The 49,755-nt window shown below is 34.2% G+C and carries 39 protein-coding genes (1 of these 39 cut by a window edge); 16 read left to right on the top strand and 23 right to left on the bottom strand.

The window, feature by feature from the left end:
- The first annotated feature begins 226 nt into the window (after window positions 1-226).
- The 4 genes from SD960_RS18370 to SD960_RS18355 all read left to right on the top strand — a co-directional run bounded on the left by SD960_RS18370 (window position 227) and on the right by SD960_RS18355 (window position 6,565).
- The gene (locus tag SD960_RS18370) at window positions 227-598 is read left to right on the top strand and encodes a hypothetical protein (protein ID WP_318805202.1); all 372 of its coding nucleotides are present in this window, start codon (window positions 227-229) and stop codon (window positions 596-598) included.
- 222 nt (window positions 599-820) lie between these two features.
- Window positions 821-3,727: an FAD-binding and (Fe-S)-binding domain-containing protein gene (locus SD960_RS18365; protein ID WP_318805201.1), complete on the top strand. Its 2,907-nt coding sequence runs from the start codon at window positions 821-823 to the stop codon at window positions 3,725-3,727.
- A 186-nt stretch (window positions 3,728-3,913) separates the two neighbouring features.
- A complete protein-coding gene (locus SD960_RS18360) occupies window positions 3,914-4,345 on the top strand; it encodes a DUF6678 family protein (RefSeq protein WP_318805200.1) in 432 nt (143 codons plus the stop codon).
- A 282-nt stretch (window positions 4,346-4,627) separates the two neighbouring features.
- On the top strand, window positions 4,628-6,565 hold the full coding sequence (locus SD960_RS18355) for an amino acid permease (RefSeq protein ID WP_318805199.1): 1,938 nt from the start codon (window positions 4,628-4,630) through the stop codon (window positions 6,563-6,565).
- A 248-nt stretch (window positions 6,566-6,813) separates the two neighbouring features.
- Here the strand turns inward: SD960_RS18355 and SD960_RS18350 are convergent, their stop codons facing one another.
- Complete coding sequence (locus SD960_RS18350; protein WP_318805198.1) at window positions 6,814-8,031, bottom strand: aminotransferase class I/II-fold pyridoxal phosphate-dependent enzyme; 1,218 nt, start codon at window positions 8,029-8,031, stop codon at window positions 6,814-6,816.
- Window positions 8,032-8,483: 452 nt separating this feature from the next.
- Between SD960_RS18350 and SD960_RS18345 the strand changes: the two genes are divergently transcribed.
- From SD960_RS18345 to SD960_RS18335, 3 genes are all read left to right on the top strand, one after another.
- Window positions 8,484-8,939, top strand: a complete 456-nt coding sequence (locus SD960_RS18345; protein WP_042566586.1) for an Lrp/AsnC family transcriptional regulator — start codon at window positions 8,484-8,486, stop codon at window positions 8,937-8,939.
- 306 nt (window positions 8,940-9,245) lie between these two features.
- Window positions 9,246-10,649, top strand: a complete 1,404-nt coding sequence (lpdA, locus tag SD960_RS18340) for a dihydrolipoyl dehydrogenase (RefSeq protein ID WP_302095111.1) — start codon at window positions 9,246-9,248, stop codon at window positions 10,647-10,649.
- 168 nt (window positions 10,650-10,817) lie between these two features.
- The gene (locus tag SD960_RS18335) at window positions 10,818-11,357 is read left to right on the top strand and encodes a lipocalin family protein (RefSeq protein WP_318805197.1); all 540 of its coding nucleotides are present in this window, start codon (window positions 10,818-10,820) and stop codon (window positions 11,355-11,357) included.
- 280 nt (window positions 11,358-11,637) lie between these two features.
- Here SD960_RS18335 and SD960_RS18330 read toward each other — a convergent pair whose 3' ends face one another.
- Window positions 11,638-12,012, bottom strand: a complete 375-nt coding sequence (locus tag SD960_RS18330; protein WP_073393000.1) for a DoxX family membrane protein — start codon at window positions 12,010-12,012, stop codon at window positions 11,638-11,640.
- 245 nt (window positions 12,013-12,257) lie between these two features.
- Window positions 12,258-13,463 (bottom strand): vWA domain-containing protein, encoded by a 1,206-nt coding sequence (locus SD960_RS18325; RefSeq protein WP_318805196.1) that lies wholly within the window; start codon window positions 13,461-13,463, stop codon window positions 12,258-12,260.
- Window positions 13,464-13,650: 187 nt separating this feature from the next.
- Between SD960_RS18325 and SD960_RS18320 the strand changes: the two genes are divergently transcribed.
- From SD960_RS18320 to SD960_RS18310, 3 genes are all read left to right on the top strand, one after another.
- Window positions 13,651-14,937, top strand: a complete 1,287-nt coding sequence (locus SD960_RS18320; protein ID WP_318805195.1) for an anthranilate synthase component I family protein — start codon at window positions 13,651-13,653, stop codon at window positions 14,935-14,937.
- Window positions 14,938-15,379: 442 nt separating this feature from the next.
- Entirely contained in the window at window positions 15,380-16,690 is a 1,311-nt protein-coding gene (gene tilS, locus SD960_RS18315; protein WP_318805194.1) for a tRNA lysidine(34) synthetase TilS, read from the top strand.
- On the top strand, window positions 16,690-18,783 hold the full coding sequence (locus SD960_RS18310; RefSeq protein WP_318805193.1) for a protein-disulfide reductase DsbD family protein: 2,094 nt from the start codon (window positions 16,690-16,692) through the stop codon (window positions 18,781-18,783). Before tilS ends, SD960_RS18310 begins: the two co-directional genes overlap by 1 nt.
- Before the next feature lie 289 nt (window positions 18,784-19,072).
- Here SD960_RS18310 and SD960_RS18305 read toward each other — a convergent pair whose 3' ends face one another.
- On the bottom strand, window positions 19,073-20,398 hold the full coding sequence (locus SD960_RS18305) for an ammonium transporter (protein ID WP_318805192.1): 1,326 nt from the start codon (window positions 20,396-20,398) through the stop codon (window positions 19,073-19,075).
- 315 nt (window positions 20,399-20,713) lie between these two features.
- Between SD960_RS18305 and SD960_RS18300 the strand changes: the two genes are divergently transcribed.
- Window positions 20,714-21,688 (top strand): Gfo/Idh/MocA family oxidoreductase, encoded by a 975-nt coding sequence (locus SD960_RS18300; protein ID WP_318805191.1) that lies wholly within the window; start codon window positions 20,714-20,716, stop codon window positions 21,686-21,688.
- A gap of 43 nt (window positions 21,689-21,731) precedes the next feature.
- Here the strand turns inward: SD960_RS18300 and SD960_RS18295 are convergent, their stop codons facing one another.
- The gene (locus SD960_RS18295) at window positions 21,732-22,076 is read right to left on the bottom strand and encodes a hypothetical protein (RefSeq protein WP_318805190.1); all 345 of its coding nucleotides are present in this window, start codon (window positions 22,074-22,076) and stop codon (window positions 21,732-21,734) included.
- A gap of 185 nt (window positions 22,077-22,261) precedes the next feature.
- On the opposite strand from SD960_RS18295, the gene SD960_RS18290 reads away from it, so the two are divergent.
- Window positions 22,262-23,797, top strand: a complete 1,536-nt coding sequence (locus tag SD960_RS18290; protein WP_318805189.1) for a YifB family Mg chelatase-like AAA ATPase — start codon at window positions 22,262-22,264, stop codon at window positions 23,795-23,797.
- Between the two features lie 122 nt (window positions 23,798-23,919).
- Here the strand turns inward: SD960_RS18290 and SD960_RS18285 are convergent, their stop codons facing one another.
- The 13 genes from SD960_RS18285 to lysA form a co-directional block, all read right to left on the bottom strand.
- Window positions 23,920-24,291, bottom strand: coding sequence for a nuclear transport factor 2 family protein (locus SD960_RS18285; protein WP_318805188.1), 372 nt, complete (start codon window positions 24,289-24,291; stop codon window positions 23,920-23,922).
- Between the two features lie 192 nt (window positions 24,292-24,483).
- The gene (gene abc-f, locus SD960_RS18280) at window positions 24,484-26,085 is read right to left on the bottom strand and encodes a ribosomal protection-like ABC-F family protein (protein ID WP_318805187.1); all 1,602 of its coding nucleotides are present in this window, start codon (window positions 26,083-26,085) and stop codon (window positions 24,484-24,486) included.
- 363 nt (window positions 26,086-26,448) lie between these two features.
- Window positions 26,449-27,312 (bottom strand): alpha/beta hydrolase, encoded by an 864-nt coding sequence (locus SD960_RS18275; protein WP_318805186.1) that lies wholly within the window; start codon window positions 27,310-27,312, stop codon window positions 26,449-26,451.
- Window positions 27,313-27,382: 70 nt separating this feature from the next.
- A complete protein-coding gene (locus SD960_RS18270; RefSeq protein WP_318805185.1) occupies window positions 27,383-28,063 on the bottom strand; it encodes a GNAT family N-acetyltransferase in 681 nt (226 codons plus the stop codon).
- Window positions 28,064-28,228: 165 nt separating this feature from the next.
- On the bottom strand, window positions 28,229-29,416 hold the full coding sequence (locus SD960_RS18265; protein WP_318805184.1) for a hypothetical protein: 1,188 nt from the start codon (window positions 29,414-29,416) through the stop codon (window positions 28,229-28,231).
- A 246-nt stretch (window positions 29,417-29,662) separates the two neighbouring features.
- On the bottom strand, window positions 29,663-30,826 hold the full coding sequence (locus SD960_RS18260; RefSeq protein WP_318805183.1) for a DUF1624 domain-containing protein: 1,164 nt from the start codon (window positions 30,824-30,826) through the stop codon (window positions 29,663-29,665).
- A gap of 15 nt (window positions 30,827-30,841) precedes the next feature.
- On the bottom strand, window positions 30,842-31,231 hold the full coding sequence (locus SD960_RS18255; protein ID WP_318805182.1) for a VOC family protein: 390 nt from the start codon (window positions 31,229-31,231) through the stop codon (window positions 30,842-30,844).
- A 114-nt stretch (window positions 31,232-31,345) separates the two neighbouring features.
- A complete protein-coding gene (locus SD960_RS18250) occupies window positions 31,346-31,813 on the bottom strand; it encodes a DUF1572 domain-containing protein (RefSeq protein WP_318805181.1) in 468 nt (155 codons plus the stop codon).
- 94 nt (window positions 31,814-31,907) lie between these two features.
- The gene (locus tag SD960_RS18245; RefSeq protein ID WP_318805180.1) at window positions 31,908-32,273 is read right to left on the bottom strand and encodes a hypothetical protein; all 366 of its coding nucleotides are present in this window, start codon (window positions 32,271-32,273) and stop codon (window positions 31,908-31,910) included.
- Between the two features lie 54 nt (window positions 32,274-32,327).
- On the bottom strand, window positions 32,328-32,777 hold the full coding sequence (locus SD960_RS18240; protein ID WP_318805179.1) for a hypothetical protein: 450 nt from the start codon (window positions 32,775-32,777) through the stop codon (window positions 32,328-32,330).
- Between the two features lie 315 nt (window positions 32,778-33,092).
- Window positions 33,093-34,040, bottom strand: a complete 948-nt coding sequence (locus SD960_RS18235; RefSeq protein WP_318805178.1) for a phosphatase PAP2 family protein — start codon at window positions 34,038-34,040, stop codon at window positions 33,093-33,095.
- A 578-nt stretch (window positions 34,041-34,618) separates the two neighbouring features.
- Window positions 34,619-35,098 (bottom strand): hypothetical protein, encoded by a 480-nt coding sequence (locus tag SD960_RS18230; RefSeq protein ID WP_318805177.1) that lies wholly within the window; start codon window positions 35,096-35,098, stop codon window positions 34,619-34,621.
- A gap of 624 nt (window positions 35,099-35,722) precedes the next feature.
- Complete coding sequence (lysA, locus tag SD960_RS18225; protein WP_042566561.1) at window positions 35,723-36,946, bottom strand: diaminopimelate decarboxylase; 1,224 nt, start codon at window positions 36,944-36,946, stop codon at window positions 35,723-35,725.
- 601 nt (window positions 36,947-37,547) lie between these two features.
- Between lysA and SD960_RS18220 the strand changes: the two genes are divergently transcribed.
- Window positions 37,548-37,718, top strand: coding sequence for a hypothetical protein (locus SD960_RS18220; protein ID WP_318805176.1), 171 nt, complete (start codon window positions 37,548-37,550; stop codon window positions 37,716-37,718).
- A gap of 107 nt (window positions 37,719-37,825) precedes the next feature.
- Here SD960_RS18220 and SD960_RS18215 read toward each other — a convergent pair whose 3' ends face one another.
- Together SD960_RS18215 and gltB are read right to left on the bottom strand one after the other, a co-directional pair.
- Entirely contained in the window at window positions 37,826-39,280 is a 1,455-nt protein-coding gene (locus tag SD960_RS18215; protein WP_042566723.1) for a glutamate synthase subunit beta, read from the bottom strand.
- 179 nt (window positions 39,281-39,459) lie between these two features.
- Complete coding sequence (gene gltB / locus SD960_RS18210) at window positions 39,460-43,977, bottom strand: glutamate synthase large subunit (protein ID WP_318805175.1); 4,518 nt, start codon at window positions 43,975-43,977, stop codon at window positions 39,460-39,462.
- A 416-nt stretch (window positions 43,978-44,393) separates the two neighbouring features.
- On the opposite strand from gltB, the gene sucC reads away from it, so the two are divergent.
- Window positions 44,394-45,587: an ADP-forming succinate--CoA ligase subunit beta gene (gene sucC / locus SD960_RS18205; RefSeq protein ID WP_042566560.1), complete on the top strand. Its 1,194-nt coding sequence runs from the start codon at window positions 44,394-44,396 to the stop codon at window positions 45,585-45,587.
- Between the two features lie 356 nt (window positions 45,588-45,943).
- Here the strand turns inward: sucC and SD960_RS18200 are convergent, their stop codons facing one another.
- Window positions 45,944-46,741, bottom strand: a complete 798-nt coding sequence (locus SD960_RS18200; protein WP_318805174.1) for a DUF5694 domain-containing protein — start codon at window positions 46,739-46,741, stop codon at window positions 45,944-45,946.
- A gap of 220 nt (window positions 46,742-46,961) precedes the next feature.
- On the opposite strand from SD960_RS18200, the gene SD960_RS18195 reads away from it, so the two are divergent.
- Entirely contained in the window at window positions 46,962-48,002 is a 1,041-nt protein-coding gene (locus tag SD960_RS18195) for a histidine kinase (protein WP_318805173.1), read from the top strand.
- A gap of 3 nt (window positions 48,003-48,005) precedes the next feature.
- On the top strand, window positions 48,006-48,713 hold the full coding sequence (locus SD960_RS18190; RefSeq protein ID WP_318805172.1) for a LytTR family DNA-binding domain-containing protein: 708 nt from the start codon (window positions 48,006-48,008) through the stop codon (window positions 48,711-48,713).
- 296 nt (window positions 48,714-49,009) lie between these two features.
- On the opposite strand, the gene SD960_RS18185 is transcribed toward SD960_RS18190, so the two are convergent.
- Both SD960_RS18185 and SD960_RS18180 read right to left on the bottom strand, forming a co-directional pair.
- Window positions 49,010-49,468 carry a DUF1456 family protein gene (locus tag SD960_RS18185; protein ID WP_318805171.1) on the bottom strand — a complete coding sequence of 153 codons (459 nt, stop codon included), beginning with the start codon at window positions 49,466-49,468 and terminating at the stop codon, window positions 49,010-49,012.
- A 41-nt stretch (window positions 49,469-49,509) separates the two neighbouring features.
- Window positions 49,510-49,755, bottom strand: the end of a protein-coding gene (locus SD960_RS18180; RefSeq protein WP_318805170.1) for a dipeptide epimerase. It continues 765 nt past the right edge of the window; 246 of the gene's 1,011 nt are visible here — the last part of the coding sequence; its start codon lies off the right edge, out of view; the stop codon is at window positions 49,510-49,512.

Here is a 49,755-nt window from a genome sequence, read left to right as displayed (position 1 = left end):
CAAAGATAAGATTTTGATATAATAATGTAAAGATATGAGCCCTGATGGGAGGGAAAATCCTTTTGTGCCGGGGTTCGGCACAAAAGATTTGGAAGGACAGCAGGAATAGCTTCTAATTAAAATTCTAATATTTAAAATCCGAATTCCAACTTTTGCGTATTTGAGATTGATAGAATAGTTGAATATCACTAAATGTTTTATATATTTGATTATAAATACTTTAGCTATGCAAATAAATACTAACGCTCACAATTCATTTCACAAATCAACGCTGATTTTTGGAATAATAGTTTGTACTTTCGCACTACTTATTGCTGGACTCGGAATATGGCTTATTTCATTAAAAAGTTCAGGCAAAACCGAATTCGAATTATTTGGACAAAAGTTTTTTTCAGAAAATGTTGGTGTTTCTGCGATATTCATTGGCGCAGTAATTTTGATATTATCGGTTCGAAGAATTTTAAAATCAATGGATAAAATATCGGATAATTATTCTAAAACAAATTATGATATTTTAAACTCAGGAAGTTCTAAAAAGTCACAGATCGAAGAAACTGATTCAGGTAATGATGATTTTGATTCGAGAATTCCGATGTGAATAATTAAATTCCATTTTTTTTAAATCTCAAATCCCAAATTTTTGCGTGTTTGGTAATGTTGAGGTTTCGTTTTTATAAGCCTTCGACTTCGCTCGGGGTGACAATATGGGTTAAATTCCAATTCCAAAAAGGACCATTAGAAAAAAACCTTAGAACCTTACTATCTTAGAACCTCAGAACCTAAAAAAATAAGTATTTTTGTGAAATCATATTCAGCAAAAATGTCAATACTTAAGGATTTAGAACAATTATCAGCATCGTTGGAAGGAACACTTTTATACGATGATCTTCATAAAACGCTTTATTCGACCGATGCTTCGGTGTACCGGATTAAACCAAAAGCGGTTGCCGTGCCTAAAACGATAGCAGATATTAGTAAACTGATTAGGTTTGCGGCGCAGCACAATATTTCGATTACGCCAAGAACGGCCGGAACTTCGCTTGCAGGACAAACGGTTGGTGATGGAATTGTAGTGGATGTTTCGAAGAATTTTACCAAAATCCTGAATTTTGATCCGATTAAAAAAACAGTTACGGTACAGCCCGGCGTGATTCGCGACGAACTGAATTTGTTTCTGAAACCTCATGGCGTATTTTTCGGTCCGAATACTTCGACTTCAAACCGCTGTATGATTGGCGGAATGGTTGGAAATAATTCATCAGGAACTACATCGATTCGCTATGGTGTGACGCGCGATAAAATTGTCGAAATCAAAGGAATTTTAAGCGATGGTTCTGAAGTGGTTTTTAACGAGCTAACTTCAGCAGAATTTATCGAAAAAACCAAAGGCGATTCTTTAGAAAATAAAATATACAAAAGCCTTTACGATGAACTTTCGGTAAAAGCAACGCAGGATGAAATTATAAAAGAGTTTCCGAAACCCGAAATTCACAGAAGAAATACGGGGTATGCCGTTGATATTCTCTTAAAATCGGATTTATTTGGCGGAACGGAACCTACAATTAACGTCGGGAAATTACTTTGCGGAAGCGAAGGAACTTTGGCTTTTACAACCGAAATCACCTTAAAAGTTGACGATTTACCACCAGCCAATAATATTATGGTGGTGGCGCATTATCACAGCATTCAGGAATCGCTGGAATCTGTTGTCGTAGCGATGAAACATCATTTGTATACTTGCGAAATGATCGACGACACGATTTTGGATTGTACCAAAACGAATCGCGAACACATAAAAAACCGATTCTTTTTGCAAGGAGAACCAAAAGCAATTATGATGTTTGAAGTGGCTTCGCACGATGCACAAGATGCCGAAAATCAGGCCAATGCTTTGGTAGCTGATTTAGAAAAAAATAATTTTGGTTACGCACTCGTAAAAATTTACGGTGCCGATATTGAAAAAGTAAATGAACTTAGAAAAGCCGGTCTCGGGCTTTTGGGAAGTATTGTTGGAGACGACAAAGCAGCCGATTCTATTGAAGATACAGCCGTAGAATTGAGCGATTTGCCAGCTTATATTGCAGAATTTTCGGCAATGATGTTACGTCACGGACAAGGTGCTATTTATTATGCGCATGCGGGTGCGGGAGAACTGCATTTGCGTCCGGTTTTGAATTTGAAGAAAACATCAGACCTTAAGCTCTTTAGAACCATCGCGACCGATGTGGCGATTTTGGTAAAAAAATACAGAGGTTCGTTAAGTGGTGAACACGGCGACGGAATTGTGCGCGGAGAGTTTATTCCGTTTATGATTGGCGAAACCAATTATGAATTGCTGAAAAGAATTAAATTGGCGTTTGACCCCAATTCGGTTTTGAATATCGGGAAGATTGTCAACGCATTGAAAATGGATGAAAACCATCGTGTGGTTTCTGGCAGGGTAGAACCGGATATTAAAACGTTTCAGGATTTCTCTGACAGTTTAGGAATTTTGCGCGCAGCCGAAAAATGCAACGGATCAGGAGATTGCCGAAAATTGCCATCGGCAGGAGGAGCGATGTGTCCGAGTTATCGAGCTACGAAAAACGAAAAAGAAACCACGCGTGCGCGAGCGAATGCGTTGCGTGAATATTTGACGTATTCGGAAAAGGAAAATAAATTCGACCAAAAAGAATTATACGAAGTTTTTGAATTATGCGTGAGCTGTAAAGCCTGCGCCAGCGAATGTCCGAGTAATGTAGACGTTGCGACTTTAAAAGCAGAATTTTTATACCAATACCAAAAAGCAAACGGATTTTCGACCCGTAATAAGATTTTTGCACATAACGCAAAACTGAATAAAATGGGAAGTAAGTTTCCGTCGATCACCAACTTTATTTCGAATCAGTCGTTGGTTAAAAAAAGTATGGGAATTGCGCCGGAAAGACAAGTTCCGCTTTTGGCGAAAAAGACTTTCAGAAAGTGGCACGAAAATCATAAACCTACAGTTGCGGATTTTCCAAACGGAAGATTGTATTTGTTTGTAGATGAATTTACCAATTATTATGATGTAAATATCGGAATAGATGCTTTCGAATTATTAACTAAACTCGGTTATCAGGTTTTGGTTATCGATCATGAAGAAAGCGGAAGAGCGTATTTATCTAAAGGTTTTTTGGAAGAAGCAAAAAAAATAGCCAATCACAATGTCAATATTTTTAAAGATTTGGTTTTAGGCAATGCGCCTTTGGTTGGTCTTGAACCTTCGGCCATTTTAACTTTCCGTGATGAATATCTTCGCCTGGCAGATGATAAAGAAGCAGCAGAGAAGTTATCCCGAAATGCTTTTACTATTGAAGAATTCTTTAAAAAAGAAATCATCGACGGAAAAATTACGCCGGATTCATTCTCTGAAGAAAAGAAAGAAATCAAGATTCACGGACATTGCCATCAAAAATCATTGAGTTCGGTAGAAGCGACTTTTGCGATGCTGAATTTACCAACCAATAATACCGTTACAATTTATAATTCAGGCTGTTGCGGAATGGCGGGGTCTTTTGGTTACGAAAAAGAACATTATCAGGTGAGTATGCAAATGGGCGAAGACACACTTTTCCCAAAAGTACGTGCTACCGCCGAAAACGTCAAAATCGCTGCCGCAGGAACCAGCTGTCGTCATCAAATTTACGACGGAACAAAACGTGAAGCGCAGCATCCGGTTAGTATTTTAAGAAGCTGTTTGCGTTGAGAGCTGGCACACGGATGACACGGATTCACTTCGTGAAAACGCAGATAAGCGCGGATTTTTTTGTTTCACGCAGATTTTAAAAAGATTTAAGCAGATTTACTCAGACTTTTACAACTGTATCAAAAAAAATCCGCTTAATCTGCAGAATCTGCGAGAGAAAAAGTTTAGTTAACTATTAAATAAAAAATGAAAAAATATCAACCAAGCTTTGATGAATTAGATAAAAAACTGGACAAAACCATACAACAAAACTTTTCATCAAGTTATATGTCTAATCAGAAATGGGTGAAACTAATTAATGCTTTTGTAGCAAATTCTGAATGGATCAAAAAAGTTGAGGTTAAAAAAATACTTGATGAAAGAGTAGGATTACTTTATATTTCAAATGATTTTGCCTATCAGTTTGATTATTGGAATATAGGTTTTGAGAGTAGTCATTCTTTTGGTGGTTGGTTACTTTATAAAGAAATAGAATTTATCAGTTTTCCATCTAAATTTCAAAATGGGAAACTAATCGAGGAACAGAATTTAAACAGAATTAAAGAAATAATCAATAAAGTTGGATTATTTGAATTAGTTGAGCAAGATGGAGAATTAATTTTGTTTGGTTATAAATAAAATCTGCGCGCATCTGCTTAAATCTTTTTAAATCTGCTTGAAATAATTTGTGCTAATTTGTGAAATTTGTGGCTAAAAAAACTTTGCGTTTTAGCAGGCTAGTAAAAAAAACCTGCGTCAATCCGTTTAATCCGCATAATCCGTGGGCAAAATAATTCACCACAAAAAATACACACAAAACAAAATCGTTTTATATATTTGAAATCAGGATAATTTTTGCATTATTTGCAAAATAAAAGCATAAAGTCCGAAAGAAATTAATTTTAAACTAGAAAATACAATATGGCATTATCAGGTTTATTCCGAAAAAAGACGGTACAAGATATTCTGAAACAAGTTGCAAAAAACGAAGCAGACGGTCATAATGCGTTAGGAAAGCATTTGACGACCAGAGATTTAACTGCATTTGGAATTGCAGCAATCGTTGGTGCGGGAATTTTTAGTACGATCGGAAAAGCCAGTGCTGACGGCGGACCAGCCGTTATTTTCTTGTTTTTATTTACAGCTCTTGCCTGTAGTTTCGCTGCTTTTGCTTACGCCGAATTTGCTTCAATGGTTCCCGTTTCCGGAAGTGCTTATACGTATTCGTATGTCGCTTTTGGAGAAATTATCGCGTGGATTATTGGTTGGGCATTAATTATGGAATATGCCGTAGGAAATATAACGGTCGCGATATCGTGGAGTGATTATTTTACAGGACTGCTCCAGAGTGGCGGAATTCATCTCCCGCAATGGATTCAGATGGATTATCTAACTGCTTCAAACGGATTTAGAGATGCTGAATCTTTAATGCAAAGCGGAAAATCTTTCGAGAATTTAGGTTCGGGATTACAAGCTGCATATACAGCCTGGACAACAGCGCCAACAATTGGATCTTTCCATTTTGTGGCGGATTTACCGGCTTTGTTTATCATTATTTTAATCACGGCTTTGGTTTACAGAGGAATGAAAGAATCTCGTAACGCGAGTAATGCCATGGTAGTAGTAAAACTTTGTATTGTACTTTTGGTAATTGCAGTTGGTGTATTTTATGTAGATACTGCCAATTGGGATCCGTTTGCGCCAAATGGCGTTAGTGGGGTTTTAAAAGGAGTTTCAGCCGTTTTCTTTGCTTATATTGGTTTTGATGCCATTTCTACAACTGCAGAAGAATGTAAAAATCCACAGCGTGATTTACCACGCGGAATGATGTGGGCAATTATCATTTGTACCATTTTATATATTGCCATTGCTTTGGTATTAACCGGAATGGTGCGTTATAACGAATTAAATGTTGGAGATCCTCTGGCGTTTGTTTTCGATAAATTAAACCTAAAATGGATGTCTGGAATTATTGCCGTAAGTGCGGTAATTGCGATGGCGAGCGTTTTATTGGTTTTCCAAATGGGTCAGCCACGTATCTGGATGAGTATGAGCCGTGATGGTTTATTGCCAAAGAAATTTTCTACCGTGCATCCAAAATTCAAAACACCATCTTTTGCAACCATTGTAACTGGTTTTGTGGTGGCGATTCCGGCTTTATTTTTGAATTTGACAATGGTGACTGATTTATGCAGTATCGGAACTTTATTTGCCTTTGTTTTGGTTTGCGCAGGAGTCTTGGTTTTACAAAATAAACCAGAAATTCCAAGAGGAAAATTCAAAACGCCGTATGTAAATTCAAAATTTATTATGCCCGTTTTAATGATCGCAGGACTGTATTATGCCTTTGCTTTCAACAATAAAGCAACAATGGCTTTCATTAATAATGAGGCGCAAACAAACGATGCAACAACAATCATTACCTCTTTAAATAAAGAAGAATCTGCAAAAGTTTTCAATTATTTAGAAAGCATCGATGTTAAAAATAAAATTGCCGAAACTTCAGATTTAGAACATTTACTAAGTCAATATCAAGACGACGAAGCAAAATATGCCGAAGTTGTTAAAGGTTTGCCAATCAATGATTCATTAAAATACGAATCAGGTTTCAGTTTGTTCAAACACAAAATCCCAATGTGGATATTCCTTTTCGTTTTGGTTGGATTAGCCGTTTGGGCATTCAGAAAAAACTTGTCTTTAATTCCACTTTTAGGACTTATCTGTTGTCTTTACATGATGGCCGAATTAAGCGTTTGGAACTGGATTTACTTCACGGTTTGGTTACTAATCGGATTGTTTATTTACTTTACTTATAGTAGAAAAAATAGTAAGTTGAACTTCCCTGCAGAGGTTAGATAATTATTAATTGTGAATTATAAATTATAAATTATAAATTATAAATGAAAAGCCGTTCCTGAGATAATCTCGGAACGGCTTTTTGTTTTTATCGCATTTGTGTCATCGTTTTGCTTGTCATTTCGACGCAAGGAGAAATCTCCGCAAGAAGCTCCACAAAGATTGGGTTCTCGTGACGGAGTTACTTGCGGAGATTTCTCCTCCGTCGAAATGACAAATTGGTGCGATTATACGAAATGAATTGGTGAAAATCAGTGAAATTCGTGTTTTAAAATCCCCAATTCCACCATACATTCCTTCATCATTTCATAAGTACGTTGAATATCATTGTCCAACCCAATCGAAAAACGAATCAAGCCATCCGTCAATCCCATTTCGTGTTGTTCTTCCAGCGGAATTTCACTCGAAGTCGACGTTCCCGGCGCGCTAAATAACGTTTTATAAAATCCTAAACTTACGGCTAAATAACCCAAGTTTCTGGCTTGCATCAATTCCATTAATTCATTCGCTTTCTCTAAAGTGCCAACATCGATTGTCATCATTCCGCCAAAACCATATTCCGGATTAATCATCGTTTTGTACAATTCATGACTCGGGTGACTTTTCAATCCCGGATAAACCGTTTTTAAACCATCAGCTTCAAATTGATCCGCCAGAAAATGCGCATTATGACTGTGTTGTTTAATTCGAATATGCAACGTTCGCAGATTTTTCATTACCGAAGCCGATCGCAAACTATCCATCGTTGGTCCCAAAAGCATACTCGCTCCGGAATTTACATTTTTTAGTGAATTAATAAATTCTTTCGATGCACAAGTCACACCGCCAACGGTATCGCTGCTCCCATTTATGTATTTCGTCAAACTATGAATTACGATATCGGCGCCCAATTTTGCAGGAGAAACAGACAAAGGTGAAAAGGTATTATCAACCACCAATTTCAAATTATGCTTTTTAGCGATTTTCGCCAAGCCGGCAATATCAGCCACTTCCAATAACGGATTACTTACTGTTTCGCAATACAAAACTTTCGTTCTTGGCGTAATGGCAGCTTCCACAACATCCAGTTTTGTGATGTCAACAAAGCTTGTTTCGATGCCAAATCTCGGAGTAAAATTTTTCAAAAAAGCATATGTTCCGCCATAAATCGTTCGGCTAGAAACAATGTGGTCGCCCGCACCGCACAATTGCAAGAGAGTTGGTGTAATAGCTCCCATTCCCGAAGCCGAAACATTTGCCGTTTCCGTGCCTTCCATTGCTGCCAAAGCTTGGTCTAAATACAAATTACTTGGAGAAGAATGGCGAGAATACAAATAACATCCTTCCATATTACCCTCAAAAGTATCGAACATCGTTTTTGCTGAAAGGAAAGTATAAGTAGACGAATCAGAAATCGAAGGATTCACGCCTCCAAATTCCCCAAAGTATTGCAAATCCTGAATTTTATCTGCTGGATTAAAGTTTTTCATAAGTTTATAGTTTATAGTTTTTTGTTTATCGTTTGTTGTTATTTGAAATTGATATTGCCATTGTCATTGGAATTTGGAATTTATTTTTTGGAATTTCAGGAGCTATTCCAGCTTTTCGTTTCAAGTCCTCATAAAAAAGGCAAAGTTTCTAATGGCCTAAAAAGAGCTTCCGGTGGTCGCTTTTTTAGCCCAAGAAACTTTTGCCTTTTTTACTCCGGGCTTTCCATTTCAATCTGGGCTATGCAACCTGTTTTCAAAAGAAATTCTATTCAAAATAACATCTTTATAGAAAAATAATCAACCATAAAAACTATAATTAGATTTTAAAACTATATAAATGAATTATTAAAGATTATTAATCTAAATTTGTTCGAATATTTTCCAAGCAATAGATTTTCTTTCATTGCAACTAAAACTATAAACAACAAGCCATAAACCACAAACTGTAAAACATGACTCTGGACGCCACCGATAAAAAACTGCTCGTTTTACTTCAAACCGACAGTAAAAAAACAACCAAAGAATTATCCTTAAAACTGAATCTGTCAGTAACCGCAGTTTACGAACGCATCAAAAAGTTAGAACGCGAAGGAATCATCAAAAACTATGTAGCACTTGTCGATAAAACCAAAATAGATAAAGGATTTGTAGTTTTCTGTCACTTAAAACTCATTCAACACACCAAAGAATTCCTAACCAAATTTGAAAGCGAAGTCATCAAACTCAACGAAGTTTTAGAATGCCATCACGTAAGCGGCGATTACGATTATATACTAAAAGTTCTGGTAAAAGATATGGAAGCTTATAGGGAATTTTTAGTAACCAAACTAACCTCGCTTCAACATATAGGCAGCACACAAAGTATGTTTATGATTAGTGAAGTGAAGAATTCAACGGTGATTTTTTGAGGAAGCTCTTTTGCCACGAAGGCACTAAGGCACAAAGTTTTTTTTATAATAACCTCGCAAAGTAGCAGAATCGCAAAGTTTTTTGAATTTTGCGACTTTGCGACTTTGCGAGCAAAATTTCAGCCCAATAAATAAAAAACCTTTGCGAACTTTGCGGTAAAATTCGCAGTGTAAAAAAACTTCGCGTCTTAGAGCCTTCGTGGCAAAACGCAAACCCAAAATTTCACACAAAAAACATTGAGATTTAAACTTTAAACAAAACTTTATTCCTTAATTTTGTATCGCTAAAAATAAAATTAACAAACTATGAGTTCATTTGACGTAGTCATTATAGGTTCAGGACCGGGCGGATATGTATCAGCAATTCGTTGCGCACAATTAGGTTTCAAAACAGCAATTGTAGAAAAGTATAACTCTCTTGGCGGAACCTGCCTTAACGTAGGTTGTATTCCTTCAAAAGCATTATTATCTTCTTCTCATCATTATGCAGAAATTGCTCATTTTGCAGATCACGGAATTGAAGTTTCGGGAGATGTAAAAATCAATTTAGAGAAAATGATTGCCCGCAAACAAGCAGTTGTAGATCAAACCGTAGGTGGAATCAACTACTTAATGGACAAAAATAAAATTACTGTTTTCACTGGTTTAGGTTCTTTCGTAGACGCGACACACATTGCGGTTGCAAAAGCCGACGGAACATCTGAAACTATCGAAGCAAAATATACTGTAATTGCTACAGGTTCAAAACCATCTTCTTTACCTTTCATCAAAATTGATAAAGAAAGAATCATCACTTCTACAGAAGCTTTGGAATTAAAAGAAGTTCCAAAACACTTAGTAATTATTGGTGGTGGAGTAATCGGAATCGAGCTTGGACAAGTTTACTTACGTCTTGGTGCTCAGGTTTCTGTAGTAGAATTCATGGACAGAATTATTCCGGGAATGGATAGTTCTTTGTCTAAAGAATTGACTAAAGTATTGAAAAAACAAGGAATGAAATTCTACGTTTCTCACAAAGTAAAATCAGTTGAAAGAAACGGCGATGCAGTTGTTGTTCAGGCTGAAAATGCAAAAGGAGAAACAATTACTCTTGAAGGAGATTATTCATTAGTTTCTGTTGGTCGTCGTCCGTACACAGACGGATTAAACGCTGACAAAGCAGGAGTTAAAATCTCAGACAGAGGACAAGTAGAAGTAAACGATCATTTACAAACTAATGTTCCAAACATTTACGCAATTGGTGACGTTGTTCGTGGAGCAATGTTGGCACACAAAGCGGAAGAAGAAGGAACTATGGTTGCTGAAATCTTAGCAGGTCAAAAACCACATATCGATTATAACTTAATTCCTGGTGTAGTTTATACATGGCCGGAAGTTGCTGCTGTTGGAAAAACAGAAGAGCAATTGAAAGCAGAAGGAATTGCATATAAATCTGGAAGTTTCCCTTTCAAAGCGTTAGGACGTGCAAGAGCAAGTGCTGACCTAGACGGATTTGTAAAAATCCTTGCTGATGAAAAAACAGATGAGGTTTTAGGAGTTCACATGATTGGAGCGCGTACAGCTGATTTAATTGCTGAAGCGGTTACTGCAATGGAATTTAAAGCTTCTGCTGAAGATATTTCAAGAATGAGCCACGCGCATCCAACTTTCGCGGAAGCGGTAAAAGAAGCAGCATTGGCAGCAACAGAGAACAGAGCGATACACGTATAATTTTAACGTAAAGTCATATTTTAAACCCATCATTTCCAGATCCTTGGAATTGATGGGTTTTTGTTTTACCTTATTATTTTAGGTCATATCATATAAAATTCAAAAATAATTTTGTAAATTAGATGGTGATTTCAGATGTTATCTTTACTTAAGTAAAAAGACAACATTATGAAAAATAGATATATAGCTCCTGTTTTACTTGGAGCAGGAATTGCTTTTCTGCTTTACTCTTGCGGATCGACAATTCCAAAAAATGCGACTGCTGTACAAAACTTTGATAAATCTAAATACTTAGGAAAATGGTACGAAATTGCCAGATTAGATTTTAAGTATGAAAAAGGCTTAAACAATGTTACGGCAGAATATTCGCTAAACGACAACGGAACTATAAAAGTTGATAATAAGGGCTATAATGTCAAAAAAGACAAATGGGAAGAAAGCATCGGGAAAGCCAAGTTCGTCAAAAAGGACAATGTTGGTATGCTTAAGGTCTCATTTTTTGGTCCTTTTTATTCCGGTTATAATGTAATTGCGATAGATCCGGATTATAAATATGCACTTGTTGCGGGCGAAAGCCTAAAATATTTGTGGATACTTTCGAGAGAAACTTCAATACCGGAAAACATCAAATTAGATTATCTTAGAAAAGCTCAGGAAATTGGTTATGATACTTCTGAACTGGTTTGGGTAAAACACGATCAACGCTAATTTATTTTTACCGCAAAGAACACAAAGATTTTAATCTAAGAATACTTTTGAAAATCAAAAAGTTCGCAAAGCTAAATCAATACAAAGCTTTGCGGGCTTTACCTTTTTATAAAAGCTATGAGTAAAAAAACTTAGCGATCTTTGCGGTAAAAATTGCATTTGATTCATTTATTTTTCGTCCCATAAGTTTGGAATTGATTCATAAAAAGCGTTAAAAATTAAAAAAAATAAAGCCCGACATTTTAAATGTCGGGCTTTTTTATGTTTGGGTAAAATTAAACTATGCTTTAAAAACACTTCTGTAATTATCCCAGTATCTGTAAATTAAAAATAAATTAGCAAGGAATAATAATGCTGCAATTGGCAAACCTTCGGGAGCCAGAAAATAATTGATAAACAAAATGTTTACCGTTATGGGTAAGATCAAAATATTGGCTAATGTTACATAACGTCCTGTTACAAATGCAATTCCGCAAAGCAATTCTATTGATTTAGCTAAAGGCATTAAATAAGTTGAAGCCATTAAGCCAACATTAAAGGCTTTGAAATTTCCTGTGGTTTCTGGTTCTGGCATTAAGTGGAAAAAATAACTGATCGAAGCAAAAAGCAATAAAAGACCAATTAAGACGCGGATAATAATGGTTGCAATTTTCATAATACTAGGATTTAAGATAGGTTAAAAAATATAATTTATTTTGCTGATAAACATTACAAATTGAAATTCTCTAATAAATGAAAATCTGATTTTGGGCCAGTTTTATTGAGAATTTTATAATCAATACAATCCTATTTTGGGATTAATTTAATCCTATATCAAATATAATGAATTTTTTCTTATTAAATCGTCGCTTTATTAACAGTTTTGGCTAATTATTGCCTTTGCTTTTAAACCTGAAATTTCTATTTTAAACTTTCGTTGATAAGTCGTACCATTAACTTATTTAAAGATTCAACCTGATAATTTCCCACGGAAGCTACAAGATGATCGTTTCCAATACCGCTGTCATTGGTTATAAAAACGTATGTTCCATTAGTTGCAATTGCCATATAACGCATTAAAAACTCCGTTTCCTTGTCGATGCCACTAGCAGTGATCGGAATAATTCGTATGCCTTTTTTACTTGCTTTTGCGATTAAACTGTGAATTTCTGAAATAATTTGATCGTCATAATGAGGCGGAGCATCCAATACTAAAAAAAGAATTCTCGAAGTAGCATTTTCAGACCATTCCAAATCATTAATAGATTCGTTTAAAGCCGTTTCAACAGCCTCAGGAAAATCACCTCCGGCATCTGCGGATTGGTCTTTAATAAACCCTGTAGTATCATCAATATCTGTCGAAAAATCAGATGTTTTAGTAACATAATCCTCGCCTTTATCTCTGTAAAAAACAGCTCCCATATTTACAATAGTGCCTTGATTGTTACGTTTTACTTTTGAGATAACATCGGTCAATTCTTCTTTTAGATACTCTATTTCATCTCCCATAGAACCTGTTGCATCAACCATAAAAGCAATGTCGATTTTCTTTTCTTTAGTATTGGGTTCGCTGTAATTTTTTAAAACCAATCTATTGATTTTTTTATCATTATAATTTTGAATATTTTGAAATACCTGATTGCCAATTTTAATTTTTAAATTTTGGGTATCGGCTTGGTTGTCTTCGTTTAAAGAAGGCCATAATTCGGCATTTCCTTTATTGTTTGTTCTTGAAGACCAAATGATATTGTTTTGAGAATCAAGTAATAAAACCGGTACATCAACTACGTTTTCATAATCCGATTTTACATTTACAGAAATCCTGTTTTTTAGATTGTATTTCCAGTAACCACTCATTTCAGAGAATTCTGAATTTTCGTTTAAAGATTCCCAGAATGACCAATTGCTTAAATCATTCCACTCACCGGCGGTAATTTGTCCAGCCTGAATTTGTTGTTGCTCATCGCTATCTGAATATTCAGATTTTGAGGATTCAACGTCTGCGCGATCTTCTCTAGCTGAAGAGTCTGTTGCTTCTGCTGAGGATGTAGAATCTGCTTTTTTACAAGAAAAAAGTAATGTGATAATTACAAGGGCTGTCAAGCCCAATTGTGCAATTGTTTTCATAAAAAGTTTTAAAGTTGATTAATGAATAAAGTTTTGAATATCATTAATAATGATTTTCTGTTAAAAAAAATGATTTTGTTAATGCGCGCTAATTCGATATACTAAAAAGTGTGCCAATAATTTTTAAGTATTCTTTTATCGAAGGATTTTTTTTGTCGTAATTTTGAAATCTAAAATTTATACCTTTTTGAGAGTTTCCATTCATAAACATATACCCAATCCCGAGCAGTTTAAGCAGCAACTACTAGGATGGTCACAGCAATTTCGCGAAGTCGTTTTTTTGGATAGTAATTCCTACCCACAAGAATATTCGAGTTTTAATTGTATGATGGCGGTAGATGCTTTTACGTCTTTAAAAACCGATTTTCACAACGCTTTTGAAGATTTAAAACAATACCAGCAAACCACAAAAGACTGGCTTTTTGGCTATTTAACATACGATTTAAAAAATGATATTGAAGATCTAAAATCATCCAATTTTGACGGACTGGATTTTCCGGATTTGTTTTTCTTTCAGCCTAAAAAAATATTTATTTTAAGAGAAAATGAGCTTGAAATTCAATATTTAATGCTTTGTGATGATGAAGTCGAAGAGGATTTTAAGGAAATCGTTAAAAGTGAAAAGTTAGAAGTTAAACGTTTGGAATCTTTAGAGATTGAGCAAAGAATTTCTAAAGAATTTTATATCGAAAAAGTAACAAAAATGCTGCATCACATTCACGCAGGTGATATGTATGAAGCCAATTTTTGTATGGAATTTTTTGCGGAAAATGCTATTATAAATCCGTTAGAAAAATTTCAGAAACTGAATGAAATCTCGCAAGCGCCATTTTCTGTTTTCTTTAAAAACCATAAACAATATTTGCTTTCAGCTTCGCCGGAACGATATTTGAAAAAGATAGGAGATCAGTTAATTTCTCAACCTATTAAAGGAACTTCAAAACGATTTATTGATCCGATTGAAGATGAAAAATCAAAACAATTTCTGGAATCAGACGCAAAAGAACGTGCAGAAAACATCATGATTACCGATTTGGTTCGCAATGATTTATCGCATACAGCGCAAAAAGGTTCGGTTGAAGTGGTGGAACTTTGCAAGATATATTCGTTTTTGCAGGTACATCAAATGATTTCGACCATAACTTCAAAATTAGATCCACAATATTCGCCAATTGACGTTTTAAGAACCACTTTCCCAATGGGAAGTATGACGGGAGCGCCAAAAATTTCGGTCATGAAAATCATCGAAAACCTGGAAGAAACCAAACGCGGTTTGTATAGCGGAGCCGTTGGATATTTTACTCCCGAAGGTGATTTTGATTTTAATGTCGTGATCAGAAGTATTTTGTACAATCAGGAAAATCAATATGTTTCATTTTCAGTTGGGAGCGCCATTACATCACAATCTGTTCCCGAAAAAGAATATGAAGAGTGTTTGTTGAAGGCAAAGGCAATGCATGAAGTTTTACGATAAAAAGGGTTTGCCACGAATTACACGAATTGCATGAATTTTTTAATTTTTTGCTACAGATTAAAAGATTAAAATGATTTTTTTTCACGCAGATTTTAATTGATTTTTTATTAAAATTAATCTGTTAGTGTAATGCATAAAAATTTAATTAAACACATAGAAACATAGATTTTATGATTTTGAAAAAAGTAAATCAAAAGAAACTAGTTTCTCACACATAGTTCTATGTTTGTTAATGCAAGTGAAACGCCTTTATTCACTTCTATGAGCTATGTTTCTATGAGTTAAAAATAATTGCATCTAAAGATTAAAAATAATTTGAGTGAATTTGCTTAAATCTTTTTAAATATGCGTGAAAAATAATCTGTGAAAATCTTCTAATCTGTGGCTGAAAAAATAATTAGCGTAAATTTGTGTAATTCGTGGCAAAAAAAATAATAATAAAATGCTTAAAAATTTTCAAAATCATATCATATCAAGGTTTCCATTTTTGGAAGGAAAAAAAACATTTCTCGCTGTTAGCGGAGGTTTAGACAGTATGGTTTTGCTGCATTTATTTCAGCAATTGCCTTATGAAATTGCAGTTTTACATTGTAATTTTCAGCTTCGCGGATTAGAAAGTTTTGGCGATCAGGATTTCATTCAAAATTATTGTGATCAAAATAATATCCCAATTTTTACAACTCAGTTTGATACCGAAGCTTTTGCAAAAGATTACAAACTTTCTACCCAGGTTGCAGCGCGCGAATTACGTTATAGTTGGTTTTATGAACTTTTGGAAACCGAAAACTTCGATTATATTTTTACCGCTCATCATGCCGATGATAATCTGGAAACTTTCATTATCAACTTAACGCGTGGAACCGGATTAGACGGTTTAACCGGAATTCCGGAGCAGAATGATAAAATTATTCGTCCGCTTTTGCCTTTTTCGAGAGAAGAAATTCTGAAATATGCCGAAGAAAATAATATCGAATGGAGGGAAGACAGCAGTAATGCATCCAATAAATACCTGCGAAATAAAATCCGTCATGATTTGGTTCCGATTTTGAAGGAGATTAATCCCAACTTTTTAAGTGCTTTTCAGAAATCACAATCGTATTTGCAGGAATCGAAAGAAATGGTTGAAGATGCATCGATTATGATTTATCAGCAAGTGGCGAAAGAGGCTGGCGATGATATTCATTTTGATTTAAATCAGCTTAAAAAATTACCTAATTACAAATCTTATTTGTACCAATGGCTCAACGAATTTGGTTTTGTGGCTTGGAATGATATTTATGATTTGGTTGATGGTCAATCTGGTAAACAGGTTTTTGCTGCAGAATTCCGATTATTAAAAAATAGAAATACCTTGATTTTGACTCCGATTTCAGAAGAAGACGAAAGAGAAGAATATCAGATCAATGAAAATGAAGAAGACGTTAATTTTCCCTTAAAATTGAAGCTTTGTCGCGTAGATGACATTACAATAGATTCAAATAAGGCTATCTTTGTGGACGCCGAAAAAATCCAGTTTCCTTTGGTTTTACGTAAATGGAATGAGGGCGATGTTTTTCATCCTTTTGGCATGAATGGCCAATCTAAAAAAGTAAGCAAACTTTTTAAAGATGAGAAATTGTCGCTTATTGAAAAAGAAAAAATCTGGATTTTATCTTCTGGCAATCAAATTGTTTGGGTTGTAGGAATTAGGCAGGACGAACGTTTTAAAATAGAAAATACCACTAATAAAATACTTAAAATAGAATTACAATAATGAACTTTACTCAATCCTATCAAGCTTCAATATCAAAAAGTGTCTGGAATAAAACCATTGTTTTTTTGTTATTTTTCATTTTTGCCTTTGCAAATAGTAATGCCCAAATTTTAGAACCGGTAAAATGGACGTCTAAAATTGAAAAGAAAGGCAATAACGCCGTTGTAATTTTTGACGGAACGATTGAAAAAGACTGGCACATGTACTCGCAATTTACGCCAGACGGAGGTCCGCTTGCGTTGGAAATAGTTTTTAAAAATCAAAAAGGCAACTACGAATTAATAGGCAAAGCCAAAGAAGGAAAAACGAGAACAGCTTTTAATGATGTTTTTGGTGTAAACGAGACTTTCTTTGAAGGAAAAGCGCATATTGAACAGGAAATCAAGATTGTAAACCCAAATTTAAAAACAGTCGATGTCGATTTTGATTTTCAGGTTTGTAAAGAAGTCTGTATCAATTCTAATAAAAAATTCTCGATCAGCGTTCCGTCAACATTCAAAATGGATGCTGTCCCTGCAATAGTGGAATCAAAATTGGACGAAACAAAAGTTCCGGCTTTAGTTGTGGATACTGTATCAACTTCGGTAGAAAAAGCTAAAAAAGAAACTGTTAAAACAGAAGTTGCTGAAATTTCAAAAGAAGAAATTCCTGCGCCGGCACCTTCAAGAAGTTTGTGGTCAATCTTTTTTATTGCATTTATTTCAGGATTTGCGGCATTGTTAACGCCTTGTGTGTTTCCAATGATTCCAATGACAGTAAGTTTCTTTACCAAACAAAGCAAAAGCAGAGCAAAAGGAATTAGAAACGCGATTATTTACGGACTTTCAATCATTGCTATTTATGTAATATTAGGCTTAATTGTAACCAAAGTATTTGGTGCAGATGCTTTAAATGCCTTGTCAACAGATGTTTGGTTTAACTTAATATTCTTTGTTTTATTGATTGTTTTCGCAGTTTCATTTTTGGGAGCTTTCGAAATTATGCTGCCAAATTCATGGGCAAACAAAGCAGATCAGCAAGCAGACAGAGGCGGAATAGTTGGGATATTGTTTATGGCTTTGGCTCTTGCAATTGTTTCTTTTTCATGTACAGGGCCAATTGTAGGAACGTTATTGGTTGAAGCAGCTTCAAACGGAGGAATTGCACCGGTCATTGGAATGTTAGGATTTTCATCTGCAATGGCTTTACCGTTTATGTTGTTTGCGATGTTCCCGGGTTGGTTAAATACATTGCCAAAATCGGGCGGATGGCTGAATACCGTGAAAGTAGTTTTAGGATTTTTGGAATTGGCTTTAGCGTTCAAATTTTTATCAAATGCCGATTTAGTGCTGCAATTGCATTTATTAGAAAGAGAAGTTTTCTTAGCGATCTGGATTGCCATTTTTGGAACTTTGGCTTTTTATCTTTTCGGAAAAATTACTTTACCCCACGATAGTCCAACGAATCACATTTCTGTTGGAAGATTATCTTTCGGATTGATTGTATTGACTTTTACAATCTATTTAATTCCGGGACTTTGGGGAGCACCTTTGAAATTGATAAGTGCTTTTCCGCCGCCACAGACATATAGTGAAAGTCCGCTTGGATTTGGAGGTTCTGGAGGAGCTGGAAACGGAGTCGTTTCAGAAAAAGGTTTGCCTGAAGGAGCAGAATTAGGTCCACACGGAATTATGGTTTTCCATGATTACGAAGATGGTGTAGCTTTTGCAAAATCAATCAATAAACCAATTATGTTGGATTTTACAGGTTATGCTTGTGTGAATTGCAGAAAAATGGAAAATAATGTTTGGTCTGACGAAAAAGTTTTGCCAATCTTAAAAAATGATGTTGTACTGATTTCTCTTTATGTTGATGATAAACGCGAACTGCCAAAAGAAGAACAATTTGTAACAGCAGCGGGAGATAAAATTATCACTGTTGGTGACAAATGGACTGATTTTATGATCTCAAAATATAAAACAAATACACAACCCTTATATATTATAACTGACTTGGAAGGAAAAAATCTAAACGATACAAAACCAACAATAAGTTATGTGAGTACAGAAGAATATTTGGTTTGGCTGAAACAAGGGATTTCTAATTTTAAATAAGATTTTTTTAGAATAAAGAATAAAGAGAATAGAATAAAGAGAATAGAATGTGAGATATAGACTATTGATTAAAGTAAGGATTCAGTTCACGTAAATTTTATTTGGCTAAACAAAAAAAATCCGCGATAATCTGTGTCTTTGCTTGCGAATCAGCATCATCAGCGTTCAAAATTAGGCTTCTGTAGATCAATCTAAAATCTAAGATCAACAATCTCAAATAAAGCAAAAAAGCACTCTAAAATAGAGTGCTTTTTTTTGGTTAGTTGTTTTTTGGTTTGGAAATTGATTATTATAAGTATTCTCCGTGTTGAGAAATATCTAATCCTAATTCTTCTTTTTCTTCAGTAACTCTTAGAGGAGTGATTTTGTTTACAATGAAGAATAAAGCGTAAGAGGCACAGAAAGCAAAAATTGACACTAATACTAATGCTTTTAATTGTATTAAGAATAAAGTAGCATCACCAAAGATTAAACCTTGATTATCACCAACAATTGAGTTTACGCTTTTAGAAGCAAATACTCCGGTTAATAACATTCCTACCATTCCGCCAACACCGTGACAAGCGAAAACGTCAAGAGCATCATCAATTTTTCCTTTAGGAAATTTGCTTACTACAAGATTACTAATTACAGCAGCGATAATACCAATTGCCAATGCATGAGGAATGCTCACAAAACCAGCAGCAGGAGTGATCGCAACCAAACCAACTACAGCACCAATACAAGCACCCATAGCAGATAGTTTGTGACCTAATATTTTGTCAAGGAAAACCCATGCCATAGCAGCAGAAGCAGCAGCAATTGTAGTAGTTCCTAAAGCCTGAGCAGCAAGACTTCCGGCTCCAACAGCTGAACCAGCGTTAAATCCAAACCATCCGAACCATAATAAACCTGTACCTAATAATACATAAGTAATTCTGGCAGGGTTTACTTTTTGAACTTTACGTTTTCCTAAAAAGATTGCTCCGGCCAAAGCAGCCCAACCCGCACTCATGTGTACTACAGTACCGCCAGCGAAGTCAAGAACTCCCCATTTGAAGAACATTCCATCAGGATGCCAAGTCATGTGGCATAACGGAGCGTATATAAATAAAATAAATAAAACCATGAACAATAAATAAGCCCAGAAACGAACACGCTCTGCAAAAGCTCCTGTTATTAATGCCGGAGTGATAATAGCGAATTTTGCCTGAAATAAAGCGAAAAGTATCATCGGAATTGTTGGTGCCAACTCCCAGGCGGTATTTGCACTTACTCCCTGAAAAAATATATTTGATGAAGGATCTCCAATGAAGCCACCAATTGATGGTCCAAAGCACAATCCGAATCCAATTACTACCCAAAGTACAGTAACAATTACCATTGCCATGAAACTTTGAAGCATAGTACTAATTACGTTTTTCTTTCCTACCATTCCTCCATAGAAAAATCCTAATCCCGGAGTCATTAATAATACAAACGCAGTTGCAACAACCATCCATGCAGTATCACCTGTATCAAGTTTTAGTTCAACAACATGAGCGCCTAATGTTTGTGATTCGGTAACAAATGAGATAGAAAAAATAGATAGTAGTAAAATCGTGATAAGAATCACGCTTAAAATAATTTTTCGCATAGTTATTTAGTTTTAAATTTTTGATAAAAATATAAAATCAATCAACACCCCTATAAAAAATAGAGTCTAATGTTTAATTTTTGTTAATTTTTCATTTTAACCCCCTTGCTTTTGAATGTATTTGTTAAAACGGACTTAAAATTTGCAATTTGACAACATTTTTTTAGCCTGATTTGAGAATTTACATACTTTTCCTGTTTTTTTATTAATTATTTATGATTGATACACATCGATTATTGCCGAAAATCGTCTTATTTTTTATGTTGATGACGTATATTTGATCTTTTTAACATTTTTTATAATTAAAACTTAAGAATGGAAATTCAGAAAATTAAATGGGGAATTATAGGTTTAGGAAACATTGCAAATCAGTTTGCTACAGATTTGCAATTGCTTGAAGATGCCGAAATAGTTGCCGTTGCTTCCCGAAATATTGACAATGCAAATGCCTTTGCACAAAAATACAACTGTCCAAAAGCTTACAATTCTTACGATGCTCTTTTTGCAGATGAGAATGTAGACATTATATATATCGCCACTCCACATAATTCTCATGCCGAACTTTCTATTAAAGCCTTGGAAAATGGTAAACATGTTTTATGCGAAAAACCAATTGCCTTATCTTATAATGATGCAGCCCGAATGATTGAAGCCTCAAAAAAGCATAATAAATTTTTTATGGAAGCTTTCTGGACACGATTTATTCCGTCAGTTCAGGATGCTTTGGCAAAAGTAAAAAACGGAGAAATTGGAGAAGTAAAATACCTCAAAGCCGATTTTAATTTTATTGGAAACGAAACACCCGGAAGTCGGTTATTTGATAAACAAAGTGGAGGAGGAGCTCTTTTTGATGTTGGCGTCTATCCGTTATTTCTTTCCTATATAATGTGTGGCATTCCAAACGAAATTCTTGCCAAATCAATTTTTCATAAAAACGGAATTGATTTGCAGACCTCCATAATTTTGCAATATGAAAAAGCACAAGCCACTTTGCATACGTCAATAGTTTCGGAATCTGATATGAAAGCCGTAATTGCGGGAACAAAAGGAAGAATCGAACTCAATGCGCCGTGGTTTATGGCAGATGGTTATGCTATTATTAAAGAAGATAAAGAAACCGCTTTTAATTTTCCAAATTTAGGAAAAGGATATTCGTATGAAGCCATTGAATGTCATAATTGCATTAGAAACAATCAAATAGAAAGTAAACTTTGGTCGCATCAAAATAGTCTGGATTTGAGTAAGATTGTGGAGGAGATTAAAAATCAGATTGGGTTAAGTTTTACTTAATCAATTTTTATTTTGAATAAAAAATGTAAAACAAGATCGCTTATTATAAATTATATCCAAAACCTACATACTCTATTTCCTTTTCGGCAAAATATTTTTTGAATATGTTTACTTCTTCATTTATATTTTTTAGATCTTCTTCAATATTTTTTTTATCAAAATGCCAGACTTTATTATTGTCAGAATCTGTCCATTTTACGATATTTTCTGTGTGAATAACTTTTATACCTTCTTTCCAGCCACTGCATTCAGGAATTCCACAACAACAAGAAAAAATAAAATATTCACCATCTGATTCACAACTATTTAGTAAGTTTTCAGCATCAAAAATGTCGCTGTCAGAGTATGGTTTTTCTCCATTTACAGTAATTTCAAGATCTCCTTGCATCCAAATTTTTGAATCTATTTGAACTGCAACCACTTTTAGTTCTATAGATATTCTGTCTAGAGATTTTTTAATGTATATTATTTGAATGATAAAAGTAGTGATTACAAAAATAATATTTTGTAGTAAAAAAGCTATAAAGTAAATATTTTTAATTAGTTTTAAAAATATTTAATGAAAGAAATATTATGCTGATTAAAGTTTACGGAAGCGCCGTTTTTGGAGTAGAAGCTACAACCATTACGGTGGAAGTTCATATGGATAAAGGGATTGGTTATCATTTAGTTGGATTGCCCGACAACGCCATAAAAGAAAGTAGTTTCAGAATTGCAGCCGCTCTTAAAAATAACGGATTAAGTCTTCCCGGAAAAAAAATAACGATCAATATGGCGCCCGCCGACTTGCGAAAAGAAGGTTCTGCGTATGATTTACCCTTAGCTATCGGAATTTTAGTCGGATCGGATCAGATAAAAGCGCCCGAGGTCGAACAATATGTTATCATGGGAGAACTTTCGCTTGACGGAAGTTTGCAATCTATAAACGGCGCTTTGCCCATTGCTATAAAAGCCAAAGAAGAAGGTTTTAAAGGATTTTTTCTGCCAAAGCAAAATGTAAAAGAAGCTGCAATTGTAGCCGGTTTAGATGTTTACGGAGTCGAAAATCTACAAGAAGTAATTGATTTTTTTGAAGGAAGAGGAACGCTTGAACCAACCGTAATTGATACCAGAACAGAATTTTACAAAACTTTAGATTTTCCTGAATTCGACTTTTCTGATGTTCGCGGACAAGAAAGCATAAAACGATGTATGGAAATTGCAGCTTCGGGCGGTCATAATATTATTTTGATCGGACCACCCGGAGCAGGAAAAACAATGCTGGCCAAAAGATTACCGAGTATTTTACCGCCAATGACGTTGCGAGAGGCTTTAGAAACAACTAAAATTCATAGTGTTGCCGGAAAATTAAAAGAAGTGGGTTTAATGAATCAAAGGCCATTTCGAAGTCCACATCATACTATTTCAAATGTGGCGCTGGTAGGAGGTGGAAGTTATCCTCAGCCTGGAGAAATATCAATGGCGCATAATGGTGTTTTATTTTTGGATGAATTGCCGGAGTTTAAACGAGATGTTCTCGAAGTAATGCGTCAGCCGCTTGAAGATCGTGAAGTCACGATTTCGAGAGCAAAATTTACCGTAACTTATCCGTCATCGTTTATGTTGGTGGCGAGTATGAATCCGAGTCCGAGTGGTTTTTTTAACGATCCGAGTATGCCCAATACTTCTTCGCCACACGAAATGCAGCGTTATATGAGTAAAATTTCGGGTCCATTATTAGATCGAATTGACATCCATATTGAAGTTACTCCCGTTCCTTTCGAAAAATTATCAGACGACAGAAAAGCAGAAAGCAGTGTAGAAATCAGAAAACGTGTCACTGCAGCAAGAGAACTGCAATCGTTGCGTTTTGAAGCTTTACCCAACATTCATTACAATGCCCAAATGAATACGAAACAAATCAGAGAATTTTGCGCTCTGGACGAACAATCAAAACAATTATTAAAAACAGCAATGGAAAGACTCAACCTTTCTGCAAGAGCATACGACAGAATCTTAAAAGTAGCGAGAACAATTGCAGATTTGGATGCTTCACCGCATATTATTCCGGGACATATTGCAGAAGCGATTCAATACAGAAGTTTAGACCGTGATGGGTGGCTGGGGTAATATTTTAGATTATTGATTTCTGCACAATATTGTCATTGCGAGGAACGAAGCAACCGCACTAATATAAACATTTGCTGATTCAGCACGTGAGATTGCTTCGTTCCTCGCAAAGACTAAAATGATTATTCAAACTTCAAATTAGCATTCTTCGACATTAAATAGGAAGTCAGTTTTTTTATTTTGCCGTTTTCCATTTCAAAAACATCGCAAAAAACAGCGTCCAGAAGGCCTCCGTTTTTCATACTTCCCTGAACAGAACCTTCTGCAATAACAATATTGTTTTCTTCAATCAGTTTTACAATATGGATAATCGGACTTCCAACAAAATTTTCATTTTCAATTTCCTTATCAAAAGCTTTTTTACCTACATGCTGATAAATTCCGGGCATTTCCCAAACTATATCATCCGTAAGGCAAGCCAGAATTCTTTCATGATCGCTTACTCTAAAAGCGGCCATATATTCGTTCACGGTTTCTTTATTTTGTGTCATCATTAAGATCGTTTAAGGTTTGATTTTTAGGATTGTATAACAAATTTAAAAAATAATAACTCTTGTTTTGTGATTTAATTTTAACACATAGAAATATAGCTTTACCTACTGTAAAAATGCGTTTCACTAAGAATAAACCGCATAGCTATGTGAAGGATCACAATTCCTAAAATTTTAATTTTTAATTCTCAATTTTTAATTAAAAAAAGAGTTAAGTTGAATTGTATTCTGAATATCAATTTGTTCCAAAAAATATTCGTCATGCGAAACAACGATCAAAGTTCCCTGATATTCATTTATTGCCTGAGTCAGAATTTCGATATTCTGAATATCTAAATTATTCGTTGGTTCATCCAAAATAATAATATCCGGCGCCTGATTGCTTATAGTTAAACAACAAAGCATCAAACGCATTTTTTCACCGCCACTCAAAGAACTACAAGATTTTTCTAAATCATTTTGCGAAAACAAAAACCGATTCAAACGCATTCGGATATCATGTTCCTGTAAACCAGAATTATTGAATTTTTCTGCCTGTTCATAAATTGTAAGCTGATCATCAATCAAAGAATAATCCTGATCGATGTAAACTATTGTCGATTCTGCTTTGTAAACAGTGCCTTGTTTAGGAGCTAATTTTCCGGTAATAATTTTAATTAAAGTGGTTTTCCCTGAACCGTTTTGACCTTTCAAGACAAGACGATCGCCACTTAAAATCTGAAAGTTTAAATTCTCTTTCCAAAGCAATTCATTATTGTAGCTGTAATTAATATCAGTTGCCGTAAAAAGTACTTTTCCTTTATGAAGTTTCGCATTATCAAAACCAAATTTCATTTTATCAATCTCAGGCAAACCCGCACGCAATTCTTGTAATTCTCCTGAGATTCCACCAATTTTTTCAGCATGCATGCTTTTTGTTTTTGATGTACTGTTTTCGGCATTATTGCGTAAAGTATTCATCATAATTCTGGAAACTCCGGCCTTTTCCTGTTTCTTTTTTCCGCGGGCATCTAGTTTTTGCTGGCGTTCAAGTGTTTCACGTTCCTTTTCTTTGGCTTTTCGTAACGCTTTCTCTTTGCTATGAATATCCTGATTTAGAGCATTGTTTTCTACTTGTTTTTGCTCGGCATAAAAATCATAATTACCGCCATAAATCGAGATTCCGTGTTTTGTTAATTCGTAAACTGTGTTTAAAAGATTCAATAATTTTCTGTCATGGCTTACAATCAGCAAAGTACTCAAAGTAGTTTGTATGAAATCGTACAATAATTTTCTTGCCGGAAGATCCAGATGATTACTTGGCTCATCCAGCAAAATAAGTTCAGGTTGATGAATCGAAATCCCGGCAAGGAAAATCTTTGTTTTTTGTCCGCCGCTCAGCGTTTCCAGTTTTTGGGATAAATCTAAATCCTGCAATTGCCAATATTGTAAAGCCTCGTTACATCGATCTTCAATTGTCCAGTCGTCGTTCAGGATTTCGAGATTTTCTTCGGTAACATTGCCGTCAAGAATCTCTTTGAGCGCGTGCAGTTTATCGCCAATTTGTAAAGCTTCAGCAATAGTCAAATGATTAAACTGACCAAAAATCTGAGGGATATAATACGGTTTTGCATCTGCTTTAAGCAAGCCTTCAGAAGCTTGTAATTCGCCTGCAATAATTTTTAATAAGGTTGATTTTCCAACGCCATTGTTGCCAATCAAAGCAATTTTTTCCTGCTTATTAGCAGTAAAAGTAATTTTGTCGAATAGCAAATCTCTATTCGCATGTAGATATGAAATGTTTTGTAAAATAAGCATAATTTCTTTCTTTAAAGAATAAACAAATGAGCAAACTGTTGGGCAGATTGCTTTTATGATTGTCTGAAAGAAATTTTATTTCACATAAAATGTAGTAGTTGATTTATGTTTGCAAAGATATAAAAAATATTTTTTTAACCCGTTGGGTATAATGCCTGAAAATTTAATTGAACACATAGGAACATAGATTTTATGATTGTGAAAAAAAGTAAATCAAAAAGAAACAAGTTTCTCACACATAGCTATGTTTGTTAATGCAAGTGAAACGCCTTTTTTGAGTCCAATAATTCTATGTTTCTATGTGTTAAAAATAATTCGACCCAACGTTTTTTTTACACTATTTATAAGATTTTACAAGTTTGCTTATTCCTTATTTTCTTTAGGATACAAAACTCTAAAAGCATTAGAAACAGCCTGGTGTAATATAGTGCCATGGTTTTCCAGAGGAAGATATTCAAAATGCACGTTTATATTATTATTTTCAACGCACATTATTTTGTCAGCTAATAAGCTGGCATCAACTTCCATATTTCTTGGTATTTCAGTTGGCGTAATTCCTTCATTGCCAACTGCAATATAAATATCGATAGGCTGTCTGAAAAGAGCCAGTAAAGGCAACTGATTGTCATTTAGTATACAGCCATTATCCCACCATATACTCGGGCTTATAATGATATATTTATTGAAAAGAGATGGTTTTGTAAATAAGATTTCAGTTTCTAATAATCCGCCTAATGATTGTCCGATTATGGTTTTAGAATTATTTGTCTTGTACTTTTTTTCGATAAAAGGCTGTAATTCTTTTTCAATAAAAGAAATAAAATTATCTGAATGACCAGATGTGGGATAAGCTTCTTTATCTTTTAAAATTGTAGTAGGAAAAGTAAAATCTCTTCTTCTGTCAACAGTTGCAATACCTACAACAATTGATTTTGGAACGTGATTGACCCATTCGAAACTATTAAATTGTACCAAACCGGCGATATGAATAAAATCTTCATCTGCCGAACCGTCCAATAAATAAATGACAGGATATTTTACAGCATCTGCAGGATTATAACCCTCAGGTAAATAAATGTTTATAATTCTTTTTTCGTTTAGCTCTTTAGAATCAATTTCTTCAATTACACCTAAAACAAAGGGTTTTGTTTTGGCTGTTGCTTTATTTTTTTGTCCAAATATTGTTAATGAGAAAATAAAGAAAAAGAGAATTAAGATTTTGTTCATTTGTTTTATTTGAATAGGTATGAAATTTGAAATCAAAGTTAGGATAAAAAATGCCAATACATAAATTTAATTATTTTGTAATATTCCACAAACTCATTTTTCGTCTTGTTACAAAGCCCAGTTTTTCATAGAGTTTAATGGCGCCAATATTGCTTTCTACAACATGCAAATACGGAATTTTATTTTCATCAAAAATAGCATTTACAACATGTGTAATCAATTGTTTTGCATACCCTTTTCCGGTATGATCCGGATGTGTTATGATGGCGCTGACTTCAGTAAAATCATTCATTTTCATTCGCTCGCCCGTAATGGCAACCAATTGATTTTCTTTAAAAATTCCGAAATAATTCCCCAATAAAGGTGTTTTGGTTTTAAAATATCCCGGCTGAACCAAATTGACCAAAGCACATAATTCTTCATTATGATTTTCTGTTAGTTTCACGATTTCAATATCAACAGAAAGCTGAATTTTTTCACGAATAATCATCTGTAGACAAACCAATTCCTTTGCAATTTTTACGGCACCTGAGACTTGAGGTTTTTTGCCAACAATAAAAAAGTTATTGCTTAAAGCCGAATATTGATCTATCGAATCAGAAATATTTTCAGAATCGATAAAACCTCCAAACGGACAATAATCAGGATTATAGAATTTGGTATTTCCGTAATCGATAACAAATTCAGAATGAGTTTCTGATAAAGAATACCAAGCTGGATTGTCGAGTTTATTTTCTTCGATTTTTTTCATTATGGACTTATTAATCTGTTTATTCTCAATCTTGTCATTTCGACGGAGGAGAAATCTCCGCAAGTAACTCCGCAACGAAAGTTCAATCTTTGACGAGCTTCTTGCGGAGATTTCTCCTCCGTCGAAATGACAAACCAGATTTTCAAACTTTAGAAATTATTTATTTTATCCCCTAAATTTATTTTTAACAATAATATCTTTAAGCCTCGCTTTTAAATCTTCTCCGGTATCGAAAACCATTTGTTCGTTGTTGGGAAACGGCACTGCGCGTTTGTTAAAATAAGAAATATAACTATCCTCACAAGCACTTTTATCTCCTTTGTAAGTCGAATAAATATTCTCAAAAACAAATTCACTTGTAATCGGAAACGTTTGTGCCAATTGATTTGTTTTCAAATCGACAAAATCAACCTTTGCCGTTACCTGGCAAGATTTAAATTGCCTGAACTCATAAACATTAGCACGAAGCATTCTATAGTTGTCTACTTTTATTTCCTTGCCCAAACTATCTTTTACAGGTCTTCCACGACTATCTAAAAGCGTTTTTACACCATCTTTTATCTGTTTTTCCTTGATGAATTCTTTTTCTTTAATCTGCTCAGGCGAAATATTTATTGTGATGAAATTTACAATTAAACTATAGTCGTATGTAATGTTTTTTTGTCTTACACTATGATATACAGTCCATTTATCATTTAATCCATAAGTTTTAATATCCAATAAATCATCCTGAAGTTGCTTCGGGATCACCATATTGGTTTCATTTTTAGCATAAATATCCACAAAATCAGTTCCCTTAAACTGTGCGTCCTCCATCAGTTTTTTTACATTTTTGTAACCCGGATTAATACTTTCCAGATAAAACAAATCATCATAAGCCTGTCTGAAATCCAGTTTATTTTTTGATTTTAAAAGTGCCGAAGACTTTTCATATAAATATTTAGAAAGCGCATTTTTGCTGCTCACAATCTGATCTGAATAATTATCAAACGGAAAACTGGCATTTTTGCCCTGTTTCAATAAAGGCAGTGGTAATAAAGGTCTGATTTTTTCCTGACGATTATTCAATTGCAGATATGTATTATAAATTCTCTCAGAATTTGCAGGATTTGCCTCTTTTGTCATCACTTCAAGATTACGCAAATCCCTCTCTTTTGCTTTTTCAAACGCTTCTTCAAGTAAATACACATAATCCTGTTTTCCTTTCGAATCTTTTTTTGTTTTCAAAGCTTCAACGGCGCGTTCGATTGCTCCGTCATAATTACCGTCGCTTAACATTGATTGCGTGGTTTTTACGCCACACGAAGAAAATAGTATAAGTAAAACAGAAAAAAGTAAAGTAATTTTTTTCATCCTAAAGATCAATTAATTTATAGCTGTAAATATATCTGTTTTAGATTAATTGAGTTGTAAGAGAAATATCATTTTAAATTTATGAAGCAGAAGTTTTCGTTTTCATAAGAACCACCTGTCCCGCTTTCACCTATATCTCTTCGTCCCGATAGCCATCGGGACTGCGAGGATACCGGCTCTATCGGGGCTAGATTAGAGGTTTATTTTTTATAAGAAATTTAAATTTATGCAAAAAGAGAAATAACTTTAGATATATCTCAACCACCAATTTGAATTTCTCGCTTTATAGTCTCCGTACCAAATACAAGGTTTGTAAAGAATCGCTACAACGCTTATCCAAATTAAATAAATTGCCCAGAGCGGTAATCCGCTTTCTATGTTTTTGGGTCTTCCAAAAGTTCCCGTTGCAAATTCCAATTGCGACCAATCAAACCCTTGCGCAAAAAGCATGATGAGTGTTATAGTATGAATCAGATAAAAATGAATGATAAAATAAAACAAAGGCACTTTTCCGTAAACTACAGTCATTTTTTTAATTCCGTTATTAAATTGATCGGCAAAGGCAAGAAGTAAAATCATAATGCCTAAAGTAGCCAGACAAAATAGAAGAGAAGGCGGATATTTAGTAACATTCATAAAAGAAAGAAATGTAAAAACAGCATCTTTTTGTGTGGACCATAATGCAGGATCTCCATAAATATTGACAAATCGAAGAATAGCGAATAATCCTAAAGCGCCAAAACCGAGTTTTATAAATAATTTTTTCCTTTCTTCTTTTGCCATTTCAAAATAGCTTCCAAAACCAAAACCGGTTAACATAATTCCCAACCACGGAATTGGCGGATACCCCATAACAAAAACTTTCCCCGCAAAAACCGGAACTGCAATTGGACTAAAAAATGGAGTTAAAACCGCTTTAAAAACCGATCCTTCGGGAAATGGAATAAGTGGTAAAAGGTTATGACAAAAAATGATAACAAGCCCCGTAATTCCTAATTGTTTGGCGGGTATTTTTAGAAGTAAGCCTAAAATTATAAACCCAAATCCTATTGTGGCTATGACCTGAAACAATAAAGTATGAAAACCAATGTCAAAAAATAAACCAAAATTGACAATTGTAAATTCGAGAAATATCAGCCAAAAACCTCTTTTAATCAGATGTTGTCTTACTTCTTGTACATTGTTTTTGCTTTTCAGCGAAAGATAAACAGAAGTTCCTGCCAGGAAAACGAAAGTTGGAGCGCATAAATGTGTGATCCAGCGTGTAAAGAACAACAAAGGAGTTGTGGTTGCTAAATCGGTTGGACTTTGAGTGATAGCATGAACATGCATTAAATCACGAACGTGGTCTAGTGCCATAATGATCATTACAATTCCTCGTACTATATCAATTGAATTTTCTCTTTTCATTTTACAGATTCTCAGTTACTGTGGCCAATACAAAACATTAAATTTATGACCATCCGGATCAGCAAATCCAAAGAAATATCCTTTTTCAAAACTTTGTGGTTCGGCAAAAATTGCTCCACCCGCATTTTTAACATTCAGCAGCCATTGATGGACTTCATCTGTACTGTCGGCCGAGATCGAAAATATAATTTCATTTCCTTGTGTAAGGTCGGCAGCTTCACTATTAACGGCCCATTTGAATCTTTCTTTTACAAAAAAATGAATGATAAAATTATCTTCTCCAAACATAAAACTTGTCAATTCGGTATTGGTTCCGTTTGGTTTAAATCCTAAATCACTATAGAATTTGGTTGTTCGCTGCAGATCTTCGACGCCTAAATTGGCCCATATTTTTTTAGTTTTCATAAGATTAGTTTTAATAATTACATAAATTTATGAAATTTTAAATTAAAATAAGGGTTGAGACGTACTGTAGTGTGCTTAATGTATAGTAAAAAAATTAGATTTCGTACTCTTATCTTATTCTGTCAATAGTTTTTTAATCAAAACAATTTGGCCTAAATGATAATAACTATGCTCGATCATAGCTTCAATATTTCTATTGTAAGTCCCGTATTTTTCATCAACAAAAACCTGATCTAGTTGTTCGTCGGACATTTTTTCAACAAAAGAGGCAAATGTTTCGGTCTCGTTCCAGAATTTGCTTAAAAAAGTTTCCCATTCTGTTTGTGAATTTATTTCAGGAAAATCAAAACTGAATTTGTCTTTTATGTCCAGCGTTCCACCTTTAAAAACATTATTTATTCCGTTGATATAATAATTAATGTGCTGTGCCAGAACCGAAATAGTGTTTAAGTTTTTTATTGGAGTTACGGCAATTTTCCAATCTAAATTCTCCAGTTGATGTTTATAATTGGTATTGGCAACCCAAGTTCCGTTTAAAATAATTTCTCTAAAACGATTTGCAATTTCCAGTGTGTTTTTCATGATAAGAAGGTTATAAATGGTTAATAAATTAGTTTCTTAAGTTGGATAAGACACTTGAAAGTGGAGTTTTTATCAAATTGTAATCTGATTTATGTTATTTCTGTATTCTAATTTTTACCTGATAAACAATCTCCCAAAAAATAATCGAAAAAACGGCATTGGCAAATATGGCTGTTTTAACCTGATACGGATCATAATCTAAAAACAGGTGTAAATTTGTGAACTTCAAAGCTAAGAATAAGGACAGGGCTGCAATTGCAACAGAGCAGATAATATTTAGTAAAGCTGTCCATTTTAAGCCTAAAAAAGAGTAAATAACATTTAAAACAGCGAAACCGCAGCCTAAAGTTCTATAAGGGTCGGTTTTTAATTTTTCACCTAATGCCAATAAAAGTGGCGTTGAAGTAAGGTATAGAAAAAATAATATGGAGTAAAGCAGGATTCTAATTTGTGGTTTCATTATGTTTATTTAAGTTATTCAAAGAATGCGTGTAGCATCAGAATGTATTTGTGGCTATTCCAAAATAGCATTTATCTTTTCTTCCGATATTTCTTTAAGAAGACTATCAGAATGCAAACTCCAAATGATCAGAAATTTTCCTGTTGCAAGATATTCTTCAGGATGTTCTTTTGTTGGTTCTTTGTCTTTTCCCCACAATAATCCTTGCAGAAAACTATCGCCTTTAAATCGGTGATCAAATTCAAAATACATGATAGAACCGCTATCTCCTTTACTTTTAAAGCTTTGAATTTCTTTGCTTTTTACAGTTCCCACAAAACTAGCGTAAGTTGCAATATCATTATAAAAATTACAAGCTTGCGGAGAAATACAAATATGACCATCGCTTAAAGTATAGCCCTTAGGAATTTGTTTGCCTTTTAGTTTTAAATCAGCAATTGTCTGACTGAATATTGTAGTAGTAAATAACAGAAATAGTACCGACAGGGGAATCGTAATTTTCATAGGTTTTTGGTATTAGTGGTAATTGAATTTTCACCAAGCTAAAATAATATTTTTATTTGAGGTAATTGAAGTTCTTTGATTATGAGTAGTAAAATAGAATATTGCTTTCGCAAAAGCATTTGCTTCAAATATAATATTTTACCATAATGAATTTTATTTGTCTTGAAAACGAGTGCGTTAGGGATAGAGGCGTTATCCTTTTGTGAAGTGGAACGGAACAAAAGATATAGCCGAAAGCCCGACCCGGAGGGGAACGCCAAAAAAAATCCCATTCGCCTCTCGGGAACGGGAATAATTTTTTGTGTTATTTAGAGTCTAAAAAGTTCCAATAAATTGCAGTCCAATCATAGAATTTGAAATTTGAGGAATTAATTGTTTCTGCATTGAAAATTTTTTAGGATTTTCGTTAAAAGCATCAGATTCTTTTTTTGCCATTTGCTTACGACTGCTAATTACTATAGATCGCCCAATTATTGTACCGATTAATCCACCTACCAATAAATCTGAAACCCAGTGATCGTGGCTTTTTATATCGGAAAGAAATACTGCGGTTACAAATGTATACGGTATCCAGTAATTGTTGTATTCCATTTGAAATACTTTGGCAACAGCGAAATAAGAAGTAGAATGAAAAGAAGGAAATGAAGTAGCATCACCTCCATGTGTAAGGTGAATTTGACTGTAGTTTCCAAAATCCCAGGGATCTTTTGTCCAGGGCTCTTCGACAGGATTATTATCATTTACTCTTCTTTGAGGTCTTTTTCGTGATGCTATAGTTTTTAGAACTACCTGACTTATAACATAAGAATAGGCTAAAGATTTAATCGCATTTACAGCAACAACCTGTCCTTTTTTGTTGTTTATAGCTAATGAACCGGCATATAACCCTATGATTGGATAAACAATATAAGAGTCGGTCCCGATAACATGAGGGATTGTACTTTCAATTTTAGGTAAGCTATACTTAATATTAGGTTCTACATTATCGTGCCAAAAACCGGTAGTATGTCTGTCAACGGCTATTAAACCAATTATTCCCGCGGTATAAATAGCAGTTCTTTTCCAGTCACTTGATATAGTATGTCCCATTGCTGAAAAATCGCCGGGCACACTAAGAACGCTGTTTGCAAGTACGGAACCGGCTACTTTGAATCGATTTTCTTTTTTAATTTTCAGGCTGTCATGTTTGATTTTTAAAGTGTCATGCTGAGAAAAGCAGGGAATTGAAAGTATGCTAAAAAAAATTAGAGTGTAAAATTTCATAGTAAAACAATTTGAAATTAAAATTTATTTAAAATATTCATTAAGCTTCAGTTAATACAAAAAAGATCCTTTTTTGAAATTTTTACTGATTTAAAACTAGGCGATTATGTTTTCATTTTGTTTAATTGTCAAAAAAATATACTTCAAACTTATATCCCACTTTTAAAGATTTAAATTAAATTTCGTTAACATATTAGGTTTGATTAATTGCAATAAAAAAAATACTTTTCAAGATGTTAAAATTGAGCGTTTTATAGTTGTAAATTAACCAATCCCTATATCTAATATAGGGAAAAATTATGTAAGATTTTTAGTAGTAACGATTTTTTTTTGAATTTATTGGAGGATAAATAGGATATTTTAAGAAGATAAAATGATTTTTTTAAGGAGAGCGACTTTGGTTTTTGAGGATTGTGGATTTTGAAGGGATTGATTTTGAATTATTGAAAATATTGAGTCAAAATTGTAATGATTATGTATGAATCTTGTGATCTAATTATACTTTTTTTGATATACTTGTGACCTATTCTTTGCGTTGCGAATTCGAGAAACTTCGCAGACCGGGGCTTTTATCTTTATTATTCTGTTTTCTTTAAGTAATATTTTCTTTTATTCTTTGAGCCTTTACTTTTTCGCACAATTTTGCCAGTTATAATATTGTAAGCCATTAATTTATTATGTTTTATTTTGTATTTCAAGTGATAAGAAATACCATTTTCAAACTTCAAATCATAAGAGTGCATATTTTGATAATCATTTGTATCGATCTTTCTTACAAGTATTTCATTCAATGATAAAGTATCATTTGATTGATCATATTTTAATTTGTCAAATTTTATATATGCAATATTTTGTGAGACTTTAAATCGACCGGTTAAGTTTTCATTTATTAAATCTCCAACCTTATCATATTCAGTCGTGCTGTCTGGATTAAATTTGATTTTTGTAACAAAAAATCCATACACTGCAAAATTTGATTTATAGGTTCCAATAATGTTCTTGCTTGAATTGCATGAAATTAATAATAGAAGTAAAATAATTAATGATGCCTTTTTCATTTATTCATGTTTTTATGATTAAAGATTTCCATCTAAATATATTAAAATAAAAAGACATGCGGAAAAAAGAAAATTTTGAAATATTACGTTAGCTACTTATAGAGCTTTTTATTTTTTTTATCTTCTTGTAGCCATTAAGTAGTAAATTCAGATTCCTTTTTTTTTAAAATCAGTTTAATTCTAAAATAAACAAAACGGCGTCAGGGATAGATAGAGGCGGTATCTTTTGTGAAGTTGGACGGAACAAAGATATAGCCGAAAGCCCGGCCCGGAGGCAGATGCCCGTATTATTAATATTCAATTTTTTAAATTCCAAATCCCAATCGTTGTCGAGTTACTTAAGGAGATTCTTCGTTCCTCAGAATGACAAACATGATAGTTACTTTGCGTGGCTTCGACTTCGCTCAGCCTGACAATATTGAGCTTAGAATATTATGATAAAAAATCCGTTTTAATCTGTGCTTTCGCAAAGCGAATCCGTGTCATCCGCGTTCTATATTGACGATTTGCTTTGTAGAGTTTCTTGCGAAGATTTCTCATTCTTCGAAATGACAAGATTGCGTAACAAAAAATCCCGCCTCAATTAAGAAACGGGATTAACTAGATATTCTCTTTTTTTTTATTTTAAACTGTTGCAGCAATTTCTTGTGGCAACGGAATTTGATTTTTAAGTAAATCTTCGAATGTTTCGTGTTGACGAATTAAGATTCCTTTACCGTCTTTCCATAGAACTTCGGCTGGTTTGTATCTTGAATTGTAGTTCGAAGACATAGAGAAACAGTATGCTCCGGCATTTCTGAAAGCTAAAATATCACCTTCTGTAATTTCCGAAATTCTGCGGTTGTTGGCAAAAGTATCCGTTTCGCAAATATATCCTACAACGGAGTAAAAACGCTCTTTTCCTTTTGGGTTTGAGATGTTTTCAATATAATGTTGTGAACCGTAAAACATCGGACGAATTAAGTGGTTGAAACCGCTATCAACTCCGGCAAAAACTGTTGAGGTTGTTTGTTTTACTACGTTTACTTTTGCTAAGAAGAAACCTGCTTCGCTCACCAAAAATTTTCCTGGTTCGAAAATCAACGTTAAATCTCTGCCATATTCTGCACAGAAAGAATTGAATCTTTTTGATAATTTTTTGCCTAATTCTTCGATGTCAGTTTCGATATCGTCTTTTTTGTAAGGAACTTTAAATCCGCTTCCGAAATCTAAAAACTCTAGATCTTTGAAGTGTTTTGCTGTATCAAACAAGATTTCAGCAGCATACAAGAATACTTCGATATCTAAAATATCAGATCCTGTGTGCATATGAATTCCAACAATACTCATTTTTGTATTCTCAACAATTCGCAATATATGCGGAATTTGATGTACTGAGATTCCGAATTTACTATCAATATGTCCAACAGAAATATTAGCATTTCCTCCCGCCATTACGTGCGGATTGATACGAATACATACGGGAATTTGTGGATATTTTGTTCCGAATTGCTCCAGAATAGATAAATTATCAATATTAATTTGAACACCCATTGCGGCAACTTCTTCGATTTCTTCAAGAGAAACTCCGTTTGGTGTAAAGAAAATTTTGTCAGGATCATAGCCAGCATGAAGTCCCAATAAAACTTCTTGAATTGATACAGTATCTAAACCAGACCCCATGTTCTTTAATAACTGAAGAATCGCAACGTTTGACAATGCCTTCATGGCGTAATTAACCCTCAAGTTTTCTACCTTAGAGAAAGCTTTTGTTAATCTATTGTACTGTGATTGGATTTTTTCAGCATCATAAACATATAATGGACTTCCAAATTGGTCTGCTAACTGCAGTAGATCTTTTGCTTGCATTTTTATAAACTATTTTGGGCAAAGTTATTACACTTTTGAGTAACGGCAAATTTTTTGTAGAAAAATAACAAATTGTAACAAATTGTTTGTTTTTAAACAAAAAGTAGCTTATTTCGAATTTTTATAAATTCTTTTAAGGTTCTGAGGAGCTAAGATTCTAAGGTACTAAGTTTTTGCCACAGATTAAAAGATTTGTGCACATTTTTTTTGCCACGAATTACACTAATTTCCACAAATTTTTATTTTGAATTTTCACGAAATGCATAAAACATAGCCCGTGGTTTCAACCACGGGAAACGTAATGGATTATGCGTAATCATATATTGTGTCCCGTGGTTGAAACCACGGGATATGTTTGAAGATCAGATTTTTTTATTTTGGATTTTCCGCAAAATGCTCAAACCATGGGTATGTTTAATTTTATAAGCGAGCAAAAAAATAATTTGCGCACATTTTTTTTGCCACGAATTACACTAATTTCCACAAATTTTATTTTGAATTTTCACGAAATGCATAAAACATTTCCCGTGGTTTCAACCACGGGAAATGTAATGGATTATGCGTAATCATATATTGTGTCCCGTGGTTGAAACCACGGGCTATGTTTGAAGATCAGATTTTTTTTATTTTGGATTTTCCGCAAAATGCTCAAACCACAGCTATGTTTAATTTTAGAAGCGAGCAAAAAAAAGAATTTGTGCACATTTGTGGCAAACAAAAAATCAATTTAATCCATATAATCTGTGGCCAAAAAACAAAACCCCTGAATTAAATTCAGGGGTTTGTTAGTAGTTATGTTGTTTATCGGAATGAAGATTAAATAAAATGCCAGGAAAAAAAACTTAGTCTCTTAGCATCTTATTAACTCAGAACCTTTAGTTACAAACTAGGTAAATCTCCGTTTCCTTTGGTTGGCAAGTTAGTAGAGCCCATTAAGAATAAATCTACTTCTCTTGCTGCTTCGCGACCTTCTGAAATAGCCCAAACTATTAACGATTGTCCTCTTCGCATATCACCTGCAGTGAAAATGTGTGGAACGTTTGTTTGATAATTTTTTGCTTTATAATTGCTTCTTATATCGGTTTCAATTCCCAATTGCTCGCTTAATGTTTTCTCCGGACCTGTAAATCCTAAAGCCAATAAAGCTAAATCGCAAGGCCAGATTTTCTCAGATCCTTCTTTTTCGATCAATTCAGGACGTTGACCAGGAGTCATTTTCCAGGCTACTTCAACGGTTTTTAATCCGGTTAATTCTCCTTTGTCATTAGAAATGAATTCTTTAGTGTTAATTAACCAGTTTCTGTCGCAACCTTCTTCGTGAGAAGAAGATGTTTTCAACTGCAACGGCCAGAAAGGCCAAGGAGTTGACTCGCTTCTTCCAACCGGAGGTTTTGGTAAAATCTCAAAGTTGGTTACCGATTTTGCACCGTGTCTGTTTGAAGTTCCAACGCAGTCAGATCCTGTATCTCCACCACCAATAACGATTACATTTTTTCCGGTTGCTTTAACCTGATCCGGAATTGACTCTCCGTATAAAACTTTCGTTTGTTGCGTTAAGAAATCCATTGCCTGAACAACGCCTTTGCTTTCGATTCCTTTAGTTGGCAAACTTCTTCTTTCTGTTGCTCCTCCGCATAAAACGATAGAATCAAAAGCGTTTAATTCTTCTATACTAAAGTTAACACCAACGTTTACGTTCGTTTTAAAAGTGATTCCTTCTGCTTCAAGGATGGCTACACGTCTGTCGATAATTCCTTTTTCTAATTTGAAATTTGGAATTCCGTAACGTAATAAACCACCAATTGCATTGTCTCTTTCAAAAACCGTAACTGTGTGTCCGGCTCTGTTTAATTGCTGAGCAGCAGCTAAACCTGCAGGACCAGAACCAATAACGGCAACCGTTTTTCCTGTTCTTGTTTTTGGTGCTTGTGGTTTGATCCATCCTTCTGCAAAACCAATTTCAACAATGTTTTTTTCGATGTTCTCGATAGAAACAGGATCTTTTATGATTCCCAGTACACATGCTTTTTCGCATGGAGCAGGGCATAAGCGACCTGTGAATTCCGGGAAATTATTAGTAGACTGCAAAATTTCTAATGCACCCTGCCATTCTTCCTGATGTACCATGTCGTTGAAGTCAGGAATTAAATTTCCTAACGGACAACCACTGTGGCAAAAAGGAATACCACAATCCATACATCTTGAACCTTGTTCTTTTACTTTATCTTTTGCTAACGGAATAGTAAATTCATTGTAGTTCGAAACACGTTCTGCTACTGCTAAATTACTTTCGTCGGCTCTGTTATATTCTTTAAATCCGCCTATTTTACCCATGACATTTTTAATTAAAATAAAATGATAAATCCCAATTTTTAAATTCCAAATTCCAATTTTTTAACCGCAAAGAGCGCAAGGTTTTTCTTTTTGCTTCTCTGTGAGTTTTAAGTTCACAAAGCTTTGAGGTAAGTTTCAATCTAAAATCTGAACTCTAAAATCTAAAATTTCAAAATCATTTATCCAGCTATTAATTCTTCTATTTTTTTCTCTTCTGCAATTCGTTGTAAAGCTTTTTTGTAATCAGTTGGCATTACTTTTACGAAATGTTTCTGCTCATTTTCCCAGTCTGCTAAAATTCTTTTTGCTAATGGACTGCTTGTGTACAAGGAGTGGTTTTTAATCAATCGTCTTAGTTTTGTAACATCCTCTTCTTCCATCGGATCAAATGCAACCATTTCCATGTTACATAATGTTGAATCAAATTTTTGATTTGGATCGTAAACATAAGCTACACCACCGCTCATACCAGCTGCGAAGTTTCTTCCTGTTTTTCCTAAAACAACCACTGTACCACCAGTCATGTACTCGCATCCGTGATCTCCAATTCCTTCAACAACCGCAGTTGCTCCAGAATTTCTCACACAAAAACGCTCTCCGGCCATTCCATTAATATAAGCCTCTCCGGTAATAGCTCCGTAAAGGGCAACGTTCCCGATAATGATATTGTCTTCAGGTTTGAAGGTTGCAGTAGGAGGGACTTTGATAATCAATTTTCCTCCGGAAAGTCCTTTTCCTAAATAATCATTACAGTTTCCGTGAATTTTAAAGGACAATCCGTTTGTTGCAAAAGCACCAAAACTTTGTCCGGCAGAACCTTCAAAATCAACTAAAATAGTGTCATCCGGTAATCCTTGTGCACCATAGATTTTTGAGATTTCATTACTCAAAATGGCACCTACAGAACGGTCTGTATTTTTAATTTTAAATGTAACTCTTGTTTTTTCTTTTCTATAAATAGAGGGAATTGCTTCTTTGATGATATCAAAATCCAATACATTTTCAAGCTGGTGATCCTGCTCTGTAGTATTGTGATTCGGAACCGTTTTCGCTTTTTCCGGTTTGTATAGAATTGATGATAAATCTAAACCATTGGCTTTGTAATGTTTGATCGCTTTATTCACATTTAATTTTTGTGACTGACCCACCATTTCTTTCAAGGTTCTGAAACCTAATTGAGCCATGATTTCTCTTAATTCTTCAGCAATAAAATACATGAAGTTGATTACATGCTCTGGAGTTCCTTTGAAATTTTTTCTCAATTCAGGATCCTGAGTTGCAATACCAACCGGACAAGTATTTAAGTGACAAGCTCTCATCATAATACATCCAGAAGCTACAAGCGGAGCCGTTGCGAAACCAAATTCTTCAGCTCCTAATAATGCAGCAATAGCTACGTCACGACCTGTTTTCAATTGTCCGTCACACTCTAAAACTACACGGCTTCTTAAATCATTTAAGATCAAAGTCTGCTGAGCTTCTGCTAAACCAAGTTCCCACGGAATTCCGGTGTGTTGTAATGAAGTTAATGGTGCAGCACCAGTTCCTCCATCATAACCTGAAATAAGGATAACGTCAGCTTTTGCTTTGGCAACACCGGCAGCAATAGTTCCAACACCTACTTCAGAAACTAATTTTACGTTTACACGCGCTTCACGATTTGCATTTTTCAAGTCGTAAATCAATTGAGATAAATCTTCAATAGAATAAATATCGTGGTGAGGCGGAGGCGAAATCAAACCTACATAAGGTGTAGAGTTTCTTGTTTCGGCAATCCACGGCACTACTTTTTCTCCAGGAAGCTGACCACCTTCTCCAGGTTTTGCTCCTTGAGCCATTTTAATCTGGATTTCTTTAGCGTTTGTCAAATAGTTGATCGAAACACCAAAACGTCCCGAAGCAACTTGTTTGATCGCACTGTTTCTTGAATCTCCGTTAATTTCTTTCTGGAAACGTTTTGGATCTTCTCCACCTTCTCCAGAATTACTTTTTCCACCAATTCTGTTCATTGCAATTGCTAAATTCTCATGTGCTTCTCTACTGATAGATCCGTAAGACATTGCACCTGTTTTGAATTTCTTCACAATTTCTGTCCAAGGTTCTACTTCATCAATAGAAATTGGATCTAAATTATTGAATTCAAACATTCCTCTAATGGTCATTAGGTTTGAGCTTTGCTCGTTAACCATATTAGAATATTCTTTATAACTTTCAGGACTGTTCAAACGAACAGCTTGTTGTAATTTAGCAATAGTTGTTGGATTAAACATGTGTTTTTCTCCACCACGTCTCCATCTGTAAATTCCTCCAATTTCTAAAGGAAGCAAATTGGCCACTTTTGAATTTGGAAATGCTTTTTGAAAACGTTTCTTCACTTCTTTTTCTACTTCCATCAAACCAATTCCTTCTATTCTTGAAGGCGTGTAAGGGAAATATTTAGAAGTAAATGTTTTGTTCAAACCTAAAATCTCGAAAATCTGGGCAGCTCTGTACGAATGTAAAGTAGAGATACCAATTTTGTTCATGATTTTAACGATTCCTTTTGCAATTGCTTTATTGTAATTTACAATTGCATAATCAGCTTTTACACCTTTGATGAATCCTTGGTTAACCTGATCGTGAATGATTTCGTTTACCATGTAAGGATTGATCGCACTTGCGCCGTATCCGAACAATAAAGCAAAATGATGCGGTTCACGAGGCTCTGCAGATTCGATTATGATTCCGAATTTAGAACGAACCTGTAAAATGTTCAAAGAGTGGTGAATGTAAGAACAAGCCAATAACATCGGAATTGGCGCCATTTGCTCGCTAACTCCCCTGTCAGACAAAATGATTACGTTGCAGCCTTCAGAAACTGCTTTGTAAGTTGCCTGAACACATTTTTCAAGAGCGCGCTCTAAACCGTTAACTCCTTTTTCTATTTTATATAAAGTAGAAATTGTAGCCGATTTAAAATCTGCGTGATCAATGTTTCTTATTTTATCCAAATCCTCATTAGAAATAACCGGATTTTGGATTTTTAGTTTTTTACATTGTTTTGATTCAATTTCAAAAATATTGAAATCTCCACCAACTGCTAAACTGATATCAGTAATAATTTCTTCACGAATACCATCCAAAGGCGGGTTGGTAACCTGAGCAAATAATTGTTTGAAATAGTTGTACAGCAATTGAGGCTGGTCTGATAAAACTGCCAAAGGCGTGTCGTTACCCATAGAACTGATTGCTTCAGCTCCCTGACCACCCATTGGGTTGATAATTGTTTTTAAATCTTCAATGGTGTAACCAAATAATTTTTGTCTCGTTAAGAAATCTAATTTTTCAACAGGAGTAGGATTATTTGTGTACGGAATATTAGCCAGCGGTAATAAGTTTGCGTCTAGCCATTCTTTATAAGGACGTTTTGTAACTATCGCTTTTTTAACTTCGTCATCTTCGATAATACGACCTTCGTTCATATCCACAAGGAACATTTTTCCTGGCTCTAAACGACCGTGCTGAATTACATCTTCGGGATCAATATCCAATACACCAATTTCTGATGACATGATAACGAAACCACTATGCGTTAATGTATAACGAGAAGGACGCAATCCGTTTCTGTCTAATAAAGCACCAATTACGTTACCATCTGTAAACGGAATAGAAGCAGGACCATCCCAAGGTTCCATAATACAAGCATTGAACTCGTAAAATGCTCTTTTTTCAGGAGACATAGTTTGGTGTTTTTCCCAGGCTTCAGGAACCACCATCATCATCGCTTCAGGCAATGAACGGCCAGTCATTAATAAAAGTTCTACCACCATATCCATAGAAGCAGAATCTGATTTTCCTTCTAAGATAATTGGGAATAATTTTTTGATGTCATCACCAAAAACTTTGCTTTGCATTAATTCTTCACGGGCACGCATACGGCTTACGTTTCCACGAAGCGTATTGATTTCACCATTATGACACATGTATCTAAATGGCTGTGCTAAATCCCATGAAGGGAAAGTATTTGTAGAGAAACGTTGGTGTACAAGCGCCAAACGCGTCACTAAATCGGGATCTTTTAAGTCAACATAATAACGGCTGATGTCTTCCGGCATCAATAAACCTTTATATATTATGGTAGTTGTCGATAAACTAGAGAAATAAAACATGTGGCTTTCAGAAGTTTTTGATCCTCTAATAGCATGTTCGGCAATTTTTCTAGCTGCAAAAAGTTTTGCATTAAATTCATTTTCAGTTAACTCCTGACCGTTTTTGCTAACAAAAACCTGTTTAACTGTTGGTTCTTTTTCTGCGGCAATCTGCCCTAAATTTTCCACTTCAACAGGTACATCTCTCCAGCCTAAGATCTTTAAGTTCTGATCTTTAACTGTTGATTCAAATGTTTTCATGCAAAAAGATACCTGGTTTTTGCTTTTTGGTAAAAAAACCATTCCTACTGCATACTCACGCGTTTCAGGGATTTCAAAGTCACAAACTTTTTTGAAGAAGTCATGAGGGATATCAAATAAAATTCCTGCACCATCACCAGTTCGTCCGTCAGAACTCACTGCACCACGATGTTCCAATTTTATTAAGATGTCCAATGCTTTGTGAATGATGTCATTAGATTTAATACCATTCAAATTACAAATAAATCCTGCACCACAATTGTCGTGTTCAAATTCAGGCAAATAAAGCCCTTGTTCTTTAACTCTCATTCTTGATATTTTTTCTACAAAAATAAAGATTTCGTTAAACATAATGTATCAAAAATCTATTTTCACTTACATTTTTGTTGTAATAGTAGAAAAAGAGTTCTTAAATGATAATAATATTATAGAAACCATTGCTAAATGATAAAATCACAATATGTTTTAAATTATATTAGGAAAAATCCTTTGGGAGCTATTGAAATCACTGATGGTTTTGTTAAATTTCAAACGAAATAGTGTTTTTTAGTTAACAATTTGCATACAATTGTTTAACCGTTTGTTTTCTTTTAAAAAGAATAACAATCTAATATATATCAGAGTGGTTTTTTTAATTGAAAAACATTTTACTATTAAGTTGAATTTTGCTATTTTTGTCGCACTTTTATTCTGAAATAAATTCAGAACCAGACAAATTCTATATTATGAACATACACGAATATCAAGGAAAAGAAATTTTAGCAAGTTACGGAGTACGCATTCAACGCGGAATTGTGGCTAACAATGCAGTTGAAGCTGTGGCTGCTGCAAAACAATTAACTGCCGAAACCGGAACAGGATGGCACGTAATAAAAGCACAAATTCACGCAGGTGGTCGTGGAAAAGGTGGTGGAGTTAAGTTAGCTAAAAACTTGCAACAAGTTGAAGAAATTGCAGGACAAATTATCGGAATGCAATTGATTACTCCTCAAACTTCTGCAGAGGGTAAAAAAGTAAACAAAGTTTTAGTAGCTGAAGATGTTTACTATCCTGGTGAAAGTGAAACTTCTGAATTCTATGTTTCTGTTTTATTGAATAGAGCAACAGGTCGTAACATGATCATGTATTCTACTGAAGGTGGAATGGATATCGAAGAAGTTGCTGAGCACACGCCACACTTAATTTTTACTGAAGAAGTTGATCCTTCTGTTGGATTACAAGGTTTTCAGGCAAGAAGAATTGCTTTTAACTTAGGTCTTTCTGGAAATGCTTTCAAAGAAATGGTGAAATTCATCGACGCACTTTACAATGCTTACATTGGTTCTGATGCTTCTATGTTTGAAATCAACCCGGTTTTGAAAACATCTGATAACAAAATTATGGCTGTTGATGCTAAAGTAAATATCGATGATAATGCTTTATACAGACAACCAAAATATGCTGAAATGAGAGATATCCGTGAGGAGAATCCAATCGAAGTTGAAGCTAAAGAAGTAGGATTGAACTATGTAGATCTTGACGGTACTGTAGGATGTATGGTAAACGGAGCTGGTCTTGCAATGGCAACTATGGATTTAATTAAATATGCTGGTTTTGAGCCTGCTAACTTCCTTGACGTTGGTGGAACTGCTGACGCAAAACGTGTTGAAACTGCTTTCCGTATTATCTTAAAAGATCCAAACGTAAAAGCAATTTTAATTAATATTTTTGGTGGAATCGTTCGTTGTGACCGTGTGGCGCAAGGAGTTGTTGACGCTTACAAAAATATGGGTGATGCTATTAAAGTGCCAATTATCGTTCGTTTGCAAGGAACAAATGCTGAAATTGCAAAAGAATTAATTGACAATTCTGGTATGCCAATCTTATCTGCTGTTCAGTTTCAAGAAGCTGCAGATCAAGTTAAAGCTGCATTATCTTAATCAAATAAGAAATCAATTATATAGAAAATCCCTCCAATTTGAGGGATTTTTTTTTGGAACCGATTTAACGGCAAACAACTCAAAGTTTTTTAATAATAGGATTTTATATAAACGCAAAGTTCGCAAAGCTTGTGAATTTTTGAAAATATAGCCTGCGGTTTCAACCGCGGGCTATATTTGAAGATTGGTTTTGTAATTAAAATCTTTTTTATAAAGCAAAGTTGTTTGTCTAAAATAATAGCCACGAATTCACGAATTATTTTAATAATCTTTGAGATTAAAATAATTCGTGAATTCGTGGTTAAAAAACCTTGCGTGCTTTGTGTAAATCTTTGCACCCTTTGCGATTATATTAATTATTTCAATACAGTAGACAATTCTACAAGTTCAAATGTTGGATCATTTTCGACAAATTCTTTCAGCATTGCAGCATGGCCTGCACCAAGTAAAACCATTATTTTTTCGTCTTTGCTTTCTGTTAATTTTTGAACTAAAGAATACATATATAAGTTTCGCTTGTACCAATTTGCAACTAAAGAAGCACCTGTAAAATCATCTGGTTTTCCGGTTCTGTTTGCGACTTCTAAGTACCATTGTATATTCTCTCTGTCAGTTTCTTTTTTATTAAAGTAAAGCATAAGTTCGGTTAAAGTACTTTTTGAAATTCTTTCGTTTTGATCCTTCTCGAATTGTTCTGTCATTTTTGTGTTCTTTTCCATTAAATCCTTCTGATCAGCTTTTTCCATGCTCATCATTAAACTGTCATACGGAAAGCGGGTGCGGTAATCAATTCCATATAATTTTTTGTGATTCAATTTTTTAGCAGTACGAAGTGCTAACTGCGTAATTTCATTTTTACTATTTTTAAAAAGACTGTCTGTATTTTTATTATAAAATTTGTCTAATTCATTTTGTTGGGCAAATTTCCATTCGACAAAAATTTTATCTGGTCCAAATTTCTTGATTTTGTCACTTATGGTTTCAAGTTCTTTTTGGCTTTTCTCAGACATAATGTTGAACGTTTTGATTTGAGCAACATCATTTCCTGGATTTGCAAAATGAAAAGTTCCGATTAACAGAATTTGTTTCTTTTTCGTTTGAGCAGATGATAGATTAAATGTAAAAAGTACTAGTAATAAAATGATTTTTTGCATGGTGATTTTGTGTTTAAATTCATTGCAAATATAGAGGCGGATTTCAAGCATTTTTTCCGTTTTTGATGAACTACAAGTTTCATTGGATCAACTGCTGAAATTTTGTTTTAAAAATTTTCGTGTAACGTTTTCCACGGTTGGTCAGTAAAAAGTAAGGTTTCATATAAACAACGTTTTTCTTTAAAGTCATAATTGTATTTTTGAACTTATAACTGATATTATGAAGCTTAAAATTCCTTTTTACTACCATATCATTCTTTTTCTCGGATTGTTTTTAACTTACTGTCTCTGGGATTACGGAATCAACAACCGAATTGAGATGGTACAGGAGACCATGTTCTATTTCTGGATGACCTCGACTTTTATTCTTTCCGTTTTTGTGGTTTATATTATCAATTTTTATACGGTATGCGATTGGTTTCTCAATAAAAAGAAAATTCATTTTTATTTTTTGAGTGTCCCATTTTCTTTACTCATTTTTGCGGGTGTCAGATACTTTTTTCAGGAAGTGATTATGTTTCAATTTACGGGAGTTCATAATTATTTTGAAAGAAGCAGAGAAGTAATCTTTTACATTAAAGACAATTTTTTCTTTGGTCTACCGTCTATTATTTTTAGTATGTTGAGTTATTTGTTTTGGCAGTTCCAGCATACTCAGCAACAAAATCAGGAATTGCTTTTAGAAAACAAAAAAGCTCAATTTCAAATGCTGAAAGCGCAAGTTAGCCCGCATTTTTTGTTTAATACATTAAATTCTTTTTACAGTCAGCTTATTTTAAAAGAAGATGAAATGGCGGCAGATGTTTTGGTTCTTTCTGATTTGCTTCGCTACGTGATTACAGAAACAGACAAAGATGAAGCGGTGCTTTCAAAAGAAATTCAATTCATTCAAAACTACATTCATTTGCAGAAAAAACGATTTGAAGATCAGTTGTTTTTGGATTTTACTATTGAAGGAAATTATTCGAATGAAAAAGTTCTTTCGTCGGCGTTAATTCATTTTGTAGAGAATGTTTTTAAGCATGGAAAATTTAATAATGAAAAAGAAAAAGCAGTTATTTCAATTCGTATAAAAGAAGGTTTTTTAGAAATCTCAACTTTTAACTATAATGTTGGAGGTGAAAATTATTCTTCAACCGGAATTGGTTTTGTGAACCTGATAAAAAGGTTGGAATACACTTATAAAGACCAATTTGTACTTGAAAAAACAGAAGAAAACAATACCTTTAAAAGCTACTTAAAAATACCATTAAGAAAATAATTTATGGCTTTAAAATGTATTATTGTTGATGATGAACCGCCAGCAACGCGTATTCTCGAAAACTATATCGGAAAAGTAAATTTCTTAGAAAAAGCAGCTGTTTTTAATGACTCATTAAAAGCATTGGAATTTTTAAACTCACAAGTTGTTGATGTTATCTTTTTGGATATTCAAATGCCTCAATTGACGGGTTTGCAGATTTCAAGAATCATTTCAAAAGATATAAAAGTGATTTTTACAACGGCATATCCAGATTTTGCTTTAGAAGGATTTGAGTTAAACGCAGTTGATTATTTATTAAAACCAATTTCATTTGAACGCTTTTATCAGGCTGTCACAAAATTGAATTCCGGACACAAAACAGTTGTTGCTGCTCAGAATACTGCACCCGATTTTTTATTCATTAAAACCGATGGAAAGAATAAATTTCAGAAGATTTCCCTGAGTGATATTTTGTATGTAGAAAGTCTTCAGAATTATGTTTGTATTCATACTAAACAGCAACAGATCATTACACATTCATCCTTAAAAAATGTATTAGAATCATTGCCTTCAGCAGATTTTATTCAGATACATAAATCATATGTTATTTCTTTGAAACATATTGAATCAACAGATAATTTTTCTGTTTTTATAAATGAAAAAGAGCTGCCGATTGGGGCTACTTTTAAAGATTCTTTCTTTGAGAAAATAGAAGAAAATAAAATTTAGGGTTTTAATTTAACCGCAAAGGGCGCTAAGGTTTTTAATTGTAAGTTCAATATAAACGCGAAGTTCGCAAAGCTATCTGCATAAAGATTTGCGAATATAGCCTGCGGTTTCAACCGCAGGGACCCAATGTGTATCTTACCTATGAACGGTTCCCGCGGTTGAAACCGCGGGCTATATTTGAAAATAGGATGTAGCTATAATCTTTTTAAACTGCAAAGTTCGCAAAGCTAAATATAAGCGTTGCGAACTTTGCGTAAATCTTAGCGCTCCTTGAGGTTAAACTTTAGAGCAATTAATTATTTCTTATTCTTACCGTTTTTGTAAATCACTTTCTCAACAACTTGTACTTTTGGAGAAGCTGGTTTTTTCTTAAAAGGTTTTTTAGCTGCAGGTCCAGTTTTAGAAGGTGCTTTATCGCCTCTTCCTTTTTCAGCATCTTTTGGACTTGCTTTAAATTCAGGTCTTTCTTTAGTGCTGTCTTTCTTCGGAATTTCTGCTTTATGTTTTGCTAAAACGTCATTTGGGTTTTTAGGATTTTCTTTTGTTCCTCTCAAATGAATTACCAATCCGTTAAGGAAATTGCGCAAAACCTGATCTCCGCATTCCATGTAATTTTCATGATCTTCAGCTCTAAAAAAAGCTCCTAATTCTGATTTTGAAATTCTAAAATCTACCAATTCTAAAATTTCAACTATTTGGTCATCACGGAGCATCAAAGCCACGCGAAGTTTTTTTAAGATATCGTTGTTCGTCATCGTTTAATTTTTTACAAAGGTACATTATTTTAGAAGGAAAGTCAGAACAAAATTACGCCCGTTCCCGTTCTCTCAGGATAATATGTTTTTCCGTTTTTAATAGTAACACCGCTGGCAATATCTTCTGCTAATAGTAATGCGCCGTCCATATCGACGTAATCTAATTCAGGAAGTAAATGCGCGATTGCAGAAATTCCAACCGTAGATTCTGTCATACAGCCCACCATTGTTTTTAATTCCAATTTTTTAGCCTCGGCAATCATTCTTTTTCCGGGTGTAATTCCGCC

Origin of the sequence: Flavobacterium sp. MMLR14_040, assembly GCF_033657265.1 — a bacterium.
Taxonomy (GTDB): Bacteria; Bacteroidota; Bacteroidia; order Flavobacteriales; family Flavobacteriaceae; genus Flavobacterium.
This window is presented reverse-complemented; position numbering and strand designations above follow the sequence as displayed.

What these genes read in the sequence shown, in the direction of transcription:
- SD960_RS18240 (WP_318805179.1), bottom strand. Translation starts at nt 32,777, where the DNA reads ATGAAAATTACGATTCCCCTGTCGGTACTATTTCTGTTATTTACTACT.
- SD960_RS18345 (WP_042566586.1), top strand. Translation starts at nt 8,484, where the DNA reads ATGACTCTGGACGCCACCGATAAAAAACTGCTCGTTTTACTTCAAACC.
- SD960_RS18195 (WP_318805173.1), top strand. Translation starts at nt 46,962, where the DNA reads ATGAAGCTTAAAATTCCTTTTTACTACCATATCATTCTTTTTCTCGGA.
- SD960_RS18365 (WP_318805201.1), top strand. Translation starts at nt 821, where the DNA reads ATGTCAATACTTAAGGATTTAGAACAATTATCAGCATCGTTGGAAGGA.
- SD960_RS18260 (WP_318805183.1), bottom strand. Translation starts at nt 30,826, where the DNA reads ATGAAAAGAGAAAATTCAATTGATATAGTACGAGGAATTGTAATGATC.
- SD960_RS18190 (WP_318805172.1), top strand. Translation starts at nt 48,006, where the DNA reads ATGGCTTTAAAATGTATTATTGTTGATGATGAACCGCCAGCAACGCGT.
- SD960_RS18310 (WP_318805193.1), top strand. Translation starts at nt 16,690, where the DNA reads ATGAACTTTACTCAATCCTATCAAGCTTCAATATCAAAAAGTGTCTGG.
- SD960_RS18235 (WP_318805178.1), bottom strand. Translation starts at nt 34,040, where the DNA reads ATGAAATTTTACACTCTAATTTTTTTTAGCATACTTTCAATTCCCTGC.
- SD960_RS18335 (WP_318805197.1), top strand. Translation starts at nt 10,818, where the DNA reads ATGAAAAATAGATATATAGCTCCTGTTTTACTTGGAGCAGGAATTGCT.
- SD960_RS18230 (WP_318805177.1), bottom strand. Translation starts at nt 35,098, where the DNA reads ATGAAAAAGGCATCATTAATTATTTTACTTCTATTATTAATTTCATGC.
- SD960_RS18275 (WP_318805186.1), bottom strand. Translation starts at nt 27,312, where the DNA reads ATGAACAAAATCTTAATTCTCTTTTTCTTTATTTTCTCATTAACAATA.
- SD960_RS18360 (WP_318805200.1), top strand. Translation starts at nt 3,914, where the DNA reads ATGAAAAAATATCAACCAAGCTTTGATGAATTAGATAAAAAACTGGAC.
- SD960_RS18215 (WP_042566723.1), bottom strand. Translation starts at nt 39,280, where the DNA reads ATGGGTAAAATAGGCGGATTTAAAGAATATAACAGAGCCGACGAAAGT.
- SD960_RS18245 (WP_318805180.1), bottom strand. Translation starts at nt 32,273, where the DNA reads ATGAAACCACAAATTAGAATCCTGCTTTACTCCATATTATTTTTTCTA.
- SD960_RS18290 (WP_318805189.1), top strand. Translation starts at nt 22,262, where the DNA reads ATGCTGATTAAAGTTTACGGAAGCGCCGTTTTTGGAGTAGAAGCTACA.
- SD960_RS18295 (WP_318805190.1), bottom strand. Translation starts at nt 22,076, where the DNA reads ATGCAAGGAGATCTTGAAATTACTGTAAATGGAGAAAAACCATACTCT.
- SD960_RS18200 (WP_318805174.1), bottom strand. Translation starts at nt 46,741, where the DNA reads ATGCAAAAAATCATTTTATTACTAGTACTTTTTACATTTAATCTATCA.
- lysA (WP_042566561.1), bottom strand. Translation starts at nt 36,946, where the DNA reads ATGCAAGCAAAAGATCTACTGCAGTTAGCAGACCAATTTGGAAGTCCA.
- tilS (WP_318805194.1), top strand. Translation starts at nt 15,380, where the DNA reads ATGCTTAAAAATTTTCAAAATCATATCATATCAAGGTTTCCATTTTTG.
- SD960_RS18185 (WP_318805171.1), bottom strand. Translation starts at nt 49,468, where the DNA reads ATGACGAACAACGATATCTTAAAAAAACTTCGCGTGGCTTTGATGCTC.
- abc-f (WP_318805187.1), bottom strand. Translation starts at nt 26,085, where the DNA reads ATGCTTATTTTACAAAACATTTCATATCTACATGCGAATAGAGATTTG.
- gltB (WP_318805175.1), bottom strand. Translation starts at nt 43,977, where the DNA reads ATGAGAGTTAAAGAACAAGGGCTTTATTTGCCTGAATTTGAACACGAC.
- lpdA (WP_302095111.1), top strand. Translation starts at nt 9,246, where the DNA reads ATGAGTTCATTTGACGTAGTCATTATAGGTTCAGGACCGGGCGGATAT.
- sucC (WP_042566560.1), top strand. Translation starts at nt 44,394, where the DNA reads ATGAACATACACGAATATCAAGGAAAAGAAATTTTAGCAAGTTACGGA.
- SD960_RS18255 (WP_318805182.1), bottom strand. Translation starts at nt 31,231, where the DNA reads ATGAAAACTAAAAAAATATGGGCCAATTTAGGCGTCGAAGATCTGCAG.
- SD960_RS18350 (WP_318805198.1), bottom strand. Translation starts at nt 8,031, where the DNA reads ATGAAAAACTTTAATCCAGCAGATAAAATTCAGGATTTGCAATACTTT.
- SD960_RS18220 (WP_318805176.1), top strand. Translation starts at nt 37,548, where the DNA reads ATGTTTGAAGATCAGATTTTTTTTATTTTGGATTTTCCGCAAAATGCT.
- SD960_RS18330 (WP_073393000.1), bottom strand. Translation starts at nt 12,012, where the DNA reads ATGAAAATTGCAACCATTATTATCCGCGTCTTAATTGGTCTTTTATTG.
- SD960_RS18355 (WP_318805199.1), top strand. Translation starts at nt 4,628, where the DNA reads ATGGCATTATCAGGTTTATTCCGAAAAAAGACGGTACAAGATATTCTG.
- SD960_RS18300 (WP_318805191.1), top strand. Translation starts at nt 20,714, where the DNA reads ATGGAAATTCAGAAAATTAAATGGGGAATTATAGGTTTAGGAAACATT.
- SD960_RS18370 (WP_318805202.1), top strand. Translation starts at nt 227, where the DNA reads ATGCAAATAAATACTAACGCTCACAATTCATTTCACAAATCAACGCTG.
- SD960_RS18285 (WP_318805188.1), bottom strand. Translation starts at nt 24,291, where the DNA reads ATGATGACACAAAATAAAGAAACCGTGAACGAATATATGGCCGCTTTT.
- SD960_RS18325 (WP_318805196.1), bottom strand. Translation starts at nt 13,463, where the DNA reads ATGAAAACAATTGCACAATTGGGCTTGACAGCCCTTGTAATTATCACA.
- SD960_RS18250 (WP_318805181.1), bottom strand. Translation starts at nt 31,813, where the DNA reads ATGAAAAACACACTGGAAATTGCAAATCGTTTTAGAGAAATTATTTTA.
- SD960_RS18270 (WP_318805185.1), bottom strand. Translation starts at nt 28,063, where the DNA reads ATGAAAAAAATCGAAGAAAATAAACTCGACAATCCAGCTTGGTATTCT.
- SD960_RS18265 (WP_318805184.1), bottom strand. Translation starts at nt 29,416, where the DNA reads ATGAAAAAAATTACTTTACTTTTTTCTGTTTTACTTATACTATTTTCT.
- SD960_RS18305 (WP_318805192.1), bottom strand. Translation starts at nt 20,398, where the DNA reads ATGCGAAAAATTATTTTAAGCGTGATTCTTATCACGATTTTACTACTA.